Here is a 55,836-nt window from a genome sequence, read left to right on the forward strand (position 1 = left end):
CTAGATCGCGGGTCGAGCACATCGACTGAGTTCTTGTTTCGCGAGCCGACGAAGTCACGGTTCATCTTGAGTTTTCTGCCGGAGCGAACCGCGTGGGCCCATTGCTCCTGGAGCTGAAGCTTGGCATGTCGTAATACTGCCTCGGCATTGGCCAACCTCAGTCGCTCTCTGGCAGCGGCTCGTATTAAACGGTGCTGTGTTAGCGTAAGCCCAAGAGCGTATTCACGGTCTTTAGCGGGTAGCCTCCTAGAGCAGCGGTGCCAAGCTAAATGTGGAACCGTTGAGTCGTCGTAGTGGGGGCAAAAGAGGGCCGCAACTGAGTGTAACAAAACGCTTCATATTTAAAAGGGCACACCTATCGACGTCCATGGAGCGCACGCCATGGCCCCGTGAGCGGCCGTCGCGGTAAGTCCGGCACGTGGTCGCTTAGGGGGCGGTCAGAGACGGCACGTCAGGCAGTGGTCGACCGCAAGCGGTCCCTAGAACTCCGGGGTAGAGAGAGGCTCCCGAGCGGAAGCGAACGTTTGCAGAGCAGCGGTCGACTCGTTGGTCCGGCATCACGGATGCAGGGTACTTCAGTCGCTCCCCTTCAAATTGAATGTGTGTATCGGCACGGCTCTTGAGTGCTCCGTTGGTAGAAGATTGCAGTGATGCGACCCCTCGCCACAAAATTGCCTTGAGACATAGGGGAATTCCCCAGATGGGGCAGGGAAGCTCGCGGCAAAGCTGGGCGGACGCTAGCGCGTGGCGCGATCGCTGTCGATGAAGCATCGGGCTGAAGTCGCGGCTTCATCGTAACCTATTGTTTTGTAGGTAAAAAGATTGCTCGCTGGGGCGTTTGGCGCGCTGCAGAATTCAAACTTAAGTGGATGAAGTTCCACGTTGACTGAACCTCGACAGCTGCTCCGCCGCCCTGAAAATTCGTCCGGTTCCCCTTCTTGAATTTGTCAAAACCCGTCCATATAATTAGCACTCGCTGCACGAGAGTGCTAACAATTCTCTGCCGGGCGACCCGCCGGGCAGATTCCCTAAGCGTTCTTCAATCTCAGTCAAGAGAGGAGTGAATATGAACCTTCGTCCTTTGCACGATCGCGTGATCGTCAAGCGCCTGGATCAGGAAACCAAGACCGCCTCGGGCATCGTGATCCCCGAAGCTGCTGCTGAGAAGCCGGATCAAGGCGAGATCCTCGCGGTCGGCCCGGGCAAGCGCGACGACAAGGGCGCGCCGATCGCGCTCGACGTGAAGGTCGGCGATCGCGTGCTGTTCGGCAAGTACGCTGGCCAGACCGTCAAGGTCGACGGCCAGGAGCTGCTGGTCATGCGCGAAGAAGACATCATGGCCGTGGTCAACGCGAAGTAAGCGTCCACTGACGGCACATATTCCCAAGAATTCAAGGAGTTAGAAGATGGCAGCTAAAGACGTCGTATTCGGCGATTCCGCCCGTTCGAAGATGGTCGAAGGCGTGAACATTCTCGCCAACGCAGTCAAGGTCACGCTGGGTCCGAAGGGCCGCAACGTCGTGCTCGAGCGCAGCTTCGGCGGCCCGACGGTCACCAAGGACGGTGTGTCGGTCGCGAAGGAAATCGAGCTGAAGGACAAGCTCCAGAACATGGGCGCGCAAATGGTCAAGGAAGTCGCTTCCAAGACCAGCGACAACGCAGGCGACGGCACGACGACGGCAACCGTCCTCGCGCAATCGATCGTTCGCGAAGGCATGAAGTACGTCGCATCGGGCATGAACCCGATGGACCTGAAGCGCGGCATCGACAAGGCAGTCGCAGCGGCTGTCGAAGAGCTGAAGAAGATCAGCAAGCCGTGCACGACGAACAAGGAAATCGCGCAGGTCGGCTCGATCTCGGCGAACAGCGACACGTCGATCGGCGATCGCATCGCTGAAGCGATGGACAAGGTCGGCAAGGAAGGCGTGATCACCGTCGAAGACGGCAAGTCGCTCGCCGACGAACTCGACGTCGTCGAAGGCATGCAGTTCGACCGCGGCTACCTGTCGCCGTACTTCATCAACAACCCGGACAAGCAAGTCGCCGTCCTCGACAACCCGTTCGTGCTGCTGCACGACAAGAAGGTGTCGAACATCCGTGATCTGCTGCCGGTGCTCGAGCAAGTCGCGAAGGCTGGCCGTCCGCTGCTGATCATCGCTGAAGACGTCGAAGGCGAAGCGCTCGCAACGCTGGTCGTCAACAACATCCGCGGCATCCTGAAGACCGTTGCGGTCAAGGCGCCGGGCTTCGGCGATCGCCGCAAGGCCATGCTGGAAGACATCGCGATCCTGACCGGCGGTCAAGTCGTCGCGGAAGAAACCGGCCTGACGCTCGAGAAGGCAACGCTGGCCGAACTGGGCCAGGCGAAGCGCATCGAAGTGGGCAAGGAAAACACGACGATCATCGACGGCGCAGGCGAAGCCGTGAACATCGAAGCGCGCGTCAAGCAAGTTCGCACGCAAATCGAAGAAGCGACGTCGGACTACGACCGTGAAAAGCTGCAAGAGCGCGTGGCCAAGCTGGCCGGCGGCGTGGCAGTGATCAAGGTCGGTGCTGCGACCGAAGTCGAAATGAAGGAAAAGAAGGCACGTGTCGAAGACGCACTGCACGCAACGCGCGCAGCTGTGGAAGAAGGCATCGTGGCAGGCGGCGGCGTTGCGCTGATCCGCGCTCGCACCGCGATCGCAGCCCTGACCGGCGCGAACGCCGACCAGAACGCCGGCATCAAGATCGTGCTGCGCGCGATGGAAGAGCCGCTGCGCCAGATCGTCACGAACGGCGGCGAAGAAGCCAGCGTCGTGGTGGCGGCAGTTGCTGCAGGCACGGGCAACTACGGCTACAACGCAGCAACGGGCGAGTACGTCGACATGGTTGAAGCCGGCGTCGTCGACCCGACCAAGGTCACGCGCACCGCACTGCAGAACGCAGCTTCGGTTGCTGGCCTGCTGCTGACGACCGACGCAGCTGTCGCAGAACTGCCGAAGGAAGATGCACCGATGGCGGGCGGCATGCCGGGCGGCATGGGCGGCATGGGCATGGACATGTAATCGACTTCGGTCGAGGGTGTCCGGAACGCGCAGCGATGCGCGTTCCAGCCAAAGGAAAAGACCCGCAGCGATGCGGGTCTTTTTTTATGCGTGTGCCGGCGCGACTGGAATCAGAAGCCCGGCAGATAGCACGAAGTGTCGTCGATTTCATCGTGAAGGCCGTAGCTGCACGCGAACGGGTCGCGCCAGCCGTTGTGGCGGCCGTTGTAGAGATAGACTGTGGTGCCGTTCGAAGCCCATGTCAGTGACGCGGTGCCGCCTGAGTAGACGCGCCACCTCCCCGAACTGCCGTCCGGGAACGAAACGGTGCCGCTCGAATGACAGGGCGAGTAGTAATCGTGGGCCACGAACTTGCCGTCAATCGGCGCTGCTCTGGAAAAGAATCGCTTCAGCTGGTCGACGGTCGGTGTGAAGTTCCTGCATGCATCCCTCGCAAGCGGATCGTCCGGGTTCGACGTCTGGCCGGATTGCTCGACCGTCACGGCCTTCACCTCTCTGGCCTGGCAGATGGTGATCGGGATGCACAACGCAACCGTGGCGACACATCTGGCTAGATCCATCATGTCACTCCCACCGTGCAGTGCTAGCTTCGGTGGCGTTCTTGCGTCCGACTTCCGGGTGCCGATACACCTCTCGCATCTCGACGTTCAGCGTCTCGGACAATTCGCGAACCAGCCATTTGAGCGATGCATTCTGTTCAGTTGTGACGCTTTCATAGACCAGTTCCGCGGTTTTCTCGTCGGGGTAGTACATGCCGACAAGTTCGATTCCTATTGCGTCCGAGTTGGACGGGTAGCGGTCCGGAAATGCTTTCCGGGACTCGTGGCGATGGAATGCCGTTGGACCGGCTTGGTACGCCCGCCGTGCCGCCCGGAGGTCCGTGGTCGAGCAGTTGAGTGTGGTGATGCAACGTGACTGCAATTTACCGACGTGATTGGTAATCCTGTTCAGGGAGGCGGTCTGATAAATCGTGCCATCCTTGTCGATCAGGAAGTGGGCGCCGTTCGGAACGTGCGCGGTGTTGCCATAGCTGTTGAAGGTGCTGGAGACGGTGGCGCCTCCGGTTTGATGGACGACGATTCCGTTCACGTGCTCCATCGGCCCTCGTTCGATGGACGAGTATATTTTGACGATCACGCGTTCGGCGTCGACATGGCCCTGCTTTGAAATGAAAAGCATGACTGCCTCCAATTTTCAAGTCGCTTTGCCGGTTTTGATGTCGTATCCTGCCGCGACTGTTCCGCCGCTCCTGCCTCGCGCGTTCTGAACGACATACTCCTGCCGAATATGGGCGAATGAGAGCTGGACTTCCTCTCGGGGCCGCGCCATGTTGAAATTGGCGACTGAATTGATCCGCGTGATTACTACGTCGTCCAGCGTGATCTTCAGGTACTCGAGTGGCATGCGGCCGGCCTTGCGCGCGACCAGGACGGCGTTCTCGATATGATTGCCTTTCAGGCAATGCAGCATGAGGATCGGCGATGCGCGATCGACATAGTGCTCGATGGTCAGATCGTTGGCCGTGCACTTGGCTCCAATGCCGCCAGTCCCGGAGCGTGTGGTCGATGGCTGCTCGGCGGACCAATCCCACTCCAATACCTCGATCTCATCCGGATGCGACGCATCTCGAGATTCGCCTTTGATGCCGGTCAGTTTCAGGAAAATGTCTTGCGCCATCGCATGCTCCTTTGCATCGGTCACATTGAATGCAATGAACCCTAGCATTGAGCTTGGTCTCCAATCTATTGGACCGGTTCGATTTTCGACGCAATTGGACGTTGAGAAGTACGACGCCAATTCATCGGTTAGTCGAAAATCGCTGCGAGTAAGGCGGGCGCGAACGCGGATTCGGCCGCGAGGTTGAATGGTCGCGATTGCTCGGGCCGACGCGCTGGCCGGGAAAACGAACGTTGGGAGGGGGGCGCGCCGAGCCGGCAGCTGTTGCCGATGGATTTGCGTGCATCAGCGTCGATTTGCCGATGCGGGAGGTGTGCTGCCGAGACGACAAGAAGGGCGGCCGGCGTTTGATCGCTTAAACACCGGCCGTCCCCGGTGACTCAATGCCGGTGCGACGTCCTCGGCACCGGATCGGCCTTCATGGCTCGTGGTGTGTCCGCATCATCATTGCTGCGGGCCCAGAAGAACCGGTCGGGCAGGTATGCGCCCATGCCGGGCCGGAACGCGTCGCGGACGGCCTGGTACAGGTATTCCTGCGCTTCGCGCACCGCTTCGGGCGGCTCCTGGCCATTCGCGAGCAGTGCCGCGATCGCCGCGCCGAGCGTATCGGTGATGCCCATCAGCCGGTGCGGCGAGCGATCCCACATGTCTTCGCGAAGCTGGCCTTCCTCGCCGTACAGCGTGTTGACGAGCCGGTGCGAGCCCGTCTCCGACGACAGGATGTACTCGCAGCCCTGCGACAGCAGGTGCGACACGGCCGCGTCGAGATTCGGCGCCTCGGCATCGCCGTCCGGCTGCGCGAGCGCGATCAGCGTCGCGTGGTCGGCGACCAGCAGCGTCGTCTGCGGTGCGAGCAGGTCGGCGATCGATTCGCGCAGGTCGTCGGCGGCGAGCACGTGCTCGTCGTCGAGCGTGAAGTCCGGTGCGAGCACGAGCGGCACGCCGTCGTAGTCGGCGACCACTTCGGCGATCGCGCTCACGACTTCCGCGCGCGTCGCCGCGCCGATCTTGAACGCGGCGACCGGCATGTCCTCGAGCAGCATGCGCGCCTGGGCGGCGACGACATCGGGATCGAGACCGGTCACTTCGTCGCAGGCGGCGGAGTCGCGCACGGTATAGCCCGTCAGGACGGACACGCCGTGACAGCCCATGCTCGCCAGGGTCATCAGATCGGCTTGGAGGCCGGAGCCGCCGGTGGGATCGGACAGGCCGAAGGTGAGGACGATCGGAGGGGCGTTGCTGGACATGGAAAAATGGGGCAAGAAAAAAACGGGGAAGCGACGGAGCTGCGGACGGCGAGGCGAAGTGGGCGTTTTGGCCCTGTGTTGCCCGGCAGGCCGCACTTTCCAGCCATTATGCGGCGGAATCCGGCCCGCACGACGGATTTTTTAGCGCAGCGCAACGTAGTCGCCATACTCCAGTGCGATTGCTAGGCAGTCCGGCCCCGACACGGTACCATCATGGCTCCCGAATTTACCGACTTTTCCCCGACGCGGCTTAAGATGGAATACAAGAGCTGGATGTGCCTGATTTGTGGCTGGATTTATGACGAAGAAGCCGGGCTGCCCGAAGAGGGCATCGCCCCGGGCACGCGCTGGGAAGACGTCCCGATCAACTGGACGTGCCCCGAATGCGGCGCGCGCAAGGAAGACTTCGAGATGGTCCAGATCTGACCGGACCCTTGGCCCACGGACACACCGCTCCGGCCTCGCGGTTGCCCGGCGCTTGCGCGTCGCGGCCGGCGCGAGCGACTTGACGATGACAGGCGCGCGTGTCCATGACGTCCGATCCGGCGAACGTTCCCCACCCTGACGCATTGCCCAACCCGCGCGGCGGGGCCGTGCGCGCGGCCGACGCGTGGTTTGCGGCGGCCGCCGACGCATTCGAGCGTCGCGACGACGCGGCCGCGCCGCTGTCGGCCGCTGCCGCGGTGCTGGCCGAGGCCGGCTGGCTGCCGGCCGCCCGTTTCGCGGGGCAACTGGCCGCTGCAGCGCCGCTCGTCGCCGCCGAACCGAGTGCCGCCGCCTGGCGCGTCGCGTTGCGCGATTTCCGCGCGGCGGTCGAGCGCCACAATCTGCGCGAGCTGGCCTGCTCGCCCATCCTGTTCGAACATTTCCGAGCGCTGCGCGTGCAGAGCGCGGCCGACCTGCACGCGAGCGTGCCGCTCGACGTGCTGGCACTCGTCGGGCGCGCGACGCCGCCGGCGACGCTGCGCGCGCTGCCCGACGCATTCGCGAGCCGGGCGCGGGCCCGTTACGAGCAGGCGCTGCTCGGCGTGTTGCGCGCGCCGCACGGCACGCCCGACGCGGCGCTCGACGAACTCGATTCGACCCTGACCGCGCTGGCCGACGACACCCCGTACGACTTCTGGCGGCTCGCCGCCGCGTGCCTGCGCGTGCTGCGCGCCAGCGCGGCGCCCGAGCTGAAACGTTTCCTTGCGCGGACCAACCTGCTGCTGGGCGAGCACGCGCAGGGCAGGCGCAATGCGCCGCCGGCGCTCGTGCGCGAGACGGTTGCGCTGCTGTGGCGCGATTTCGCGCTGTTCGGCGCGGCCGCGGAAGACGTCGCGCTCGTCGACGTGTTGCACGACTACGGGCTGACCGTGGACTGGCATGTCGCCGGCACGCCCGCGTCCGAGGCGCTGTGGGAGGCCGGCGCCGCGCAGGCCGAGCATGACGCGGTCGCGGCGGCGCCCACCCGCCTGCTCGGCGTCGTGACCGTCAACGCGCATGCGTATGAGGATTTCCTGCAGACGGCCGACGCGTCGATGGCCGATCTGGCCGTCGATCCGGCCGCGGCCGATGCGGGGGCCGCATGGCGCGCATCCGCGGCCGCCTACCGGGTCGGCACGGCCGCGTGCGCGCTCGGGCTCGGTCACGCGGCGCTGCTGGCGGATACGCTCGGGCTCGCGTGGCGCCGTGCCGCGCACGGCGTGCCGCTCGCCGACGGCGGGCTCGACGCGCACGGCCGCGCGTCCGACATGCTGCGCGGCGCGCTGCTGAAGATCGCGGCGGGAGTGGCGCCGCCGGACCTGACCGCAGCGTCCGAGGCGCTCGGCGCGGCGCTCGGCCGGACCTGATGCGCAACGGGGTGCGACCGCGGCGGCGGCCCTTGCCGCACGGGCCGGCAACACGCTGCCGACAGCGCCCGCGCGCGTGTTAGAGTGCCGTGTGATCCGCGCGCGTCGTTGCCAGCGTCGCGCGGCGTTGCTTGTTGATCGCGGCCCGGTCAGGTCGCGGCGTCTTTGCTAAAATTCAAACCATGTCAAAGCCTTCCGATCGCATCAATCTCACCAACCAGTTCCTGATCGCCATGCCGAACATGGCGGATCCGACGTTTTCGGGAACGGTGGTCTACCTTTGCGATCACAGCGAGCGCGGCGCGCTCGGCCTCGTCATCAATCGTCCCACCGACATCGACCTCGAATCGCTGTTCAGCCGTATCGACCTGAAGCTCGACATCGAGCCGCTGCTGCACATTCCCGTGTACTTCGGCGGCCCGGTCCAGACCGAGCGCGGCTTCGTGCTGCACGAGCCGGTCGAGGGCGCGAACTACAACTCGTCCATGTCGGTCGAGGGCGGGCTCGAGATGACGACGTCGAAGGACGTGCTCGAGGCGGTCGCGACGGGCACCGGCCCGAAGCGCTTCCTGCTGACGCTCGGCCATGCCGGCTGGGGCGCCGGGCAGCTCGAGGAAGAAATTTCCCGCAACGGCTGGCTGACCGTGGCCGCCGATCCGCGCATCGTGTTCGACACGCCGGCCGAGGAACGCTTCGAAGCCGCGCTCGGCCTGCTCGGCGTCAGCTCGTCGATGCTGTCCGGCGAAGCAGGGCACGCATGAGTGGCGCGAGCGCGCGCGATGCGACGCTCCTGGCGTTCGACTACGGCGAAAAACGTATCGGCGTCGCGGTCGGCAACGCGCTGACGCGCTCGGCCCGTGCGCTCGTCGTGATCCAGAACCTGAACCGCGAGCACCGCTTCAAGGCGGTGGGCGAGCTGCTGGCCGAATGGCGGCCGGATGCGCTCGTGGTCGGCCTGCCGATGCATCCGGACGGTACGCCGCACGAGATGACGCAGCAGGCGAAGCGCTTCGGCAACCAGCTGAACGGCCGCTTCGGGCTGCCCGTCACGTGGGTCGACGAACGCTATTCGTCGGTCGAGGCCGAGGCCGGGCTGCGCGAGCGCAACGTGCGCGGGCGCGCCCGCGCCGAGATGCTCGATGCCGAGGCCGCGCGCGTGATCCTTCAACAGTATCTCGATCAATTGTCCGACCATGAGCACCATTGACGCCGACGCGCGCTACCGCGTCCTGCTCGACCAGATCCGCGACGCATACGGCACGGCCTTCGCCGAGCCGGGCGGCCCGCGGCTCGCCGGCATTCACAGCGGCGGCGCCTGGCTCGCCGAGCGCCTCGCGCGCGATCTCGGCGCGCCGGGGTTCGGCGTCGTGAACGTCGCGCTGCATCGCGACGACTACGCGAAGAAGGGGCTGCACAGCCAGGCGAGCCCGACGTCGCTGCCGTTCGAGGTCGACGGCGCGCGCATCGTGCTCGTCGACGACGTGCTGTACACCGGCCGCACCGTGCGTGCCGCGCTCAACGAACTGTTCGACTACGGCCGTCCGGCCGCGGTCGAGCTTGCGGTGCTCGCCGATCGCGGCGGCCGCGAGCTGCCGGTCGCCGCGCGCTTCTCGGGCGGCACCATCGACGTGCCGGCCGATGCGACGCTCGTGCTGGCACGCGACGAGGCCGCGCAGTTCACGCTGCATATCGAGGCCCACGGCGAGGCGCACGGCGCCTGAGCGAACCGCGAAACCGTATCCCGGGCCGCCGGTTCGTGCCGCGGCCCGTTTGCATAGTTGGAATCACGCACACCATGACCACCGACACCACTGGCCGCACCGGCAATCCCGCCGCGGCCGCGAGCCCCGAGCGGTTCCGCTACGGTTTCCTGAAGGGCAACCCGCAGCTCACGAAAAACGGCGAGCTGAAACACCTGCTGTCGATCGAGGGCCTGCCGCGCTCGATCGTCAACCACATTCTCGATACGGCCGAGCAGTTCGTCAGCGTGACGGACCGCGAGGTGAAGAAGGTGCCGCTGCTGCGCGGCAAGTCGGTGTTCAACCTGTTCTTCGAGAACTCGACGCGCACGCGCACGACCTTCGAGATCGCCGCGACGCGCCTGTCGGCCGACGTGCTGAACCTGAACATCAACGCGTCGTCGACGAGCAAGGGCGAGTCGCTGCTCGACACGATCAACAACCTGTCGGCGATGCATGCCGACCTGTTCGTCGTGCGCCATGCGTCGAGCGGCGCGCCGTACCTGATCGCCGAGCACTGCGCGCCGCACGTGCACGTGATCAACGCCGGCGACGGCCGTCATGCGCACCCGACGCAGGGCCTGCTCGACATGTACACGATCCGTCACTACAAGCGCGACTTCACGAAGCTGCGCGTGGCGATCGTCGGCGACATCCTGCATTCGCGCGTCGCGCGCTCGGACATCCACGCGCTCACCACGCTCGGCGTGCCGGAAGTGCGCGCGATCGGCCCGCGCACGCTGCTGCCGGGCGGTCTCGAGCAGATGGGCGTGAAGGTGTTCCACAACCTCGACGAAGGGCTGAAGGGCGTCGACGTGATCATCATGCTGCGCCTGCAGAACGAGCGGATGAGCGGCGCGCTGCTGCCGTCCGCGCAGGAATACTTCAAGACCTGGGGCCTGACGCCCGAGCGCCTCGCGCTCGCCGCGCCCGACGCGATCGTGATGCACCCGGGCCCGATGAACCGGGGCGTCGAGATCGACTCGCAGGTCGCCGACGGCCCGCAGTCGGTGATCCTCAACCAGGTCACGTTCGGCATCGCCGTGCGGATGGCGGTGATGGGCATCGTCGCCGGCAACAGCGACTGAGCCCGCTCTCGCGCATCCTTATTCACGCAATCAACGCATTCACAGACAGCGCATGAAGATTCATATCCAAGGCGGCACGCTGATCGACCCGGTCGCCGGCACCGAACGGCAGGCCGACGTATTCGTCGCGGACGGCAAGATCGCCGCGCTCGCGCCAGCCGGTACGGCGCCGGCCGGTTTCAACGCGGAGAAGACGATCGACGCGGCGGGCCTGATCGTCGCCCCCGGTCTCGTCGACCTGTGCGCGCGGCTGCGCGAGCCCGGCTACGAGCACAAGGCGACGCTCGCGTCCGAGATGGCCGCGGCCGTCGCGGGCGGTGTGACGACGCTCGTGTGCCCGCCGGACACCGACCCCGTGCTCGACGAGCCGGGCCTCGTCGAGATGCTCAAGTTCCGCGCCCGCAACCTGCACCAGGCGAACGTCCATCCGCTCGGCGCGCTCACCGTCGGCCTCAAGGGCGAAGTGATCACCGAGATGGTCGCGCTGACCGAATCGGGCTGCGTCGGCTTCACGCATGCGAACGTGCCGGTGCGCGACACGCAGGTGCTGCTGCGCGCGCTGCAGTATGCGAGCACCTACGGCTACACGACGTGGCTGCGTCCGCTCGACGCGTTCATCGGCCGCGGCGGCGTCGCCGCGAGCGGCGCGCTCGCGTCGCGGCTCGGGCTGTCCGGCGTGCCGGTCGCGGCCGAGACGATCGCGCTGCACACGATCTTCGAACTGATGCGCGTGACGGGCGCGCGCGTGCACCTCGCACGGCTGTCGTCGGCGGCCGGTCTCGCGCTCGTGCGCGAGGCGAAGGCCGAGGGGCTGCCCGTGACGTGCGACGTCGGGGTGAATCACCTGCACCTGATCGACGTCGATATCGGCTACTTCGATTCGCAGTTCCGGCTCGACCCGCCGCTGCGCGGCGAGCGCGATCGCGAAGCGATCCGCGCGGCGCTCGCCGACGGCACGATCGACGCGATCTGCTCCGATCACACGCCGGTCGACGACGACGAGAAGCTGCTGCCGTTCGCCGAAGCGACGCCGGGCGCGACGGGGCTCGAATTGCTGCTGTCGCTCACGGTGAAGTGGGCCGACGAAACGAACACGCCGCTCGCGCAGGCGCTGCGCCGCATCACCGCCGCGCCGGCCGACGTGCTGCAGCTGCCGGCAGGCCGCCTGGCCGAAGGCGGCGCGGCCGACCTGTGCGTGTTCGACCCGCGCGCGCACTGGCGCGTCGAGCCGCGCGCGCTGAAGAGCCAGGGCCACAACTCGCCGTTCCTCGGCTACGAACTGCCGGCCTGCGTGCGCACGACGCTCGTGGCGGGGCAGGTCGCGTTCGAGCGTCACTGAACCACGCCGGATCCTCGCCATGACCGCTCTTCGCAAGCTGCGTCTCGTCTTTCACCTGTTGCGCGGCATGGCGATCGTCGCGCTGCGCTTTTCGCACGTGAGCGCCGCTCGGCGCCTCGAGCTCACGCGCCGCTGGTCGCTCAAGCTGCTGCGGATCTGCGGGATGCGCCTCGTCGTCCACAACGACGGCGCGCGCCTCGACGCGGGCGCGCTCGTCGTCGGCAACCACGTGTCGTGGCTCGACATCTACACGGTCAACGCGTGGCGGCCGACGCCGTTCGTGTCGAAGGCCGAGGTGCGGCAATGGCCGGTGGTCGGCTGGCTGGCCGAGAAGCTCGACACCGTGTTCCTGCAGCGCGAGAAGCGCACCGAGGCGATGCGGGTCATGCACGAGATGGCCGACCGGCTGCGCAACGGCGGCGTGATGTGCGTGTTTCCGGAGGGCACGACGTCCGACGGGCAGGGGCTGCTGCCGTTCCACGCGAACCTGTTCCAGGCCGCGGTGTCGGCCGGCTGCGCGGTGCAGCCGATCTGCCTGATGTACGAGGACGCGCAGCGGCGGCAGTCGGTTGCGCCGGCCTACACGGGCGAGCTGTCGCTCGGGATGTCGCTCGACATGGTGTTGCGCGGCGGCCCGCTCGTCGTGCACCTGTACGTGTGCGAGCCGATCGCGCCGGGCGGCGACCGCCGCGCGACTTCCGCGGCGGCGCGCGACGCGATCGCGGCCGCGCTCGAGACGCTGCAGGCAAAGGTCGGCAAGCCGTCGCCCGAGTCGCTGGCGGAGTTGGAGAAACATGCGTATCCGGCAACCGAAGTCGGCGCCGGTGCGGCCGGCGATGCGGCGGCCGAGGAGCCGGTGCCGGGGCGCGAGGGGTGATGCTTCATTCCGCCCGCGCGTATCGCGTGCGGGCTATTCGCCGCCCGGCGTGCGGCACGCTTCGCACTGCACCTGCGTGACCGTCCGGTGCGCCGGGTCGGCCGTCAGTCGCACGGCCGACAGCTGGTTTCCCCATACGCATCCCGAGTCGAGCGCGACGACGTTGTCGCGCAGCATCAGGCCGAGCGCGGCCCAGTGACCGAACACGACCGTCACGTTTTCGGTGCGGCGCGCCGGGACATCGAACCACGGCAGGTAGCCGGGCGGTGCGCTGTCGGGCCCGCCGTTCGCCTTGAACTCCATCGCGCCGTCGGGCGTGCAGAAGCGCACGCGCGTGAACGCGTTGAACGCGACGCGCATCCGGTCGCGTTTTTTCAGGTTCGGACTCCATTGGTTCGGCTCGTTGCCGTACAGGTTCTGTAACGTTTCGCGCCAGTCCGGCGCGCGCAGTGCGCGCTGCAATTCGTCCGCGAGTTCGAGCGCGAGCGACGTGTCCCATTGCGGCAGCACGCCGGCGTGCACCAGCAGCATGTCGTTTTCGACATGGGCGAACGGACGGTGTCGTACCCAGTCGAGCAGTGCGTCGGCGTCGGGCGCGTCGAGGATTTCGCCGATGGTGTCGCCCGGGCGTTCGGTGCGGATGCCGGCCGACACCGCGAGCAGGTGGAGATCGTGGTTACCGAGCACGACGGTCGCGCGCGGGCCGAGGTCGACCAGCGCGCGCAGCGCGGCGAGGGAGTCGGGGCCGCGGTTGACGATGTCGCCGGCGACCCAGAGCGGGGTGTCGGCGGGGGCTGAAAGCTTTTCGAGCAGCGACTGGAAAGCTGAATGACAGCCTTGGATGTCGCCGATGGCGATGGGGGGCTGGCTCATGAGGGTAGGCGCGTTGTCGAGGAGGTTGAAGTCGTGACGGAGGCGGGCCGCGAGGCCACGGCGATGCATCGATTGCCGTCCCATGATAATCGACTGTCGAATGCGTGTAATGCAGCCCCGGCACGGTTGATGCGGGGCCGGTTTGCCGATCGCGCGATTTTTACAGTCTTCGCTGGCGGCTCGAGATGATCCGGTAAAATTTCGGCCCTGACGTGACGGCCATTTGCACTGGCAAGTCGAAAGCGGGCGGTACCAAACCGGTGCCAGCCGCGTACTACTAGAGAGAATCTCATGATCCTGATTACGGGCGGTGCGGGATTTATCGGTGCCAACTTTGTACTCGACTGGCTGAATCAATCCGACGAAGCCGTGCTCAATGTCGATAAGCTCACCTATGCGGGGAACCTCCGAACGCTGCAATCCGCCGAGAAGAATCCCGCGCACGTGTTCGCGCGGGTCGATATCTGTGATCGCGCGGCACTCGATGCGCTGTTCGCCGAATACAAGCCGCGCGCGGTCCTGCATTTCGCTGCGGAAAGCCACGTCGACCGTTCGATTCACGGTCCGGCCGACTTCGTGCAAACCAACGTCGTCGGCACTTTCACGCTGCTCGAAGCGGCGCGCACGTACTGGAGCGGTCTCGGCGATGCCGACAAGCCGGCATTCCGGTTCCTGCACGTATCGACGGATGAGGTGTTCGGCTCGCTGTCCGCAACCGATCCGCAATTCTCCGAAACGACGCCCTACGCGCCGAACAGCCCGTACTCGGCGACGAAGGCCGGTTCGGATCATCTCGTGCGCGCCTATCATCATACGTACGGGCTGCCGACGCTCACCACGAACTGTTCGAACAACTACGGTCCGTATCAGTTTCCGGAGAAGCTGATTCCGCTGATGATCGCGAACGCGCTCGCCGGCAAGCCGTTGCCCGTGTACGGCGACGGCCTGAACGTGCGCGACTGGCTGTATGTCGGCGACCACTGCGGCGCGATCCGGGAAGTACTCGCCCGCGGCGTGCCCGGGGAAACCTACAATATCGGCGGCTGGAACGAAAAGACGAATCTCGAAGTCGTGCACACACTGTGCGACCTGCTCGATGGTGCCCGCCCGAAGGCGGCCGGCTCGTATCGCGAGCAGATCGCCTACGTGAAGGATCGGCCCGGCCATGACCGCCGCTATGCGATCGACGCGCGCAAGCTCGAGCGCGAACTCGGCTGGCGTCCCGCCGAAACGTTCGAAACCGGGCTCGCGCGGACGGTGCGGTGGTACCTCGATAACCAGCAATGGGTCGACGAAGTCGCGTCGGGCGAATATCGAAAGTGGGTCGAAACCAACTACGCGGAACGGAACTGAGGGCTCACCCCATGGCACGCAAAGGCATCATTCTCGCCGGCGGTTCCGGCACACGCCTGTACCCGGTCACGCATGTCGTATCGAAGCAGTTGCTGCCCGTCTACGACAAGCCGATGATCTACTATCCGCTGTCGACGCTGATGGTCGCGGGCATCCGTGACGTGCTGATCATCTCCACGCCGCAGGACACGCCGCGCTTCGAGGAGATGCTCGGCGACGGCAGCCAGTGGGGGATGAATATCCAGTACGCGGTACAGCCGTCGCCGGACGGTCTCGCGCAGGCATTCCTGATCGGCCGGGACTTCGTACGCAACGATCCGTCGGCGCTCATCCTCGGCGACAACATCTTCTACGGTCATGATCTTGCGAAGCAACTCGAGCACGCGGACGCACAGGAGAACGGCGCGACGGTGTTTGCGTATCACGTGCACGATCCCGAACGCTATGGCGTGGTCGAGTTCGACCAGTCCTTCCGCGCGCTGTCGATCGAGGAAAAGCCGGCCCGCCCGCGCTCGAACTACGCGGTCACGGGCCTGTACTTCTACGATAACCGCGTGTGCGACATCGCGGCCGAGATCAAGCCGTCGCCGCGCGGGGAGTTGGAAATCACGGACGTCAACTCTCGCTATCTCTCGGACGGTTCGCTCAACGTCGAGATCATGGGGCGCGGCTATGCGTGGCTCGACACCGGCACGCACGATTCGTTGATCGAGGCTGCGAGCTTCATCGCGACACTGCAGAAGCGTCAGGGGCTGGTCGTCGCGTGCCCCGAGGAAATCGCATATCGCCGCCGCTGGATCGATGCGGAGCAGGTGCTGAGGCTCGCGCAGCCGCTGGCGAAAAACGCATACGGGCAGTATCTCAAGAACATCCTGACGGACCAGGTCGCATGGCTATCCCAGTAACCGCAACCGCGTTGCCCGAAGTGAAGCTCGTCGAGCCGAAAGTGTTTGGCGATGCGCGAGGATTCTTTTACGAGAGCTTCAACGCGCGGGAATTCGCCGAGCGTGTCGAGGCCGGTGTCGAATTCGTGCAGGACAACCATTCGCGCTCGGCGAAGGGCGTGCTGCGCGGACTGCACTACCAGATCGAGCATGCGCAGGGCAAGCTCGTGCGCGTGGTCGAAGGCGAGGTGTTCGACGTCGCGGTCGACATCCGGCGCAGTTCGCCGAACTTCGGCAAGTGGGCCGGCGTGGTGCTGACCGGCGATAATCACCGCCAGCTGTGGGTGCCGCCGGGGTTCGCGCACGGCTTCGTCGTGCTGTCCGACGCTGCGCAGTTTCTCTACAAGACGACCGATTACTGGTATCCGGAACACGAGCGGTGTCTGTTGTGGAACGATCCCGCGCTCGGCATCGACTGGCCATTCGACGGCGAACCTCAACTGGCGGCGAAGGATGCTGCAGGCAAGCGTCTGGCGGATGCCGACGTGTACGCGTGAGCGCGCGCCGGAGCGATACGATGCAACGCAAACACACCATTCTCGTGACGGGTATCGGCGGCCAGGTCGGCTTCGCGCTGCTGCGCCATCTGCAGGGGCTCGGCGAGGTTGTCGGGCTCGACCGGACGGCGCTTGATCTTGCCCGCCCGGACATGATCCGGGAAGTCGTACGCACGATTCACCCGACGCTGATCGTCAATCCCGCCGCGTACACGGCCGTCGACGTTGCCGAACGCGAGCGTGATCTCGCGATGGCGATCAACGCGGCTGCGCCGCGCGTGCTGGCCGAAGCGGCCGTGCAGATCGGCGCATCGCTGATTCATTATTCGACGGACTACGTGTTCGACGGGACGAAGGCCGAACCCTACGTCGAGACCGACGCGACGAACCCGCTGAACGTCTACGGCCAGTCGAAGCTGGCCGGTGAGCAGGCCATTGCTGCGGTCGGCGGCCGTCACCTGATCCTGCGCACGAGCTGGGTCTACGGCGCGCGAGGCCGCAACTTCCTGACGACGATGTTGCGCCTGGCGAAAGAACGGGACGAACTGAAGATCGTTGCGGATCAGTTTGGCGCGCCCACGTGGTCCGAAACGATCGCGGCGCTGACGGCGCACGTCGTCGCTCAGGCGCTTGCGTCAGACGATGCCGACGGGTGGTGGCGCCGGCACGGCGGGCTCTATCACATGACGGCGGCGGGGGCCGCCTCGTGGCACGAATTCGCGACGGCGATCTTCGAGCAGGCGCGCATGGAGCGCGTGCCGGCGGTTTTGCCGATCCCGGCCTCGGCCTATCCGACGCCCGCGTCGAGACCGGTCAATTCGCGGCTGGCAAACGACCGGTTCGTGCGTGCGTTCGGTCTCGCGGCGCCGCAGTGGCGTGATGCACTGCGGCTCTGCATGGACGGCATGGCCGGCTGACGACGGCCTCAGGCCGGCCGCCGCTCCCGCAACACGCTCTCGTAGATTTCAACATAGCCGTCGACCATCTTGTCGGCGGTGAAGCGTGCTTCGTAGCGTTGCCGTGCCGCCACGCCGAACCTGGCCGTGAGTGCGGGGTCGTTCGACAGCGTGTCGAGCGCGTTGCGCAGGGCCGGCGTGTCGTCGAGCGGGACAACTAACCCGGTCTCGCCGTTCACGTTGACGAACGACGTGCCGGTCCCGATCTCCATCGACACCATCGGTTTGCCGAACATCGACGCCTCGAGCAGCGAGATTCCGAAAGCCTCGGAGCGCAGATGGGACGGAAAGACGAGCGCCTCGCAGAGTTCCAGCAGTGCGATCTTGTCTTCGTCGGGCGATGCGCCGGTGAACAGCAGCTGGCCTTCCACGCCGAGCCTGCGCGCTTGTGCCTTCAGTTCCGGTTCCATCGGGCCGGCGCCGACAATAACGACGCGGTGGTCGGTACCGTGCAGTGCATCGAGCAGCAGGTGCAGCCCCTTGTAGTAGCGCAGGTTGCCGACGAACAGGAAGAACTTGCCGCCGACTTCGCGCCGCCAGCGTTCGAGCGTCGAAGCGGTCGCACGCGGATACGCGGCTTCGTCTATGCCGATCGGCACGACGTCCACCTTGTCGCGGTAACGCTGCAGCACCGGGCTCGTGTCGACGTAATTCGGTGACGTCGCGACGATTCGCGTGACCGAGTCGAGGAAGCGCAGCATCAGCGGCCGATACACCTTCAGCAGGTTCTTCTGCCGGATGATGTCCGAGTGGTAGGTAACGACCGACGGCTTGCCGGTACGTGCCGTCAGGTGAACCATGTCCGCGAACGGCCACGGAAAATGGTAGTGCACGATATCGGCGTCGCGCACGAGTTCCCGGTAGTGGCGAAACGCGGACACGGAGAACGGTGACGACGCGATATCGATCGTGACCTTGGCGCGGTGGTGCAGGTGGCTGCCGAGGTCGACCGTCGACGTGTTGCGGCTGACGGTCAGCACGTCGCTGCGGATGCCGCGTGCCGCAGCGCCGTCGCAGATGTGCCAGATCATCTGCTCGACGCCGCCCATCGAGTCGGGTTTGTACGTTTTGTAGAAATGCAGGACGCGCATTGCGGATCGGTAGGCTCGGTTAGTCTGCTGCAAGCATCCAGCGCAGCGTCGAACGCAGATCGATCGGCGCGATGTCCGGCACCGCGGCCCGCAACTTGTCCGGCACGCCGGTCAGCATCTTGACCTCGTTGGCACGGACGAACGCCGGGTTGACCTCGACGTCGAGGTCGTGTCCCGAGATCTCGCGGCACATGTCGACGATGTCGGTCAGCGAATGGGCGATGCCGCTGCACACGTTCACGGTCTCGCCCGCGGTGTCGTTCTCGACCAGCCGGCGATAGACCTCGGCGACGTAACGGACGTCGGAGAAGTCGCGCGACACGTCGAGATTGCCGAGCTCGATCCGCGGCTTGCGCTCCGCGAAGTGGGACACGATCTTGGGCACCAGGAAGCGCGGCGACTGCCCGCGTCCGGTGTAGTTGAACGGGCGCGTGATCACGATCGGCAGCCGATCGAACCATGTCCGCACGAGGTGTTCCATCGCGACCTTGCTGGCCGCGTAGTGGTTCACAGGTGCGAACGGCTGCGTTTCGCTCACGGCGCCGCTCGCGTTCCCGTAGATGTTCGCGCTGCTGGCGATCAGGATCTTGTCCGGCACGTGGCCGACGTCCGCGCATGCCTGCAGCAGATTGAGCGTGCCGATCACGTTGACGTCGTAGAACATGCTGGCGTCGTCGTGACCGACGAAACTGATCGCCGCGAGATGGACGATGCTGGTCGGACGCACCGCATCGATCGTCGCGCGACAGGCGTCCAGCGAACAGATGTCGAGCGCGATCAGGCCGTCATGGGCATGATTTCCCGCGCCCGTGACGCGATGACCCGCGCGCACGAGCGCATCCGTGACGTAGGCCGCCGTGAATCCGCTCGCTCCGGTAATCAGCGCATGACGTTCCATGAGCGCGCGGCCGTCAGAACGAGAAGCCGGCTTCGTTGCGGCGAAGGTCGGCTTCGACCATCATCGCGCAGAGCGTTTCGAGGTTCGTCTCGGGCGCCCAGCCGAGCTTTTCCTTGGCCTTCGCCGGATCGCCGATCAGCAGCTCGACTTCCGCCGGGCGATAGAACTTCGGGTTGACGCTGACGAGGGTCTTGCCGGTCGCGACGTCGATCCCGCGCTCGTTGTCCGCCGTCCCTTCGAAGCGGAGCGTGTAGCCTGCCGCCTTGAACGCCATCGTCACGAAATCGCGCACGGTTTCGGTACGATTCGTTGCCAGCACGAACGTGTCCGGTTCGTCGGCCTGCAGCATCCGCCACATCCCTTCGACGTACTCCTTCGCGAAACCCCAGTCGCGCTTGGCGTCCAGGTTGCCGAGCTCGAGCACGTCCAGCTTGCCGAGCTTGATCTTGGCGACCGAGTCGGTGATCTTGCGCGTGACGAACTCGCGGCCACGCAGCGGCGACTCGTGATTGAACAGGATCCCGGACGAACCGAAGATGCCGTACGACTCGCGATAGTTGACGGTGATCCAGTGCGCGTACAGCTTCGCAACGCCATACGGGCTGCGCGGGTAGAACGGCGTGGTCTCGATCTGCGGAACGGCCTGCACCTTGCCGAACATCTCCGACGTCGACGCCTGGTAGAAGCGGATCTTGTCGTTGACGATGCGGATGGCTTCCAGCACGTTGAGCGCGCCGATGCCGGTGATCTCGGCGGTCGTGACCGGCTGGTCGAACGAGACACCGACGAAGCTTTGCGCCGCGAGGTTGTAGACCTCGGCCGGTTGTGCCGTTTGCAGCAGGCGGATCGTCGACGACAGGTCGGTCAGGTCATGCTCGACCAGATTGAGGTCCGGATGCCCGGCGATGCCGAGTTCCTCGATGCGCCAGAAATTCACGGAGCTCGTGCGGCGGTACGTGCCGAACACGCGATAACCCTTGCCGAGCAGCAGTTCCGCGAGGTACGCGCCGTCCTGACCGGTGATGCCGGTGATGATTGCAGTTTTCTTTTGCATGTCAGATCCTCTGTAACTTGCGATGGTTGAACGGGCGGGCAGATTTACTCGGCCGCAAGCGCGTTTTCGAGTTCGTCGAGCGTGATGGTAGCGGTTCCGAGCTTGCCGACCACGACGCCCGCCGCGACATTGGCTTCGTGCATCGCACGCAGCCAGTCGCCATGTGTTGCATATCGTACCGCCAGCGTGGCGATGACCGTATCGCCCGCGCCTGACACGTCGAACACCTCGCGGGCCTTCGCCGGTTGGTGGTGTGCGCCGCGCACGTCGAACAGCGTCATGCCTTCCTCGCTGCGCGTCACGAGCAGCTTGTCGAGCGACAACTGCTGACGCAGTGCCTCGGCCTTCGTGGTCAGTTCGGCTTCCGAGCCGAACCGGCCCGCGACTGCCTTGAATTCCGAGAGATTGGGCGTGAGCAGGGTCGCGCCGCGATAACGCTCGTAGTCGTCGCCCTTCGGATCGACGAGGACCACCTTGCCTTGCGAGCGTGCGCGCTGAATCAGCGCCTGCACGCCGTCCAGCGCACCCTTGTGGTAGTCCGAAAAGATCACGACGTCGGCGCGCGGCAGCGCGTCCTCGAAGGCGGCCGCGACCTCGGTGAGCACGGGCGGTGCCGGCGCGCGCTCGAAGTCGAGGCGCAGCAGCTGTTGCTGATGACCGACCACGCGGAGCTTCACCGTCGTGTGCAGATCGTCGTCGACGCAGAGCCGCGCGTCGATGCCGTTCTCCCGGCACAGGCGCCCGATCGTGTCCGCATTCGCGTCGCGTCCCGCGACGGCGAGCAGCGTGGCGGTCGCGCCGAGCCGCGCGCAGTTGTGCGCGACGTTGGCACTGCCGCCGAGCCGGTCTTCGGTCCGCTGAACCGCGACGACGGGCACCGGCGCTTCCGGCGAAATTCGGTTGACGTTGCCGAACCAGTATTGATCGAGCATCACGTCGCCGACGACCAGGATATGAGGCTGGATATTCACGTTGTCCTCGATAATGGCCATGGGTGGGTTCGGGTCAGATATGGCTGGGGCCGCAGACGAAATGCAGCAGGCGCCCCAGTTTGGGTTTGGCACCGGGGCCGGATGCGAGCAGGGCGGCTTCGATGTCCGGCGCCGCGATCAGCGCAGCGCACTCGCGTATGACGCAACCGTTGTACGCATCCTTTGAAAACTGGATGCACGGCGAGCAGGGAACGTCGGAGTACAGCACGCGGTTCGAGGCACCGAACGGCGAGAAGCGTTGCCATGGACTCGACGTGAATACGCCGAGCACCGGCCGGCAGACCGACACGAGGTGCAGCGTGCCGCTGTCGGCGCCCACCACGACATCGCATTCGCCGACGCGCGCATGGAAATCGGACAGCTTCGCACCGCCGAGGATCACGTCCGAGTCGGTCAGGTTCAGCATCCGCGCGAGCATGCGCAGTTCGTCTGCCTCGAGCGGACCGCCGATCAGCTTGATCGCGATGCCGTGCTTCGACTGCAGCGATTGCGCGAGCCGCACCCAGGTCGTCGCGGGAATCTTGTTCGCGAAGAAGCCGGCACTCAGCGAGATGCCGACGGTGCGGAGTGCTGACGGCCATTGCGGCGCGGAGCCTGCCGCCGGCCACATCAGCGACGAGCGCGAGTACTTGCCGGTCAGCGGTTCCGTGACGCGCTGCTGAATGCGCGTCTCGTGGGTGACGTTGTCGCTGCGCGGTGCGACGGCGCGCGTGCCGAGGATGCTGGCCGCTTCGTGGCAGAACCCGTCGTCGCGCAGGAAGACGATGAGCGAGTAGGGCTTCAGCTGCGCGATCAGTTCCGGCATGCCTTCGCCGATCCCGTCCTTCTGCAGGTGGGCGAGCTTCGTCGGATGCAGCGCCGGCCCGTCGGGCAGGAAATGCTCGAGCAGGAACCGGTTGCCCGGCGCGGCGTACAGGTCGTAGTTGCCGAATTTCTGCTGCAGTGCGCGCAGCGCCGGCACGCTGAGGACGAAATCGCCGAGGTGATCGGGCTTGACGACAGCCACGTCAGTCATGATCGCGCTCCAGACGCGTCCCGAGTTTCTGGATCAGCGTCTCGTTGATCATCGATCGAACCAGCGTATTGGTGACCTGCAGCGAAACGGCTTCGGCGACCACGCGCATCGCATACCACGGATACATCCAGATCCGGCCGGACATGAAGCGCGACAGCATCCGCGACAGGCGCAGGCGCCGCTCCTGCTGCAGGCAGTAGAGGTAGTCCAGTGAAAACGAATTGCCCGGTACGTCGCGCAGCGTGGCCGGCACGATCCGCGATCGATGGATCAGTGCGCGACGGACACGGCGGGTGAGCGGCAACGGTCGATTTGCCGCGGGCGATTCGACTGCGGATTCGCCGGGAGCCGCCGCATGTTCGGACAACGGATCATTGCGCGCGCTCGACCGGGCGGCCGCGCTCTCCGTGTTGCGAACGGCTTCCGTGACGACAGACAGGTAGGCTTCGCGCGAGAACTTGCGAACCCATTCCTGACGCGCGTCAAGGGTGTGCGCACCGTAGTCGGGGTCGTCGTTCGCGTGCCGGGCGGCTTCGACGAGGCCCTGCGCGATCGAATGCGGATTGCACGGGTCGACATAGCTCGCGAACGGGCCGCCGACCTCGGGCAGCGCGCCGGTGTCCGACAGCAGCAGCGGGATGCCGCGCGCGAGTGCTTCCAGTGCCGGCAGGCCGAAGCCCTCCCACAGCGACGGGTACGCAAGGGCGCAGCAGCGCTCGTACTCGTCGCGCAGCTTGTCGTCGGGCAGGCGACCGCAGAGCACGGCGCCCTCCACGCGGGCGACCGCGGCCTTGATGACCTCGGCACCGTGACCGTCGCCGCCGACGATGCGCAGCGTGTAGCCTTCCTTGGCAAGACCCGATAACGCGAAGCCCTGGGCGAGTCCGGTGATGTTCTTGCGGGTTTCCAGGCTGCCGACGAACAGGAATTGCCGCGACGGCTGGCGCCGCTTCGCTTCGACCGGATGATCGAAACGATCGTAGAGCGGGACGACGCGCATGCGGCTGCGCGGAATGCCGTAGTTGGCCCACAGGTCGCGCGACGTGCTTTCGCTGATCGACAGGATGTCGATCGACGGGTCGTACAGACGGTCGTACGCGATAGAGTAGAGGCGCGACACGCTCGGGTTGTGCCACTGGGGGCGCGTGATCGGCGTCAGGTCGAGCACGTACGCGATCGTGCGTGCGGCCCGGCCGACGAACAGCAGATACAGCGGGTCGAACACGAAGTTGATGCGCGGTGCTTCGGGTTGCCGATCGTCCTGGCGGCGCGCGAAGGCGTCGGGATTGGCGAGGGCCGCGCCGAGCAGCGCGCCGACGCGCGACTCGAAGCTGGCGTTCAGCGTGTAGTCGTTTGCGACGAATTCTGCGAGATCGACCGGTTCGCCCAGCGCCTGAAGTTGAACCGGATGGCCGGACAGGATCAGATGGCGCACCGTGTCGCGCACGATGAAGTACATCGCGGTGCGATTGATCGCGAGCGGAGTGATGTCGATGACAAGACGCATCATGCGTGGTGCTCCCATGCCCGCGGGTTGCAGACGGTCCGGAAATGCTCGACCGCGGCGCTGATCTCGGTATGCGTACGCCGCTCGCGCAGATCGCCGAGCAGGGTTTCGACCGTCGCGAGCAGCGCACCCTCGCGAAGCACGCCCCAGTGCGCCGAGATCGGGTTCACGCCGACCGGATCGGCAAGACCGAAGTTTGCGACCTCGGTGTCGATGAAATAGCGGTAGTCGGCCGGCAGAAATTCCGCGAACGACGTATGACGAGGGCACAGGGCCGGCTTGCCGGCCAGCAGGTTTTCGAACAGGCCGAGCCCCAGTCCCTCGCCGAACGACGCGGTCAGGAAGCCGTCGCATGTCTGCCCGAGCGCCTGCATCGTGTCGTGTGTCAGCGAGCCGGTGCACAGATAGACGCGTGACGCGTCGACTTCGTGGCGGCGCGCGATCTGCGCGAACAGGGTCGCCACGCGGTCGAACAGACGATCCGCCGTTTCTGTCACGTCGATCGTCGATACCTTGAGCACGAGCCCCGCGCGCGGATGCGCGCGAATCACGTCAAGCCACTCGTCGGCGAGGACCGGGAAGCCCTTGCGCGGGATCAGCGTGTTGGTGCTGAGCAGCAGCAGGTCGCACGACGCGCGTACTTCGGACAATGACACGAGTTTCGGCGTCGCGCCTTCGCGCAGCGGTATTTCGCGCAACGTGAGATCGGGAGCGGACGTGTCGCGCGGTTCGGCGGCGCCGTGCGGCATCGGGCAGGGCGTATAGACGACAGGAATCTCGACGCCTTCTTCCTCGAGCATGGGCTGCATGAACCGGGCCGGCACCCAGACTTCGTCGATATCGTTGATCGACGCAATCCACGACTGATTGCCGAGGCGATCGGTTTCCCAGAAGAACATGCCGATACTCCGCGCGCCGGCGAACGGGCGGAAGTTGTCAGGCGTCGAGATCGTCAGGACGACGACCTCGCTATCGGGCAGCTTCGCGGCGCTCGCGACGCAGTTGTCGGCGATCAGCGGATACGGCCATACCGCGACATGGCGGGACGGGTGTCCGTGCAGGTCGACGCCGAGCACGATGTCGAAGTGCGGCTCCAGCCATTCGAGATAGAGACGGCTCGCGTACGCATAGCCGCTGTAGCTGTTCAAGTCGCCACGAACGATCAGCACACGCCGCTTGGCGGACAGGTTACCGGTGGTCATGCTGCGTGATCCGCTTGAGTTCCGTGTAAATCAGGTCGACACAGTCGGCTGTCGCTTGCGACTGGGTGCGGCCCGGGCGCGTGACGTAGTTCCACACGCGAAGGATCATGCGCTGCACGGGACCGAACCGCAGCAGCCGGTAGCGCGCGATGCGCGGCGGCAGCGACGTGCGCGGCGCGGCGAGGTGCCTCAGCATGCCGATGCGCGCGAGCAGCTCCGCATCGATGCGCAATGGGGACAGCACGGGTTGGCGCGTGTCGTCGCGCGTCGGTTCGAGATGCTTCGCGAACGCCTGCGAATCGCGGATTCGCGCGTCGCGCGTCGATGCTTCGTCGCCCGATGCAACGTCCGGGCGGTTATCGGATTCAGTCATGTCGTCGATCCCTCGTCGTCACTTATCGCGATGCACCGTGCAGCCGCAGCGCAAGGCGCACGAGCGGCTGCGCAAGCCGTTCGGACTGTCGCGCGTGGTCCGCCTGCAGCGTGGCGAGCTGGCGTTTCAGGTCCATCGCCTGCGCGTCGGCATGGGCGGCGGTCAGGTGCGCCCCCGAGAGCTCGGCGCGCACCGCGGTCAGCTCGCCCCGCAATGCGGCCAGTTCGTCTTGCAATCGGGCCAGCGCACGCTCCCGCTCGGCCAGGGTGTCGTGCAGTGCGCGATGTGCGTCCGGCGAAACCTCGGGATCGAGCACGAAGCAGTGGCCGCGACGAAGCTTCGCGCGGTCGAATACGTTCGGCGCGAGCGCGATGCGCGGCTTCAGGTCGCGATGCTCGGCCGCGACATAGAAGCGGTTCAGGCCGTCGAAGTACGCGTATTCGTAACCAGCGTCGGTCACGATCGATTCCCACTCCGCGCTGTTGTCGACCGGCGAATTCGGCTCGGTCGATTCGATCACGAGAATCCACGGGCGGAAGCGCTTGAAGTCCGCGCCGAGCAGCACGTTGCGCTCGAAGCCCTCGACGTCGATCTTCAGGAAATGGATGTCGCGCGGCGCGTACGCTTCGCAGACGTCCGCGAGCGTACGAACCTCGACCTCGCGTTCGCCGTGCAGGCGACCGCTTTCGCGGTAGCGATTCGCAATCTCGGGCGCGTTGGTCGACAGGCCGCGCGCATCGATTTCATAGAGCGTCAGGCGGCCGGGCTTTTCGCCCAGCGCGCACGCGAGATTGATGTCGCGCGGCCGATCCTGCACGAGCGCATCGAAATGCTCGGTGACCGGCTCGACGTTGACACCGTGCCAGCCCCGTTCGTAGAACGCCTTCGTAACGGAATCCTCGATCGGTTCGTTGGCGCCGACGTCGATGTAGAACCCCTGTTCGACATCGGAAAGCGCGCGCCAGAGAACGATGTCTTCGAAGTTCTGCGCAAAGGAGAGAAAGGTCATTGCCGCTCGATCCGGATGGTGGGTTCGATGAAGCTGAAACCAAGGAAGAAGGGGCGGGTCAGGTTCGCGACGGTGAAGACCAGTGCATAGTCGCGCCACTCGTAGTTGTTGGTCAGGTGATCCGACCCGCTGGTGAGTGCCGTTGCAACCGAATACGAGCCCGGCCCGACGTTCATGTCGAACGCGAACGTGAACTTCAGGCGTTCGCCGGCCTGCACGTTTTCCGCGATCTGTTTCGTGTGGTACGTGTTGGTGCCGTAGATGTCCTGACCGAGGCGGTTCTTGATCATGTACCCGAGGACGAGCTTCGGAATCGCTTCGTTGGCGCGCACAGTGATCTCGAGCTGCGCGCTCGAGCCCACGTCGACCATTTCGACTTCGTTGCCGGCACCGTCGTAGAGTGCGATGTGCTCGACCGTGGCTTCGCCGGTGCCGGAGATGGTGCGTGTGTTGCCCTCCGCCGTCACTTCCTGGCGAATCGACTGGCTTTGGCGCTGCGCGAGCGACGCGTTGTAGAAGTCGATGACTTCCTCGGGCGGCCCGATTTTCGCGACAGTACCTTTCTCGAGCAGGATGGCCTTGTCGCAAATCGACTGGATCGACGTCTTGTCGTGCGAGACGAGCAGCAGGGTCGTGCCCTGTTCGCGGAACTTGCGGATCCGGTCGAAGCTCTTGTGCTGGAAATACGCGTCGCCGACCGACAGCGCCTCGTCGACGATCAGGATGTCGGGACGGCGCGCCGTCGCGATGCTGAATGCCAGGCGCATCTGCATGCCGCTCGAATAGACGCGCACCGGCTGGTCGATGTATTCGCCGATCTCGGCGAATTCCTCGATTTCCGGCATCAGCGTGTCGACATCGTGATTGCTCAGGCCGAGCAGCTGGCCGGCCATGTAGACGTTCTGCCGGCCGGTGAAGTCCGGATGGAAGCCCATGCCGAGTTCGAGCAGCGCCGCGACCGAACCGTTGATCGCGATCTGGCCTTCGGAGGCGCGTGCCGTACCCGTGATGATCTTGAGCAGCGTGCTCTTGCCCGCTCCGTTGACGCCCATCAGGCCCACGGCTTCGCCCGGTTCGATGTCGAACGAGATATTGCGCAGCACCCATCGCAACTCGTGGCGGTTCGCGCCCGGCACGAGCCATTCGATGAGTCGCCCCCAACGGGACCGATAGATTTTGTATGCCTTGCCGACGCCGGCTACCTTGATCGCCGTCATTACAGTTCGTCCACCATTTCAGCCGAATGCCTGCGGAAAATATATGCGCCGGCCGCGCAGAGCAGTACGGCAAGGGCAAGAACGGGCCACAGCGAGTACCAGTTCGGCATGCGGTGCCACACGCAGATGTCCTGATAAGCGGTAATCACGCGCGCCATCGGGTTGAACATGATGTAGTGGCGCACGCGCTCAGGCAGCACCGCGATCGGATAGACGATCGGCGTGAACCAGAACCAGAACTGCATGACCACGCCGAAGAGCTGGCCGACGTCGCGGAAGAACACGTTCAGCACGCCAAGCACGATGCCGAGGCCCATCGAAAACGCGACCTGGAGCAGCAGCACCGGAATCAGCGCGAAATACGACCAGCCCGGGAAATTGTTGGAGACCAGCAGGAAGATCGTGAAGAGCGCGAACACGATGCCGAAGTTCAGCAGCGCGTTCAATGCGACGATGATCGGCAGGCAGATGCGCGGGAAATTGAGCTTCTTGATCAGGTTGGCCTGCTCGAGAAACACGTTCTGCGCGCGCGTCAGCGTGTCGGCGAACAGGCCCCACGTGAGCGAGCCCGCGCACAGATAGACGCTGTATGCGAGATTGCTGTCGACGCCGGGAAGTCGTGCGCGCATCAGTTGGGAGAAGATCACCGTATAGACGAAGATCATCGCCAGCGGGTTGATCACCATCCACGCGCCGCCGAGCAGCGAATTCCGGTAGCGCGACTGAAATTCGCGCTTCACGCTGCTGACGATGAATCCGCGATATCGCCACGCGGATTTGACAATTCCTACTGCCATGCAGAATTCCTATGAACAGGTCGTGCGCGCGACACAGGGCGGCGGCTTCCGCGCGTCGGTTGCCGTCGGGACGCGCGGCGCGGCATCGGGAAACCCGTCGCGTCGTGACATCCATGCCGCGCGGCCCCCGGATCGACCGGGGGCGCGGGCAGTCCGTTCGGCCGCGTCAGTTCGACGATGTGCGGCCGTAGACGTCCTCGAAGCGGACGATGTCGTCTTCGCCGAGATATTCGCCGCACTGGACCTCGATCAGCACGAGATCGAGCACGCCGGGGTTGATCAGCCGATGCTTGTGACCGGCCGGGATGTAGGTCGATTCGTTCGGCTGCAGCGAGATGACCTGTTCGCCGTTGACGACATCCGCGCAACCGCTCACGACCACCCAGTGCTCGCTTCGATGGTGATGCATCTGCAGCGATAGCGAGGCGCCCGGCTTGACGACGATCCGCTTCATCTTGAATCGTTCGCCTTCCTCCAGCACCGTGTAGGTCCCCCACGGGCGATGCACGGTGCGGTGCAGGCGATACGCGCTGTGGTTCGACTGCTTGAGCCCGGCGACGATGTGCTTGACGTCCTGCGCGTGTTGCGCCGATGCGACGAGCAGGGCGTCCGGCGTATCGACGACGATCAGGTCGTGCACACCGACGAGGCCGACCATCCGGTCCTCGCTCTGGACGAAGCAGTTCTCTGCGTCGTGAAGCTGCGCTTGACCGCTGATGCGGTTGCCGCGCTCGTCAGGGGCGGTGAGACCGCTGATCGACAGCCAGGAGCCGATGTCGCTCCAGCCGATGTCGCACGGTACGACGTAGACGTTCGCCGAGCGCTCCATCACCGCGTAGTCGATCGAGATGCTTTCCGTTTCGCGGAAGGCGGCCGGCGTGAGTTCGAGCGCGTAGTCGCCGTCGGACGACGCACTGCGCGACGCGGTATCGACCGCATGGACGACCGGTGCGGCAACGCCGGGCGCATGACGCTCGAGTTCCGCGAGGATCGTCTGCGCAGTAAAGCAGAACATGCCGGCGTTCCACAGGTGACGCCCGTCGGCGACGAGCGCCTCGGCAACCGACAGCTCCGGCTTCTCGACGAAACGCGTCACCTTGCGCGACGCCGGGCCGCGGGCCGGGGCCGCATCGTATTCGATGTAGCCGTAGCCGGTCTCGGGACTGGTCGGATGAATACCGAACGTCACGATCTGGCCGTCGACCGCAGCGGCTGCAGCTTGCTGCACCGCAGCATCGAACGCCGCCTGATCGGCGATCAGGTGGTCGGCCGGCAGGACGAGCATGACGGCTTCGGGGCCGTGCTCGCGGCGGATCAATTCGGCGGCGGCGCCGATGGCGGCAGCCGTGTTGCGGGCCTCGGGCTCGAGCACGAAGCCGAGCCGGTTGCCTGCCTCGCGCACGTTCGTGCACTCGTCCTTGGTCAGGAAGTAGGTTTCGCGGTTCGTGACGACGACGATTTCGCGTGCAGCGGTCGCCTGCTGGGCCCGAAGATAGGTCTTCTGGAGCAGGCTTTGCCCGTCAGCAAGGCGCAACAGCGGCTTTGGAAACGCTTCACGCGACACGGGCCACAGCCGGGTGCCCGCGCCTCCGCAGATGATGACGGGTATGATGTTCATTGACTCGATCTGTTTTACGATCCGTTTACGGCATGATGCGGGACCATTGGAAGGCTGCGATTCTAGCGGATTTCACCCTGCGGAACCATTGCACCATACATCTCGTTACGGAAGTTGCACTGCAAGAAAACAACAATAAATCGCGACGGGGTATCGTCCCGAAATCACGTCCGCCGCAACATGCAGGTATCCGAATTTGCCTGTTTGTTCCGTCTATCGGCATAATTCCTACCGGTTCACGGCGATCGTGCGCTGGCGTCCCTCCAGCCGATCCGCACACTATACGACATGGCCAAGCGGCCAAGCCGTTTGCGCGACGGCCGCCGCACAGTAGTTAACGTTCTGTTTCACTAGGATCTCACGCATGCTTCGATTCAAACCGTCGTGGCGGTCACTGAGCGTATTCGGATTCGACTTGCTCGCCGTCGCCGCCGCATGGATATCGGCTTACGTGATTCGTTTCAACGGGACCGTGCCGACGGAGTTCTGGCACGGATGCCTCGTTGCGCTCGCGGGCGTCGTCCCGACCTATGCGATCCTGTTCCGGATCTGCGGCCTGTACCGCGGGATGTGGGTGTTCGCGAGCCTGCCCGATCTCATCCGCATCGCGAAGGCGGTCGGCATCGGTGCGCTGCTCGTGATGATTGGCGCTGTGATGCTGCAGCCGACGCCGATCATTCCGCGTTCGGTGCTGCTCGTTTCTCCGCTGCTGCTGTTCCTGTCGACCGGCGGCGCGCGTGCACTGTACCGGACGGTGAAGGAGTTCTATCGATACGGCGGTCTGGTCGCGCAAGGCAAGCCGGTCGTCGTGCTCGGCGCGGGCACGGCCGGTGCGAATCTCGCGCGAGAACTGTCGCGTTCGGGCGAATGGCGCCTGATCGGACTCCTTGACGACGACCCGACCAAGCGCGGCCGGGAAATCTACGGCTACAAGGTGCTCGGCGCGATCGACGAACTGCCGCATTTCGCCGACATGCTGCGCGTGGAGACCGCGATCATCGCGATCCCGTCCGCGCCGGTCGAAGTGCAGCGGCGGGTCGCGACGCTCTGCGTGCGTGCTGGCGTTCGCGCGATGGTGCTGCCGGCGCTCGCCGACGTCGCGCAGGGGCAGGCTTCCCTGTCGCGCGTGCGCCAGATCGATCTCGAGGATCTGCTGGGCCGCGAGCCCGTGTCGATCGATACCGCTCACGTCGATGCGCTGCTGCGCGGGCGGGTCGTGATGGTGACGGGTGCGGGCGGCTCCATCGGTTCCGAACTGTGCCGTCAGATCCTGCGGTTCGAGCCGGCCCAGCTGGTTGCGTTCGATCTGTCGGAGTATGCGATTTACCGTTTGACGGAAGATCTGCACGAACGATTTCCGGGCGTCGACGTCGTGCCGATCGTCGGCGACGCGAAGGATTCCCTGCTGCTGGACGAAGTGTTTCGCCGCCATGCGCCGCACATCGTCTTCCATGCGGCGGCCTACAAGCATGTGCCGTTGATGGAAGAGCTCAACGCGTGGCAGGCGGTCCGCAACAACGTGCTCGGCACGTACCGCGTCGCGCGTGCGGCTGCGCGTCATGCCACGCGCCACTTCGTGCTGATCTCGACGGACAAGGCCGTCAACCCGACGAATGTGATGGGCGCGAGCAAACGGCTGGCGGAAATGGCCTGCCAGGCATTGCAGCAATCGAGTTCGACGCAGTTCGAGACGGTTCGCTTCGGCAACGTGCTTGGCAGCGCTGGCAGCGTCATTCCGAAATTCCAGCAGCAGATCGCGAAGGGCGGCCCCGTGACGGTCACCCATCCCGAAGTCACGCGCTTCTTCATGACGATCCCGGAGGCGTCGCAGCTGGTGCTGCAGGCTTCCAGCATGGGACTGGGCGGTGAGATCTTCGTCCTCGACATGGGGCAGCCGGTCCGGATCGTCGATCTGGCTCGCGACCTGATCCGTCTCTACGGCTTTGACGAGAGTCAGATCCGCATCTCGTTCTCGGGCCTGCGGCCCGGCGAAAAACTGTACGAGGAACTGCTCGCTGACGACGAGACCGCGACCCGTACGCCGCATCCGAAGCTGCGCATTGCGCGCGCGAGAGAGGTGCCGGACAACCTGCTCGACGACCTTCTGCCGTGGTTGATGCAGAATCGCGTGCTGCCCGACGACGAGGTGCGACGGGACCTGCGCCGGTGGGTGCCTGAATATCAGCCGACGGTCTTGCCGCAGTTGCAACCCGTCGCTTCGGCGCGGTCGGCCTGAGCGCGCGCCGTCCATCCTTCATTTTCCTGACACGACGCCGTGACCTGTCTTCCGACGGGTAACGGCGTCGTCAAGTTCGTTTGGCCCTCGATCGCATGAAACTGCTTTTCGATCTCAATTCGCTGCGTCCGCCCCGAAGCGGCATCGGCTACTACACACAACATCTGCTCGAAGGGCTGCTGCGGCGCAGCGACGTCGAAGACGTCGCCGGTTGGGTCGGGCGCACCGTGTTTCAGGGCGAGCGTCTCGACGCCATGATGGTCGACCAGTCGTCGCTGCAGAAGGCAGTTCAGTTCCGCAACGGCATGACCGCGAGCCTGCTGCAGAAATCGAGGGCGATTCCGGGGCTCTATCGCTTGCGCACGGTCGTGCGGAGTTCCGCGTCACGCACGTTGCGCAGCGACTTCGCGCGGCGCGGCTACCTTTATCACGAGACCAACTTCGTCGCGTCGCGCTATCGCGGTCCGAACGTCGTGACCGTGCACGACCTGTCCCACCGGCGTCATCCGGAGTTTCATCCGCAGGTCGCCGTTAACTACCTCGATCACGGGCTGCCGCGCTCGCTGCGACAGGCCGGTGCGATCATCGTCGACAGCCTGTACACGAAGCAGGAACTGCTCGACATCTACGACGTGCCGGAGGAGCGGGTGGTGCCGATCCATCTTGGTGTCGAACCGGTGTTCCGGCCATACAGTGAAGAGGAGTGTCGCCCCGTGCTCGACGCGCTCGGGATTCAGTCGCGGCGTTTCGTCCTGTCGGTCTGCACGCTGCAGCCGCGCAAGAATCTTCAGCGATTGGTCGAAGGATTCGCACGGTTGCCGGAGGAGTTGCGGCGGATGTATCCGCTGGTCCTCGTCGGTGCCGACGGCTGGAAGAATTCGCAGTTGATGGCATGCATCGAGCCGCTGGCCCAGGCGGGCCAGATCATTTCGCCGGGCTACCTGTCGCGCTCGAGCCTGCTGCATCTCTTTTCGTCGGCCGCGGTCTTCGCGTATCCGTCGCTTTACGAAGGATTCGGTCTTCCGGTCGCGGAGGCGATGGCGAGCGGGGCGCCCGTCCTGACGTCGAACGTGACGTCGATTCCGGAGGTCACGAACGGCGCCGCGCTGGAAGTCGATCCGTATTCGGTCGACGCGATCGAGGCCGGGCTCGAGCGCCTGCTGACGGACGCCGCGCTGCGCGACCTGCTGGTGGAGAAGGGGTTGCGGCGCGCAGCCGAGCTGACGTGGGACGCAACCGTCGACAAGACCTGCGAGGTCTATCATTCACTGGTCTGACGCGCGCGCGGCGACGAATGCCGTCGATGGAGGAAGGGCAATGCGGATTGGCGTGAGCGGGGCGAACGGTTTCGTGGGGCGCGCACTGGTGCACGCGTTGTGCGACGCAGGACACGACGTCGTCGCGCTCGTTCGCCGCCACGCGGGCGATATCGATGCGCGGGCGACCGAGTGCGTCATCGCGGACGACGATTTCGTCAGCGTCGCCGCCGGACAGCCTGCTTTGCCGCCATGCAGCGCATTCGTGCATCTCGCGGCACGCGTGCACGTGATGCACGACGACGCAACCGATCCGCTGGCGTCCTACCGGGCAGCGAACGTCCGGGGCGCGCTCGATGCGCTCGAGGCTGCGCGCCGCGCCGGCGTCCGCAGGTTCGTGTTCGTCAGCAGCGTCAAGGCGCTCGGTGAGCACGAGAACGGCCGTCCGTTGCGCGAGGACGATGTGCCGCGCCCCGGCGATCCTTACGGCATCTCGAAGCACGAGGCGGAAGTCGCGTTGCGCGATGCCTGCGCGGCCTGCGGGATCGAGCTGACGGTTGTGCGGCCGCCGCTCGTGTACGGTCCCGGCGTGCGGGCGAATTTCCTCGGGCTGATGCGCGCGGTCGCGCGTGGCGTGCCGTTGCCGCTCGGCGCCGCGCACGCACAGCGCAGCATGGTGTATATCGGCAACCTCGTCGACGCATTGCGGTTCCTGGCCACGCGCGAGGACACGACGGACGGGGTGTTCCATGTGACCGACGGCAACGACCGGTCCGTCGCGGAGCTCGTTGCAGGCATTGCCGCCGCGCTCGGTCGGTCGCCGCGGCTCGTGCCGGTGCCCGTCGCGTGGTTGCGCGCCGCGGGCGCGTTGACCGGACGTCGCGCGGTGGTCGACCGCCTGACGAGTCCGCTGCGGATCGAATGCGCGCACCTGCGCGCGCTCGGATGGGCGCCACCGTTTACCGTCGACCAGGGACTGGCCCGCACGGTGGCCGGCCTGACGAAGGAGGGTGAAGCATGATCGCATCGCTGCCCATTGTGGTGGTTGCCGGGTTCGCTGCATGCGTCAGCTTCGCGGTGCTCGCGTGGCTGTTGAAATCGGGGCTCGCGTGGCGACTCGCCGTCGACGTGCCGAACCAGCGCTCCCTTCACGAACGTCCGGTGCCGCGTGTCGGCGGATGGGGCGTGATGGGTTCGGCGCTACCGCTGATTGCGCTCGGCGTGCCGGGATTCGGCTGGGCGGCGCTCGCCGCGTGCGTGCTGGCCGTCGTGTCGTTGATCGACGACCGGCGCGGCCTGTCGGCGCATGTGCGCTTCAGCGTACACCTGCTGGTGGCCGCGGGCGCCGTCGCGGCTTCGTCCACCGGGATGCCGATTTGGGCGATGGCGCTGGTCGTTGTCGCGCTCGTCTGGATCGTGAATCTCTACAACTTCATGGACGGCGCGAACGGTCTCGCGGCCGGCATGACGGTGCTGGGTTTCGGCACCTACGCGATCGCGGCGGTGCGCGTCGCGCCGGAGCTCGCGATGGCGAGCGGCGTGATCGCGGGCGCGGGCCTGGGTTTTCTCGTGCTCAATTTCGGGGCGGCGAAGGTCTTTCTCGGCGACGTCGGATCGATTCCGCTGGGCTTCCTGGCCGGTGCATTCGGGCTGTGGGGCTGGCAGCATGGCGTCTGGCCGGTGTGGTTCGTCGCGATGGCGTTCGGACCGTTCATCGCGGATGCATCCGTGACGCTGTTGCGCCGCCTGTTGCGCGGGGAAAAGGTCTGGCAGGCGCATCGCGAACATTTCTATCAACGGCTGGTGCGGACGCTCGGTTCGCACGTACCGGTGGCGCTGCTGTATTACGCATTGATGGTGGGCGGTTCGGCGGCGGGGCTCGCAGCGCACGAATTGCCGTCCGTCGCGGAGCAGTGGGCGATCGTGGTTGCGTGGTACGCCGTGCTCGCCGTCGTCGGCGTGTGGATCGAATGGCGCTGGCGCAAGTCCGGGCTGACACGTTGATTTCGCGTTATATCCGGCCTCGAGCGTCATACCGGATGTCGTATGAAGGGCGGCGGCTGCGCGCCGCCTGACCGCCTGCCCGCGCCGGCATTCGCTCGGCGCCATCTTCCCGATCGACGCACGGATCACCCCGTTCGCGTCCACCCGCATCGACCCGCTTCGGTCATTTGACTGACGGTCGATTTCTTCCTATGTTTTTCTCAAGGTAGCCGTGCGATTGCCGTAAAGAATAAAGGTGAAAAGCCAAATACGAGAGCAACGGTCCATACCAATCCGATGAAAGCGGAACATATTGCAAGGGGAATGAGCGCGGCACTCATGGTGTTCGCGCTCGCGGGGTGCGGCGGCGACGACGGGAGTCCGGCGGCGGCGGCTGCCGCTGCGCAGGTCGGCAAACTGTCGGCGCTGCGCGCCACGGGCAACGTGGTGAGTGCGGCGCCGATGAGTGCGACGGCGCCGGTCCATGTTGCGCTGGTACTCAAGCTGAACGACGAAGCCGGGCTGCATCGCTTCGTGCAGGACGCACGAACGCCCGGCAGCGCCAGCTTCGGCACCGTGCTGACCTCCGCGCAGATCGCCGCGCGATACACGCCCACCGCCGACCAGGTCGCCACGGTGAAGGCCTATTTGGGAAGTAAGGGCTTCACGAACATCAACGTCGCCGGCAACAACATGATCGTCGAAGCCGATGCGCCGGCCGGCACGATATCCAGCGTGTTCCAGACGACGCTGGTGCCGGTCGCGATGGCGGACGGCAGCAGCGCGCATATCAACACCGCCCCCGAGACGGTGCCCGATGCACTCGGCGGGGTCGTTCAAGCGGTCCTGGGGCTCGATACCGCGACGCGCCTGCATCCGCACTTCGTGCGCGCGTCGGTTGCCGCCGGTGCGCCGTCCGCGAACGCGTCGTCGACGACCAACGCAGTCACGGTGGGCCACAACCCGACGAACTTCCCGGGCATCTATTCCGTCGGCAGCGCGCCGACGGCCGGCAACGTCACGGTGGGCATCATTGCGGAAGGGAACCTGACGCAGCCGGTCATCGACCTGACGACGTTCGAAACCAACAACCATTTGCCCGCCGTACCCGTTTCGGTGATCAACGCCGGCACGCCAAGCGCCGACACGAGCGGAAACGTCGAATGGTCGCTCGACAGCCAGACCATCGTCGGGATGTCCGGCGGCGTCAAGCAAATCAACTTCTATGTTGCGCCGTCCTTTGCATGGAGCAACATGGCGCTCGCGATCAATCGCGCCGTGACGGACAACACCGCGCGGGTCGTGAACATGTCGATCGGCGGATGCGAGAACTGGGCGCCGACCGCCTCGATGGACGTGCTGTTCGAACTGGCCATCGCACAGGGGCAGACCTTTTCCGTCAGCACCGGCGATTCGGGCAGCGTTGCGTACGGCTGCAGCGGCACGTCGGTGCAATACCCGGCCAGCTCACCCTACGTCGTGGCGGTCGGCGGCACCACTCTCTATACGAACGGGAACGGCAGCTACGCCGGCGAGACGGCCTGGGACTCCGGCGGGGGCGGCATCAGCGGCATCGAGCCGATTCCGTCCTGGCAGTCGAACGTACCGCAGCTCAAGGGGCGGGCGTTCCGGGGCCTGCCGGATCTCGCGTTCGACGCCGATCCCAACAGCGGCGCACAGATCATCGTGGGCGGACAACTCGAGACGCTGGGCGGTACGAGCCTGTCCGCGCCGTTGTTTGCCGCGACCTGGGCGCGCCTCTTGTCCGGCAGTTGCGCGACGAACCTCGGTTTCGCCGCACCCACGCTGTACAGCGCTCAAGCCATGACGCCGTCGATCTTTCGCGACATCACCAACGGCAGCAACGGCGCATACAGTGCCGGTTCGGGTTGGGACTTCGTGACCGGCTGGGGCACGCCGGGCGTCAGCGTGCTGCATTCCGCGATATGCGTGCCGACGACACCGATCTACGGCGGCAACATCAATGAAGGGACGACGCTCAAGCCGGCGCAAATCGTGTATTCGGCGTCCGGAAGCCATCGACTGGTCATGCAGGATGACGGCAACCTCGTGCTGTACAACACGACCAGCGGTGCCGCGCTGTGGAATTCCGGGACGTCCGGAAATGCCGGTGCGTATGCCGTGTTCCAGACCGACGGCAACTTCGTGGTCTACAGCGCGAACGGCAGGGCGCTGTGGTTCTCGTCGACCAACGGCGGGTCCTATGGCCAGTATCTTGCCGTGCAGGACGATGGCAACATGGTGATCTACCGGTCGTCTGTCCCGCTATTCGCCACGTCGACGTTCGCGGCGGGATTGACGAACTCGTCGAGCGGACCGGCGGTCTGGAAGGGTGGCGTCATCCTCGGCAGCGGCCAGAGCCTGGCATCAGGCAACGGCGCAAACATGCTCGTCATGCAGGGGGACGGGAATCTGGTGCTGCTTCGCCAGGGCGTCCCGCAATGGAATTCGGGGACCTCCAGTCATCCGGGCGCCTACGCGACGATGCAGACGGATGGCAACCTGGTCGTCTACAGTCCGGCGGGCGTGCCGCTCTGGTATTCCGGCACCAACGGCAATCCGGGGGCGGCCACGTACATTCAGGACGACGGCAACCTCGTGATCTATGCGCAGGCGCCGCGCTGGAACACCAATACCTCGGGAAGCTAGGACTTTGTTCTGCGATGCGCGGCCGCGCCGCCGGTATCGGAGCACGCGGTCGTGCGGACCGGCGACACGCCGGCGCCCCGCGCCGCTCAATGCCCGCGCTTTTCCTTCCTCACGACCATCCATCGCGGCGCCCTGAACCTGACGATGCTGATATACAGCCACACATAGGTCAGCGCGAACAGCACGACGAACACGAACAGATGCACGGTGTGCCGCCAGAACAGCGTCGCCGGAATCACCGCGACGAGGCACAGCAGCCAAAGGTAAGGCGACGTCAGCGAATTCCGCCGCGTGAGGTCATGCGCATGCTTGGTCCCGACGGCCCAACGCATCAGCCGCTTGTACACGAGCATGTGCAGGTGCACGCCGTCCGGAATCCCCGGCGACATCCCACGAATGAACTTCTTCCGGTAGATCGAGAAGCACGTCTCGAAGATCGGATACATGAACAGCAGCACCGGGTACCAGGCGGACACTTCGCGATTGCGCATCACCAGCATGATCGCGAGCTCGGCGAGCATGAAGCCGATGAAATATGCGCCGCCGTCGCCGAGGAAGATCAGCCCGGCCGGGAAATTCCACAGGAAGAAGCCGAGCACGGCGCCCATCATGATGATCGACGCGGACATCACGACCGGATCGTTGACGTGGAATGCGACGTAGGCGAGCGATGCGAACATCATGAAGCTGACCATCGACGCGAGGCCGTTGAAGCCGTCGATGATGTTGATCGCGTTGGCCAGCGCGGCGACCGCGAGCACCGTGATGAACGCCGAAATGGCGACGTAGCTGAGCAGGAAGTCGAGCGGCGGCACGCTGATGCGCGTGACCGCGATGTTCAGCAGCCAGAACGCGAGCGCGGCCGCGCCCATCGTGCACAGCAGCCGCGCGCGCGGCGACACGCGCTTGGTCAGGTCCTCGACGAGGCCTGACAGGAACGCCGGCATCCCGCAGGCCACGATGCCGAGAATGCTGCCGGCGATCGTCGGATAGCGCCGCGTCAGGAGCAGCGCGGCGATGACGACGCCGGCGAGGATCCCGATGCCCCCGACGCGCGGCACCGGCCGCACGTGGAATTTCTGCACGCCGGCCAGGTCGCTGTCGATCGAGAATTTCTCGTGCAGATGCGCATAGCGCACGATGAACAACGTGACGAGCAGGGAGACGATGAAGCCGGACGCGAAGCTGAGCATGGGATCGCTCGAAAAATGGACAGCGGATTATACAAAACCGCGGGGGTTCCCCTCCTGCCATTTCCAGTGGTCGGCGCACATCTCTTCAATCCCGAGCGTCGCGCGCCAGCCGATGAGGTCGGCCGCGGCCTGCGGATTCGCGTAGCACTCGGCGATGTCGCCCGGACGGCGCGCGACGAGTTCGTACGGCACCGGACGGCCCGATGCCTTCTCGAACGCGCGCACGACTTCCAGCACGCTGTAGCCCTGGCCCGTGCCGAGGTTCACGACGAAGCTCGCGTCGCGCTTCGCGAGCGCGTCGAGCGCGGCGATGTGCCCCTTCGCGAGATCGACGACGTGGATGTAGTCGCGCACGCCGGTGCCGTCCGGCGTCGGGTAGTCGGAGCCGAACACGCGCAGCTTCTCGAGCTTGCCGACCGCGACCTGCGCGACGTACGGCATCAGGTTGTTCGGGATGCCGGCCGGATCCTCGCCGATCAGCCCGCTCGCATGCGCGCCGACCGGGTTGAAGTAGCGCAGCGTCGCGATGCGCCACGACGGGTCCGAGACCTCGAGATCGCGCAGGACCTGCTCGGCGATCAGCTTCGACTGGCCGTACGGGTTGGTTGCCGACAACGGGAACGATTCGTCGATCGGCGAGCGCTCCGGCACGCCGTACACGGTCGCCGACGAGCTGAACACGAACTGCCGGACGTTGCGCTCGCGCATGACCTTGAGCACCGAGAGCAGCCCGCCGAGGTTGTTCTGGTAGTACTCGAGCGGCTTCGCGACCGATTCGCCGACCGCCTTGAGCGCCGCGAAATGGATCGTGCCCGTGATCGGATGCGCGTCGAACACCTTCGCGAGCGCGGCTTCGTCGCACACGTCGACCTGGTGGAACGCGGGCGTCCTGCCGGTGATCCGCTCGATGCGCCGGACGGACTCGGCCTTGCTGTTGACGAGGTTGTCGACGATCACGACATCGTAGCCGTTGTCGAGCAGCTCGACGGCCGTGTGCGAGCCGATGTAGCCCGCACCGCCGGTAACGAGGATGGTGCCTTTAGCGGTCATGCTGATGCGCTCCTTCAGAGTGTGATGCCGGTCAATGTGTGAATGGTCTGCCGGTAGCGTTCGACGACCTGCTGCTCGTCGAATTCCGCGGTCACCTTGAGGCGGCCGCGCGCACCCATCGCGTCGCGTCCGGCGCTCCCGAGTTCGATCATGCGGATCAACTGCTCGGCGAGGCTCGCGCTGTCGCGCACGCGGCACAGCAAGCCGGTTTCGCCGTCGGCGACGACGTCGCGGCAGCCCGGCACGTCGGTCGCGACGATCGGGCGGCCCATCGCGGACGCTTCCATCAGCGTGCGCGGCACGCCCTCGCGGTACGACGGCAGCACGACGCAGTCGGCCGCCGCGATGTGCGGGCGCACGTCGTGCGCCTCGCCGAGATACTCGACGACGCCTTCGCCGACCCACGCGTCGACGTCCGCGCGGCCGATCGCGCTCGGATTGTCGACGCCGAGCGGCCCGAGCAGCTGGAAGCGCGCGTCCGGGAAGCGGGCCCGCACGACGCGCGCGGCCTCGACGTATTCGCGCACGCCCTTGTCCCACAGCAGCCGGCCGATCAGGATGAACACGGGGCCGCGGCCGGCGGGCAGCGGTACCGGCGCGAACTGGTCGAGATCGACGCCTTCGCCGTGCAGCAGCCGCGCGCGGTCGGGGTGCGCGAGCAGTTGCTCGTCGGTGAAGGTCGCGAGATCGTCGCGGTTCAGGAACCAGACTTCACGCGGAAAGCGGAACGCGAACCGGTACAGGCGCTTCGCGACGCTCGCCGCGCGGCTTTTCTGGATGAACACGTAGCCGAGGCCGGTGGTGACCGCGATCGACGGCACGCGCGCGAGCCACGCGGCGATCGACCCGTAGATGTTCGGCTTGATCGTGTAATGGAACACGAGATCGGGTTTCAGCGCGCGGTAATGGCGCACCAGCGCGGCAAGCGTGCCGAGATCCTCGCGCGGGCTCGTGCCTTTCGACGCGACGGCGAGCGCGACGTAGCGGCAGCCCATCTGCTCGAGCAGCGGCACCGTGCGGTCGTGCGGGGCGATCACGACGACCTCGGCGCCGCGCGCGACGAGCGCACGGATCAGCCCGTGGCGGTACGTGTAGATCGCCCAGGCCGTGTTGCAGACGAGCGCGATGCGCAGCGAGGAGGTAGCGGACATGAAAAAAAGGAAAAAATAAAGCGTCGAAAATGCCGGATGCGGGCTACGCGGACGGCCGCGCCGCGAACAGCGTCTGCTTGATCCGCTGCAGCGTACGGTACGGCGTCACGAAATGCAGCAGGTTCTTGGCGAGGCCGGCCCAGTCGTACGGGTTCAGTACGTTGAAGTGACGCAGCAGCAGCGATAGCGTCGATATCAGCTGGCGGCGGCGCTTGGTCGCGCTGATCCCGCCCTCGTTGAGCTCGTAGTAGAGGCCGAGCTCCGGCAGGTTCGCGCAATCGTAGCGTTGCATTAACCGTAAAAAAAGATCGAGATCCTCGGCGGCACGATACTTCGCGCGATAGTTGCCGACTTCGCGCACGGCGTCGATGCGCAGCATGACCGACGGATGCACGAGCGGCGAACGCAGGAAGCGCGTGCGGCGCAGCGTGCGCGGATCGGCGGGCGGCGTCAGCATGAAGCGCGGCTCGCCGGCGCGCGACACGACCTGGGTCCACATGCCGACGCAGGCCACGCGCGGGTGCGCATCGAGATACGCGCGCTGTTTCGCGAGACGCCGCGGCGCGGCGAGGTCGCCGGCGTCGATGCGGGCCGCATAACGGAAGCCGCGCGCCGCGAGCGCGTCGATCCCGGCCTCGAGCGCGCGCTCGATGCCGCCGTTGCGCGGCATGCGCAGCACCTCGACCGCGAGGCCGGGCAGGTCGGGGGCCGCGATCGGCGGCGTGCTGCCGTCGTCGACGATCAGCACGTGGACCGGCGCGTCCTCGCGAAACGACGCGAGGGTGCGGACGACGTCGTCGTGGCCGTTGTAGGCCGGCATCAGCACGGCCACGTCGTCGAGCGGGGGCGGGCAATCGGGAGACGTCATGGGCGCAGCTTGAAACGAATGTAATAAAAATTAACGGCGGCGGCGGCGACATAGCCGGCCGCCAGCCCGACGAGCGCGCCGTACAGGCCGAGCCGGGGGATGGCGAATACGTTGACGAGCGCGGCGATCGCGAGCGCGAGCACCCATTTCGCCAGCAACACGAATTTTGCTTGATATTTGAGAACGATAAGATTGCCTATCGCCTCGATGCCGGCCGGCACGGACAGCCAGACGGCCCAGCGGAAGATGTCGACCGACGCCTCGTAGCCGTGGCCGAACACCTTGCCGACGATCAGCGGCGCGGCGGCGTCCAGCACCAGCGCGCCGGCCGTCATCAGGCCGGCGGTCATCGCGATCAGCCGGACGATGTTGCGGCGCAGCCGCGCGACGTCCTGCACGCGGTACACGAACGCGGGCGCGATGGTCTGCGCGAGCATCAGCGCGAGCGTGATCCAGTTCTCGTTGAGCTGCTGGGCGGCCGAATAGCGGCCGAGGTCGGCGAACGACACGTGACGTTCGAGCATCAGGCGGTCGAGCTTCAGGAACAGGTACATGCAGATCAGACCGAGCCAGAACACGGTGCCGGCGGTGGCAAAGTGCCTGAACAGCGGTGTGTCGAACGTCCAGCCGAGCGCGCCGCCGTTACGATGACGGTAGTAGAGCAGCAGCGCGACGCCGATCGCGGCGGCCTCCAGCGCCCACAGCCACGCGAAGCGGGCGGGGCCGGCGGCCGCGCGGACCAGCAGCCAGACGAAGAGCGCCTTCGCCAGCGCCGTGACCATGCTGGTCACGAGTTGCGGCTTGCTGTAGGTCAGGCTCTGCAGCCACGCGTTGATCACGCCGACGAACGGCTCGCGGAACACCATCGTGACCGCGAGGCCCGCCAGCATCGCGCCGACGAGCGGGTCGAACGCGCCGGCGCCGATCGCGATCCAGGTCGCGACGAGCGCGGCGGCGGACACGCCGATGCGCAGCACGAACGCGCTGCCGAGCACCGCGCCGAGTTGCGCGGGCGGGCGCTGGACGATGGTCGGAACCAGGATTTCGGCGCCGCACACCCAGGTGAGCGGTGCCAGTACGAGGAGAAGCGTATTCGCATACTGCCATTTGCCGAACACATCCGGCCCGAAATAACGGGCCAGAAGACCGCTGATCGCGATCGCGACGCCGATCTGCGTGAGCCGTTCGAGCCCCAGCCAGACGAGATTCGCGACGGCCTTCGCGACGTCCGGGTTGCCGAATCGCTTCAGCATGCGGGGCAGCCGCACGCGCTTGATGCGGCCGGCAGGGCGCCCGGAGGCGGCAGGTTGGCGGCGGCGGAACGGCTAGGCATTAAAATGGACAGAATGCGCGTCATCAAAACCCGCGATTATAAGTGGGATCGGGGTCGCTCCAGCCGTCCCGTTCCTCCCGTTCCTTGTGGCGCCGGGCCCGCATGTATGATGCCGGGCATGCGCGAAAGGCGGCCAGATTATTTTCCATGCACGCAACCCAGAGAGAATCGATGATCTCCCAATCCATCTTCAAGGCATATGACATTCGCGGTGTGGTCGGCAAGACGCTCGACGCCGACACGGCGCGCGGGATCGGCCGGGCATTCGGCAGCGAAGTGCGCGCACAGGGCGGCGACGCGGTCGTCGTCGCGCGCGACGGCCGCCTGTCGGGGCCCGATCTCGTCGGCGCACTCGCCGATGGCCTGCGTGCGGCGGGTGTCGACGTCGTCGACGTCGGCATGGTGCCCACGCCGGTCGGCTATTTCGCGGCGAGCGTGCCGCTGGCACTGAAGGGCGGCGAGCGCCGCGTCGATTCGTGCATCGTCGTCACGGGCAGCCACAACCCGCCCGACTACAACGGCTTCAAGATGGTGCTGCGCGGCGCGGCGATCTACGGCGAGCAGATCCAGGCGCTGTACCGCCGCATCGTCGACGAGCGCTACGAAACGGGCAGCGGCTCGTACGAGGCATTCGACGTCGCCGATCAGTACATCGCGCGCATCGTCGGCGACATCAAGCTCGCGCGCCCGCTGAAGCTCGTGGTGGACGCCGGCAACGGCGTCGCGGGCCCGCTCGCGACGCGCCTGTTCAAGGCGCTCGGTTGCGAACTCGTCGAGCGCTTCACCGACATCGACGGCACGTTCCCGAACCACCACCCCGATCCCGCGCACCCGGAAAACCTGCAGGACGTGATCCAGGCGCTGAAGGACACCGACGCCGAGCTCGGCTTCGCGTTCGATGGCGACGGCGACCGCCTGGGCGTCGTCACGAAGGACGGCCAGATCATCTATCCGGACCGCCAGCTGATGCTGTTCGCGGAGGAAGTGCTGTCGCGCAACCCGGGCGCGCAGATCATCTACGACGTGAAGTGCACGCGTCATCTCGCGCAGTGGGTGAAGGCGAAGGGCGGCGAACCGCTGATGTGGAAGACGGGCCATTCGCTCGTGAAGGCGAAGCTGCGCGAGACGGGCGCACCGCTCGCGGGCGAGATGAGCGGCCACGTGTTCTTCAAGGACCGCTGGTACGGCTTCGACGACGGCCTCTACACGGGCGCGCGCCTGCTCGAGATCCTCGCGAAGACGGCCGATCCGAGCGCGCTGCTGAACGGGCTGCCGGACGCGATGAGCACGCCCGAACTGCAGCTCTGGCTCGACGAAGGCGAGAACTTCCGCCTGATCGAGAAGCTGCAGAAGGAAGCGAAATTCGACGGTGCGGACGAGGTTGTGACGATCGACGGCCTGCGCGTCGAGTACCCGGACGGCTTCGGCCTCGCGCGTTCGTCGAACACGACGCCGGTCGTCGTGATGCGGTTCGAATCGGAGACCACGGAAGGGCTCAAGCGCATCCAGGACGACTTCCGCCGCGTGCTGACGGCCGCGAAGCCGGACGTCAAGCTGCCGTTCTGACCCCCGGCGGCCTGCGGGCCGCCAGCGGCGCCGCGGCCGGCTCATCGGCCGCGACTCTCCCGAAAAGCGGCGCACGCCACGGGCGTGCGGCCGCTTTTTGTCTGTCTGGCCCGCCGGGCGAGATAAAATCCCCCCTTTATGCTTGTCGCCGGCTGCCAGCCGGCGTTTTTTCAGCGTGCAAAAGATCCTGATCGTGCGCGTGTCGTCGCTGGGCGACGTCGTGCACAACATGCCGGTGATCGCCGATATCCGGCGTCGCCACCCCGACGCGCAGATCGACTGGCTCGTCGAGGAGAGCTTCGTCGACCTCGTGCGGCTCGTCGACGGCGTGCGCGACGTGCTGCCGTTCTCGCTGCGCCGCTGGCGCAAGAAGCCGTTCTCGAGCGCGACGTGGCGCGAGATCCGCGCGTTTCGCAAGCGCCTCGCGGCCGAGCAGTACGACCTCGTGATCGACTGCCAGGGGCTCATCAAGACGGCCTGGGTCGCGAGCTGGGCGCGCGGCCCGCTCGCCGGTCTCGGCAACCGCACCGACGGCGCCGGCTATGAATGGCCGGTGCGCTTCTTCTATCGCAAGCGCGTGCCGATCGCGTCGCGCACGCACGTGGTCGAGCGCTCGCGGCAACTCGTCGCGGCCGCGCTGGGCGACCCGGCGCCGACGCCGGCCGATCCGGTCGAGTTCGGCCTCGATACGCGCGCGGCGGCGCGCGCGGTCGCGGCGCTCGGCCTGAACCTGCCGGTGCCTTACGTGGTGTTCGTGCATGCGACGTCGCGCGCCGACAAGCAGTGGCCGGACGCCGCGTGGATCGAGCTCGGCCAGGCGCTCGTGCGGCGCGGCGCGTCGCTCGTGCTGCCGTGGGGCAACGACGCGGAGCGCGCGACCAGCGAGCGGCTCGCGAAGGAGTTCGGCGCGGCGGCGATCGTGCCGCCGAAGCTGTCGCTGCCGGCCGTCGTCGGCCTGATCGACGGCGCGGCCGCGACGGTCGGGGTTGATACAGGTCTCGTTCACATCGCGGCCGCGCTGAAGCGTCCGACGGTCGAACTGTACAATTTCGCGACGGCATGGCGCACCGGCGGCTACTGGTCGCCGAACGTCGTCAATCTCGGCACGGCGGGGCAGCCGCCGTCGATCACACAGGTGAAGGCGGTGCTCGCGGGCTTCGGTCTGCTGTAATGCCCGTCATGCCTGCCCTGCCTGCCACGCACGCGAACCGATCATGAGCGAATCCCAGATCATCGAAGTCCCGTCCGCCGACTGGAGCGGACACAACCTGTCGGCGCCGCGCGAGCAACTGCTCGCCGCGGTCGAGGAAGGCAAGGTGCTGTATTTCCCGCACCTGCGCTTCGCGATCGAAGGCGGCGAGGAAGCGCTGCTCGATCCGGCGCTCGCCGATCCGAAACGCAAGAACATCAGCCTCGCGCCGAACGGCGGCGCGCTCGCCGGCGTGCTCGGCGACAGCGTCACGCAGTCGGCCGTGCGCGCGCTGATCGCACGCTTCCAGCAGCAGGCCGGCACGCTCGTCGACGGCCTCTTTCCCGAATACCGCGGCAAGCTGCGCGTCGCGCCGACGAGCCTGCGGCTGATGCAGGTCGAGACGCGCCAGACGTCGTGGCGCAAGGACGACAGCCGGCTGCACGTCGACGCGTTCCCGTCGCGGCCGAACTACGGCGAGCGGATCCTGCGCGTGTTCACGAACGTGAACCCGGCCGGCCAGCCGCGCGTGTGGCGCGTCGGCGAACCGTTCGAGGACGTCGCGAAGCGCTTCCTGCCGAAGATCCGGCCGCAGTTTCCGGGCTCGGCGTGGCTGCTGAACCTGCTGCACGTGACGAAGTCGCCGCGCAGCGCGTACGACCACCTGATGCTGAACCTGCACGACGGCATGAAGGCCGATCTCGACTACCAGAAGACCTGCCCGCAGCAGACGATGCCGTTTCCGCCGGGCAGCGTGTGGATATGTTTCTCCGATCAGACTTCGCACGCTGTGATGTCCGGCCAGTTCATGCTCGAGCAGACCTTCTTCCTGCCGGTCGACGCGATGGTGCGTCGCGAATGCGCGCCGCTCGGGATTCTCGAGCGCCTGCAGGGCAGGGCGCTGGTTTGAGCGCGCCTCTTCACCGACGCAATACGAGGGCTGCTGCATGCTGAGGGCGATCTATCGCGCGCTGTGGTGGCTCGTCGCGCCGATCGCGGTGATCCGGCTCCTCGTGCGCTCGCGCAAGGAGCGCGGCTATCGCGAGCACATCGGCGAGCGCTTCGGCCAGGTCGCGGGCCGTTCGCCGGACGATCGCGCGCCGCTGATCTGGGTGCATGCGGTGTCGGTCGGCGAGACGCGCGCCGCGCAGCCGCTGATCGACGCGCTGATGCGCGCGCGTCCCGACGCGCGCATCCTGATCACGCACATGACGCCGAGTGGCCGCGCGACCGGCGAGCAGATCTTCGGCGATCGCGTGCTGCGCTGCTACCTGCCGTACGACATGCCGGGCGCGGTGCGGCGCTTCCTGCGCGCATGGCGACCGACGCTCGGCCTCGTGATGGAAACCGAGGTGTGGCCGACGCTGATCGACGAGTGCCGCCGCGCGGACGTGCCGCTCGTGCTGACCAACGCGCGGATGTCCGCCCGCTCGCATCGGCGCGCGGCGAAATTCGGCGCGGCAGCGCGCGACGTGTTCGGCGGTTTCTCGCGCGTACTCGCGCAGAGCCCGGCCGACGCGGAGCGGCTGACCTCGCTCGGCGCGCGCAACGTGACGGTGCTCGGCAACCTGAAGTTCGACATGACGACGCCGCCGGAGCTGGCGGCGCGCGGCCACGCCTGGCGCGACGCGATCGGCACGCGGCCCGTGTGGGTCGCCGCCAGCACGCGCGAGAACGAGGAGGCGCTGGTGCTGCAGGCGTTCGCCGCGATGAAGACGCCCGGCGCGCTGCTGATCCTCGTGCCGCGCCACCCGCAGCGTTTCGCCGAAGTCGAGGCGCTCGCCGGGCGCAACGGCTTCAAGTGCGTGCGGCGCTCCGCGTGGGCCGCCGACGCGGCCGCGCTCGCGGCCGGCCGCCCGGCCGCCGAGCCGTTGCCGGCCGACGTGACGGTGCTGCTCGGCGATTCGATGGGTGAGCTCGGCGCGTACTACGCGGCCGCGGACGTCGCATTCATCGGCGGCAGCCTGCTGCCGCTCGGCGGGCAGAACCTGATCGAAGCGTGCGCGGTCGGCGTGCCGGTGCTGATCGGCCCGCACGTGTTCAACTTCACGCAGGCGACCGCCGATGCGGTCGCGGCCGGCGCGGCGATGCAGGTCGCGGATCCGCTCGATCTCGCGCACGTGCTCGACGCATTGTTTGCCGACACCGCGCGGCGCGTCGCGATGGGCGCGGCCGGTGCCGCGTTCGCGTCGCGCCATCGCGGCGCGACCGCGCGCTCGGTCGACGTGCTCGCGGCGCTGCTGCCGCCGGTCGAGCGCGGCGGACGTGCGATGCAGGGCGCATCCGGTGTAACCGACGCGTCCGACGCATCGGACGACTAAGCGGGCGGCGCAAGGCCGCCCCCGGGCAGGCGAGGCGGCAGCGTGCCGCCTCGCCGCCGCTCACACCGTCAATAATCCCTTCTTCTCGATGAACGCGACGACATCCGCGACGCCTTCGAGCACCTTCAGGTTCGTCATCACGTAAGGCCGCTCGCCGCGCATCTTCTTCGTGTCGGACGCCATCACGTCGAGGTTCGCACCGACGAGCGGCGCGAGATCGGTCTTGTTGATCACGAGCAGGTCGGACTTCGTGATGCCGGGACCGCCCTTGCGCGGAATCTTCTCGCCGCCGGCGACGTCGATCACGTAGATCGTCAGGTCCGACAGCTCGGGGCTGAACGTCGCCGCGAGATTGTCGCCGCCCGATTCGATGAACACGATGTCGGCGTCGGGAAAGCGCGACAGCATCCGGTCGACGGCCTCGAGGTTGATCGACGCATCCTCGCGGATCGCCGTGTGCGGGCAGCCGCCCGTCTCGACGCCCATGATGCGTTCCTCGGGCAGCGCGCCCGCAACCGTCAGCAGCCGCTGGTCTTCCTTCGTATAGATGTCGTTCGTGATCGCGACGAGGTCGTACTTGTCGCGCATCGCCTTGCACAGCATTTCGAGCAGCGTGGTCTTGCCGGAGCCGACCGGGCCGCCGATGCCGACGCGCAGCGGCGGCAGTTTCTTGGTGCGGCGGGCGGAGGAGGGAGCGGGTGCGTTCATGGCGTAGGTCGGGTTCAGGAGCGGAACAACCGCGAATACTGGGTTTCGTGCCGCGCGGACAGGATGCCGAGCTGCGGCGCGAACGTGTTGATGGCGTCGGGCGGCGTCGCGAGCGCGCGGCGCACGGCCGCGTCGATCGCGCCGCGCAGCGCGACGATGATGCGCTGGCCCGCGAGCTGGCCGAGCGGCACCGCTTTCAGCGCGGCCGACGTCTGGTTCTCGACCCAGCCGAATGCGTACGCGGCAAGCGTCGCGTCGGCGCCGGCATCGTGTGCGGCGGCCGCGTAGGCGAATGCGGTCGGCAGCGCGATCGGCGACAGCGACGCGAGCGTCGCGCGGCGCGCGGCATCGCCCCACTCGAGCGACGCGCAGAGTTGCGCGAGCGACCAGCCCATCTGCTCGGTTTCGCGGCGCAGCTCCGCCGATTCGCGGCTCGCGACGAACCATGCGTTCTCGCGTGCGAGCGCGTCGGCGTCGTGCGCCTGCCAGCGGGCAAGCTGGTGTGCGAGGAACGGCAGCTCGCCGTGCGCGAGCACGTCGGTCAGCCCGCTCGCGATCCAGTCGCGCGCGGTGTCGGCGTCGCGGATCAGGTTCGCGTCGAGCGCGGCTTCGAGTCCCTGCGAGTAGCTGAACGCGCCGATCGGCAGTGCGGGCGACGCGAGGTGCAGCAGCGCGACGAGCTCAGTGGTGGTCATGACCGTGGTGGCCGTGCGAGCAACCCGGACCATGCTGATGATCGTGATCGTGATCGTGATCGTGATCGTGATCGTGATCGTGATCGTGATCGTGCGAGTGGCCGTGGTGTTCGCCGAAGACCTGCTGCGCGAGCGCGTAGTCCTCGGCGAACGTGGCATCGTGCCCGTGCTTGTGGCCGCCGCCGTACGCGCCGGCTTCCGGCTGGAACGGTGCGCGCGCTTCCTCGACCTGCGTGCCGAGCCGGCGCAGCATGTCCGCGAGCACGGGATCGGCCTCGAGCTTCAGATAGCCGTCGCCGATCTCGACCGGCGTGTGACGGTTGCCGAGGTGATACGCGGCGCGCATCAGCGTGAGCGGATCGGCCGCGCGCACGAGCAGCACGGTCTCGGGCGCCGCGGCGATGCGCACGAGCGCGCCGTCGTCGGCGACGAGCACGTCGCCGTCGCGCAGCACGGTGCCGCGCGGCAGCAGGACCGCGACGTCCTCGCCGGTGTCGAGCGTGGCCGCGAGGCGGCTCTTGCAGCGGGCGTCATAGGCGAGCGTGAGCGTCGGCGCGCGCGCGACGAGCGACGCGGCGAGTTTCACGTTCGGGGGAATGCGTTTGTCGAGAGTGCGCATGGTGCGGGAATGAAGCGAAAACCGGAAATCAGAACAGGAAATAGCGCTGCGCCATCGGCAGCACCGTCGCCGGCTCGCAGGTGAGCAGCTGGCCGTCGGCGATCACGTCGTAGGTTTCGGGATCGACGCTGATCGACGGGCGCCACGCGTTGTGGATCATGTCGGCCTTCGTCACGTTGCGGCAGTTGCGCACGGGCACGATCTGCTTCGCGAGCCCGTAGCGTTCGGCGATGCCCGCATCGGCGGCCATCTGCGACACGAAGGTCAGCGACGTGCGCGCAAGCGCACCGCCGCGCGTGGCGAACATCTCGCGGTAGTGGACGGGCTGCGGCGTCGGGATCGATGCGTTCGGGTCGCCCATCTGCGCCATCGCGATCATCCCGCCCTTCAGGATCATCGACGGCTTGATCCCGAAGAACGCCGGTTCCCACAGCACGAGGTCGGCCCACTTGCCGGGTTCGATCGAGCCGACTTCGTGCGCGATGCCGTGCGTGATCGCCGGGTTGATCGTGTACTTCGCGACGTAGCGCTTCGCGCGGAAGTTGTCGTTGCGCGCGCCGTCCTCCGGCAGCGCGCCGCGCTGCACCTTCATCTTGTGCGCGGTCTGCCAGGTGCGGATGATCACTTCGCCGACGCGGCCCATCGCCTGCGAGTCGGACGACAGCATCGACAGCGCGCCGAGATCGTGCAGGATGTCCTCGGCCGCGATCGTCTCGCGGCGGATCCGCGATTCGGCGAACGCGAGATCCTCGGCGATCGACGGATCGAGGTGGTGGCACACCATCAGCATGTCGAGATGCTCGTCGAGCGTGTTGATCGTGTACGGGCGCGTCGGGTTGGTCGACGACGGCAGCACGTTCGCCTCGCCGCACACCTTCAGGATGTCGGGCGCATGGCCGCCGCCCGCGCCTTCGGTGTGATACGTGTGGATCGTGCGGCCCTTGAACGCGGCGACCGTCGATTCGACGAAACCGGCCTCGTTCAGCGTGTCGGTGTGGATCGCGACCTGCGTGTCGGTGTCGTCGGCGACCGACAGGCAGTTGTCGATCGCGGCGGGCGTCGTGCCCCAGTCTTCGTGCAGCTTCAGGCCGATCGCGCCGGCCGCGATCTGTTCGACGAGCGGCTGCGGCAGGCTCGCGTTGCCCTTGCCGAGGAAGCCGAGGTTGATCGGCCAGCCGTCGGCCGCCTGCAGCATCCGCTCCATGTGCCACGGGCCCGGCGTGCAGGTCGTCGCGTTGGTGCCGGTGGCCGGCCCCGTGCCGCCGCCGAGCATGGTCGTGACGCCCGACGCGAGCGCCTCGTCGATCTGCTGCGGGCTGATGAAGTGGATGTGCGTGTCGATGCCGCCGGCCGTCACGATCAGCTCTTCGCCGGCGATCACTTCGGTCGCCGCGCCGATCGCGATCGTCACGCCGGGCTGGATGTCCGGATTGCCGGCCTTGCCGATCGCGGCGATGCGGCCGTGCTTGATCGCGATGTCGGCCTTCACGATGCCCCAGTGATCGAGGATCACCGCGTTCGTGATGATCGTGTCGGGCACGTCGGCGGCCACCCGCTGCGACTGGCCCATGCCGTCGCGGATCACCTTCCCGCCGCCGAATTTCACCTCCTCGCCGTAGGTCGTGAAGTCGCGTTCGATCTCGATCAGCAGTTCGGTATCGGCGAGCCGCACGCGGTCGCCCGTCGTCGGCCCGAACATTTCCGCGTACGCGCGGCGGCTCAAGCGTAGTGTCATGTGCTGTTCCTGAAGAGCGGGGCGCGGCTTACAGCGGCCCCATCACCTTGCCCTGAAAACCGTAGACGGCGCGTTCGCCGGCCAGCTCGACCAGCTCGACGGTGCGCGTCTGGCCCGGCTCGAAGCGCACGGCGGTGCCGGCCGCGATGTTGAGCCGGAAGCCGCGCGCGGCCGCGCGATCGAACGACAGTGCGTCGTTGACTTCGAAGAAGTGGTAGTGCGAGCCGACCTGCACCGGGCGGTCGCCGGTGTTCGCGACGACGAGCGAGCGCGTCGCGCGGCCCGCGTTCAGTTCGTGCTCGCCGTCGTCGGTGAGGATTTCGCCGGGGATCATGCGTGCTACCTCGGTCACGGAATCGGGTGGTGGACGGTCACGAGCTTGGTGCCGTCCGGGAAGGTCGCCTCGACCTGGATGTCGGGGATCATCTCCGGCACGCCTTCCATCACGTCGTCGCGCGTGAGCAGCGTCGTGCCGTAGTGCATCACCTCGGCGACGGTCTTGCCGTCGCGCGCGGCTTCCATCAGCGCGGCGGTGATGAACGCGACCGCTTCCGGATAGTTGAGCTTCAGCCCGCGCGCGCGACGGCGCTCGGCCAGCAGCGCCGCCGTGAAGATCAGCAGCTTGTCCTTTTCTCGGGGAGTCAGTTTCATGAAGGCAATCGTTCAGGAAAACGTAATTTTTATCGGTGCGCAGGGGGCCGGCAGGGGCGCGGTTCATCGTAGCACCGCGCCGTTTCCCGTGCGTCGTGTATCCGTTATGTAAGCAGCAAGGCGCGTGCCAAGTCGGAAGAACGCGCGTCGATGCGCGATCCTGGTGCGCGATGCATGGATCGCGGGCAGCGCTGGCGGCGGCGCTGCGCCGAAACGGTGCGTGCGGTGTCGGGCGCGTTCAGGTTTGCCAGAGGCGCAGCGGCCGCGCGTCGACGCCGTGCACGAGCGGACGCAGCGCAAGCCAGCAGTCGATGAAGTGACGCTGCAGCGCTTCCATCGACGTCGACACCGCGCGCACCAGCAGGACGCCCGGCGTCACGCAGGTCGCGCCCGCGCGCAGCGTGTCGCCGAACGGCATCCGTGCGGCGAGCGATTCGGCGAGCGCGGCATCGCACGCGGCGCCGGCCGCCCATAGCGTGCCATACACGGGAAAGCCGCCGAGGCCCTGCAGCGCGCCGCGCAGCGGATCGCACGCGTCGAGCAGCGCGCGCTCGGTCCACAGCGGCCGGCCGTCGGCAGCGACGAGCGCCGAACCCGACGCGATGCGGCCCGCCGACCACGTTTCGCCGGCCGCCTGCCGGCCGAGTTGCGTCGCGTCCCAGCCGATCGCGCTCGCGCCCGCGCCGAGCGTCACCGTGAAGTCGAGCGCGGCGTGGGCCGCGTCGAAGAACAGGTTGTTCTGCGGCAGCCAGTCGAGCTTCGCGTGCTCGCCGACCGTGATGCCGATGCGCTGCGTCGCGTCGAGGCCGTTCGACTTGTACCACTTGGTCGCGCCGGGTGTCGTCAGCACCGCGTGCGTGCCGTCGCCGAGCGCGATGTCGATGTCGAGCCGGTCGCCGCCCGCGACGCCGCCCGGCGGGTGAACGATGACCGCGTGGCAGATCGCGTCGCCTTCCGGATACAGCGGCCGCTGCACGCGCAGCGGGCCGTCGTGCAGCCGGTGGACGAGCGTCGTGCGCGCGCCGTGCCGTTCGAAGCCGAGTTCGAGGCGGCCGCGCCAGGACTTGGCGACGGCGGGGCGGGACAGCGGAGCGTGGGAGTCGGGGGCGGACATCGATTCGACGTGGAGAGGCTGGAGCATGGATGCTACAAGAACATGAGCCAAGACGCGCGGCACGATCGGCCCTGCTGCGCGTTCGAATAGCGGTGAGATTGGTCCTTGAGCGGTTGCATGTCGTCTCCCGTCAACGTCGTAACCCGAGCTCATGCAGCAGGGCGTCGACTTGTCCGAACGCATCCTGCTGCCATTGGTCTGGCGTGCGATCGCCGAGGATGCGTGTGTCCTCGACGAAGCGTCGCACCGAAGTCGGGCCGAAGCCATCTGGCGTGTCGAACTTTTCCGCAATGTAGCGGAATCCGGTGACGCCGCTGTCGAAGTCGAGCAAAGGACGACAGGCCTGCGCGAGGCCGTCGATGCCGTCGGGGTAGTTTCGAACGCAGAAGTACACGTCGTACGCGTCCTTCTGCTTGAGTCGCCCATTCAGTGCATAGCCTTTCATCGCAAGCAGCGCCGGAATCGAACAAACGGCAACTTCGACCGTGTTCGTGCCGCCGTTCGGCATGGGTCCCGAGATTGCCGTCATCTGGTAAAAGCGCGTCGCGAGATCCGCGCCGTCTGCGCGTTGGACCGCGAAATTACCGAGCAGCGGCGGAATGCGCTTTTCGATTTCGGCATGCCGAGGCATCAGAAAATCGACGATGACGTCGATCGGCGGACCACCGTCAGTTGTTTTCACGTGCCGTACAAGCTGGAAGCGTCGCAGCGTTTCGCGCTGCTCGTAGCCGTTTCCCATCAGCGCGTCGATCAGGGCGACATACGCGGTGTCTGCGAGTGCTTCGGCATCCAGGCTCAGATCGATGTCGATCGTGCCGACGTGATGCATTTCATCGTTATCGAGCAGCAGCCACGGCACGGCTCCGCCGATCACCGCGAATTTGCCTTTGAAACTGCCGAGAATCTGACCGATTTCGATCAGTACGGATTTGACCGCGGCAGTCGTTCGATCATCGTAATCCGCCGCAGATTGCGGCTCTTGCGGGGTCATTGCGGCCATGCCATCGTCGCTTCACGTAAATGACGGGCGGCTTCTTCGCCACGTTCGCCAGTGAGGGTAAGGTCGAGATAGGTCTGAACGGGGCTCGTACAAATGGCGCCAGTAGCCGGCTCGATCGTGTCGGCAAGCAGGCCTTCATCCTTGACGAGCGTGATGACGACGTTTTCACCGCGCGGCACGGGCTTGAGTTTCAGCGCGGCCGTCAGCCGGCCGAGGCCGGCCTTCGTTGCATAGAAATACTGGATGGGCGCGCGAG

54 protein-coding genes (1 of these 54 only partly in view) are annotated in these 55,836 nt (G+C 66.3%); 23 read left to right on the plus strand and 31 right to left on the minus strand.

Annotation, left to right across the window (positions count from 1 at the left end; all coding sequences use genetic code 11):
• Positions 1–1,066 precede the first annotated feature (1,066 nt).
• Both U5771_RS07150 and groL read left to right on the plus strand, forming a co-directional pair.
• Positions 1,067–1,360 carry a co-chaperone GroES gene (locus U5771_RS07150; RefSeq protein WP_011544732.1) on the plus strand — a complete coding sequence of 98 codons (294 nt, stop codon included), beginning with the start codon at positions 1,067–1,069 and terminating at the stop codon, positions 1,358–1,360.
• Between the two features lie 46 nt (positions 1,361–1,406).
• Positions 1,407–3,047: a chaperonin GroEL gene (gene groL / locus U5771_RS07155; RefSeq protein ID WP_014897903.1), complete on the plus strand. Its 1,641-nt coding sequence runs from the start codon at positions 1,407–1,409 to the stop codon at positions 3,045–3,047.
• Positions 3,048–3,157: 110 nt separating this feature from the next.
• Here groL and U5771_RS07160 read toward each other — a convergent pair whose 3' ends face one another.
• The 4 genes from U5771_RS07160 to U5771_RS07175 all read right to left on the minus strand — a co-directional run bounded on the left by U5771_RS07160 (position 3,158) and on the right by U5771_RS07175 (position 5,971).
• Positions 3,158–3,610, minus strand: coding sequence for a hypothetical protein (locus U5771_RS07160; RefSeq protein WP_322023326.1), 453 nt, complete (start codon positions 3,608–3,610; stop codon positions 3,158–3,160).
• Position 3,611: 1 nt separating this feature from the next.
• Positions 3,612–4,226, minus strand: a complete 615-nt coding sequence (locus U5771_RS07165) for a peptidoglycan recognition family protein (protein ID WP_322023327.1) — start codon at positions 4,224–4,226, stop codon at positions 3,612–3,614.
• A 15-nt stretch (positions 4,227–4,241) separates the two neighbouring features.
• Positions 4,242–4,724, minus strand: coding sequence for a type VI secretion system tube protein Hcp (locus U5771_RS07170; protein WP_322023328.1), 483 nt, complete (start codon positions 4,722–4,724; stop codon positions 4,242–4,244).
• Positions 4,725–5,104: 380 nt separating this feature from the next.
• Positions 5,105–5,971, minus strand: coding sequence for a hydroxymethylpyrimidine/phosphomethylpyrimidine kinase (locus tag U5771_RS07175; protein WP_322023329.1), 867 nt, complete (start codon positions 5,969–5,971; stop codon positions 5,105–5,107).
• A 255-nt stretch (positions 5,972–6,226) separates the two neighbouring features.
• Here U5771_RS07175 and U5771_RS07180 point away from each other — a divergent pair, with 255 nt between their 5' ends.
• The 8 genes from U5771_RS07180 (at position 6,227) to U5771_RS07215 (ending at position 12,846) form a co-directional block, all read left to right on the plus strand.
• Complete coding sequence (locus tag U5771_RS07180; RefSeq protein ID WP_004186709.1) at positions 6,227–6,397, plus strand: rubredoxin; 171 nt, start codon at positions 6,227–6,229, stop codon at positions 6,395–6,397.
• A gap of 104 nt (positions 6,398–6,501) precedes the next feature.
• Positions 6,502–7,803: a hypothetical protein gene (locus U5771_RS07185; protein WP_322023330.1), complete on the plus strand. Its 1,302-nt coding sequence runs from the start codon at positions 6,502–6,504 to the stop codon at positions 7,801–7,803.
• A gap of 182 nt (positions 7,804–7,985) precedes the next feature.
• On the plus strand, positions 7,986–8,564 hold the full coding sequence (locus tag U5771_RS07190; protein WP_044846295.1) for a YqgE/AlgH family protein: 579 nt from the start codon (positions 7,986–7,988) through the stop codon (positions 8,562–8,564).
• Positions 8,561–9,010: a Holliday junction resolvase RuvX gene (gene ruvX, locus U5771_RS07195; RefSeq protein WP_322023331.1), complete on the plus strand. Its 450-nt coding sequence runs from the start codon at positions 8,561–8,563 to the stop codon at positions 9,008–9,010. Before U5771_RS07190 ends, ruvX begins: the two co-directional genes overlap by 4 nt.
• The gene (pyrR, locus tag U5771_RS07200; RefSeq protein ID WP_322023332.1) at positions 8,997–9,524 is read left to right on the plus strand and encodes a bifunctional pyr operon transcriptional regulator/uracil phosphoribosyltransferase PyrR; all 528 of its coding nucleotides are present in this window, start codon (positions 8,997–8,999) and stop codon (positions 9,522–9,524) included. Before ruvX ends, pyrR begins: the two co-directional genes overlap by 14 nt.
• Before the next feature lie 74 nt (positions 9,525–9,598).
• Positions 9,599–10,630 carry an aspartate carbamoyltransferase catalytic subunit gene (locus U5771_RS07205; RefSeq protein WP_044846292.1) on the plus strand — a complete coding sequence of 344 codons (1,032 nt, stop codon included), beginning with the start codon at positions 9,599–9,601 and terminating at the stop codon, positions 10,628–10,630.
• A gap of 52 nt (positions 10,631–10,682) precedes the next feature.
• Positions 10,683–11,969, plus strand: a complete 1,287-nt coding sequence (locus U5771_RS07210; protein WP_322023333.1) for a dihydroorotase — start codon at positions 10,683–10,685, stop codon at positions 11,967–11,969.
• Positions 11,970–11,988: 19 nt separating this feature from the next.
• Complete coding sequence (locus U5771_RS07215; RefSeq protein WP_322023334.1) at positions 11,989–12,846, plus strand: lysophospholipid acyltransferase family protein; 858 nt, start codon at positions 11,989–11,991, stop codon at positions 12,844–12,846.
• Between the two features lie 33 nt (positions 12,847–12,879).
• Here U5771_RS07215 and U5771_RS07220 read toward each other — a convergent pair whose 3' ends face one another.
• Positions 12,880–13,719: a symmetrical bis(5'-nucleosyl)-tetraphosphatase gene (locus tag U5771_RS07220; RefSeq protein ID WP_322023335.1), complete on the minus strand. Its 840-nt coding sequence runs from the start codon at positions 13,717–13,719 to the stop codon at positions 12,880–12,882.
• Between the two features lie 291 nt (positions 13,720–14,010).
• Between U5771_RS07220 and rfbB the strand changes: the two genes are divergently transcribed.
• From rfbB to rfbD, 4 genes are read left to right on the plus strand one after another with little or no spacing between them, the layout of a single operon-like run.
• Complete coding sequence (gene rfbB, locus U5771_RS07225) at positions 14,011–15,072, plus strand: dTDP-glucose 4,6-dehydratase (protein WP_322023336.1); 1,062 nt, start codon at positions 14,011–14,013, stop codon at positions 15,070–15,072.
• 11 nt (positions 15,073–15,083) lie between these two features.
• A complete protein-coding gene (gene rfbA, locus U5771_RS07230) occupies positions 15,084–15,977 on the plus strand; it encodes a glucose-1-phosphate thymidylyltransferase RfbA (protein ID WP_322023337.1) in 894 nt (297 codons plus the stop codon).
• Positions 15,962–16,513, plus strand: coding sequence for a dTDP-4-dehydrorhamnose 3,5-epimerase (gene rfbC / locus U5771_RS07235; protein WP_322023338.1), 552 nt, complete (start codon positions 15,962–15,964; stop codon positions 16,511–16,513). The genes rfbA and rfbC overlap by 16 nt, the downstream gene beginning before the upstream one ends.
• A 20-nt stretch (positions 16,514–16,533) precedes the next feature.
• Positions 16,534–17,430, plus strand: coding sequence for a dTDP-4-dehydrorhamnose reductase (gene rfbD / locus U5771_RS07240; RefSeq protein ID WP_322023339.1), 897 nt, complete (start codon positions 16,534–16,536; stop codon positions 17,428–17,430).
• Positions 17,431–17,438: 8 nt separating this feature from the next.
• Here rfbD and U5771_RS07245 read toward each other — a convergent pair whose 3' ends face one another.
• The 12 genes from U5771_RS07245 to U5771_RS07300 form a co-directional block, all read right to left on the minus strand.
• The gene (locus U5771_RS07245) at positions 17,439–18,560 is read right to left on the minus strand and encodes a glycosyltransferase family 4 protein (RefSeq protein WP_322023340.1); all 1,122 of its coding nucleotides are present in this window, start codon (positions 18,558–18,560) and stop codon (positions 17,439–17,441) included.
• A gap of 19 nt (positions 18,561–18,579) precedes the next feature.
• On the minus strand, positions 18,580–19,458 hold the full coding sequence (locus U5771_RS07250; protein WP_322023341.1) for a GDP-mannose 4,6-dehydratase: 879 nt from the start codon (positions 19,456–19,458) through the stop codon (positions 18,580–18,582).
• 13 nt (positions 19,459–19,471) lie between these two features.
• On the minus strand, positions 19,472–20,512 hold the full coding sequence (gene gmd, locus U5771_RS07255; RefSeq protein ID WP_059820157.1) for a GDP-mannose 4,6-dehydratase: 1,041 nt from the start codon (positions 20,510–20,512) through the stop codon (positions 19,472–19,474).
• A 44-nt stretch (positions 20,513–20,556) separates the two neighbouring features.
• Positions 20,557–21,504, minus strand: a complete 948-nt coding sequence (rfaE1, locus tag U5771_RS07260; protein ID WP_322023342.1) for a D-glycero-beta-D-manno-heptose-7-phosphate kinase — start codon at positions 21,502–21,504, stop codon at positions 20,557–20,559.
• A 13-nt stretch (positions 21,505–21,517) separates the two neighbouring features.
• A complete protein-coding gene (locus U5771_RS07265) occupies positions 21,518–22,519 on the minus strand; it encodes a glycosyltransferase family 9 protein (RefSeq protein ID WP_322023343.1) in 1,002 nt (333 codons plus the stop codon).
• Positions 22,512–24,029: a glycosyltransferase family 1 protein gene (locus U5771_RS07270; RefSeq protein WP_322023344.1), complete on the minus strand. Its 1,518-nt coding sequence runs from the start codon at positions 24,027–24,029 to the stop codon at positions 22,512–22,514. Before U5771_RS07270 ends, U5771_RS07265 begins: the two co-directional genes overlap by 8 nt.
• On the minus strand, positions 24,026–25,228 hold the full coding sequence (locus tag U5771_RS07275; RefSeq protein ID WP_322023345.1) for a glycosyltransferase: 1,203 nt from the start codon (positions 25,226–25,228) through the stop codon (positions 24,026–24,028). The genes U5771_RS07270 and U5771_RS07275 overlap by 4 nt, the downstream gene beginning before the upstream one ends.
• Positions 25,215–25,601 (minus strand): hypothetical protein, encoded by a 387-nt coding sequence (locus tag U5771_RS07280; protein WP_322023346.1) that lies wholly within the window; start codon positions 25,599–25,601, stop codon positions 25,215–25,217. The genes U5771_RS07275 and U5771_RS07280 overlap by 14 nt, the downstream gene beginning before the upstream one ends.
• A gap of 22 nt (positions 25,602–25,623) precedes the next feature.
• Positions 25,624–26,610 (minus strand): FkbM family methyltransferase, encoded by a 987-nt coding sequence (locus U5771_RS07285; RefSeq protein WP_322023347.1) that lies wholly within the window; start codon positions 26,608–26,610, stop codon positions 25,624–25,626.
• Positions 26,607–27,827, minus strand: coding sequence for an ABC transporter ATP-binding protein (locus tag U5771_RS07290; protein ID WP_322023348.1), 1,221 nt, complete (start codon positions 27,825–27,827; stop codon positions 26,607–26,609). The genes U5771_RS07285 and U5771_RS07290 overlap by 4 nt, the downstream gene beginning before the upstream one ends.
• Positions 27,827–28,624 carry an ABC transporter permease gene (locus tag U5771_RS07295; RefSeq protein ID WP_059507060.1) on the minus strand — a complete coding sequence of 266 codons (798 nt, stop codon included), beginning with the start codon at positions 28,622–28,624 and terminating at the stop codon, positions 27,827–27,829. Before U5771_RS07295 ends, U5771_RS07290 begins: the two co-directional genes overlap by 1 nt.
• A 166-nt stretch (positions 28,625–28,790) precedes the next feature.
• Complete coding sequence (locus tag U5771_RS07300) at positions 28,791–30,242, minus strand: mannose-1-phosphate guanylyltransferase/mannose-6-phosphate isomerase (protein WP_322023349.1); 1,452 nt, start codon at positions 30,240–30,242, stop codon at positions 28,791–28,793.
• Positions 30,243–30,606: 364 nt separating this feature from the next.
• Between U5771_RS07300 and U5771_RS07305 the strand changes: the two genes are divergently transcribed.
• The 5 genes from U5771_RS07305 (at position 30,607) to U5771_RS07325 (ending at position 38,387) form a co-directional block, all read left to right on the plus strand.
• The gene (locus U5771_RS07305; RefSeq protein ID WP_322023350.1) at positions 30,607–32,478 is read left to right on the plus strand and encodes a nucleoside-diphosphate sugar epimerase/dehydratase; all 1,872 of its coding nucleotides are present in this window, start codon (positions 30,607–30,609) and stop codon (positions 32,476–32,478) included.
• A 95-nt stretch (positions 32,479–32,573) separates the two neighbouring features.
• Positions 32,574–33,755: a glycosyltransferase family 1 protein gene (locus U5771_RS07310; protein ID WP_322023351.1), complete on the plus strand. Its 1,182-nt coding sequence runs from the start codon at positions 32,574–32,576 to the stop codon at positions 33,753–33,755.
• 40 nt (positions 33,756–33,795) lie between these two features.
• On the plus strand, positions 33,796–34,755 hold the full coding sequence (locus U5771_RS07315) for an NAD-dependent epimerase/dehydratase family protein (protein ID WP_322023352.1): 960 nt from the start codon (positions 33,796–33,798) through the stop codon (positions 34,753–34,755).
• Complete coding sequence (locus U5771_RS07320) at positions 34,752–35,738, plus strand: glycosyltransferase family 4 protein (protein ID WP_322023353.1); 987 nt, start codon at positions 34,752–34,754, stop codon at positions 35,736–35,738. The genes U5771_RS07315 and U5771_RS07320 overlap by 4 nt, the downstream gene beginning before the upstream one ends.
• Before the next feature lie 303 nt (positions 35,739–36,041).
• Positions 36,042–38,387: a protease pro-enzyme activation domain-containing protein gene (locus tag U5771_RS07325; protein ID WP_322023354.1), complete on the plus strand. Its 2,346-nt coding sequence runs from the start codon at positions 36,042–36,044 to the stop codon at positions 38,385–38,387.
• Positions 38,388–38,473: 86 nt separating this feature from the next.
• Here the strand turns inward: U5771_RS07325 and U5771_RS07330 are convergent, their stop codons facing one another.
• The 5 genes from U5771_RS07330 to U5771_RS07350 are packed head-to-tail and all read right to left on the minus strand — an operon-like array spanning position 38,474 to position 43,902.
• Positions 38,474–39,580: a glycosyltransferase gene (locus U5771_RS07330; protein ID WP_322023355.1), complete on the minus strand. Its 1,107-nt coding sequence runs from the start codon at positions 39,578–39,580 to the stop codon at positions 38,474–38,476.
• Between the two features lie 27 nt (positions 39,581–39,607).
• Positions 39,608–40,630 (minus strand): UDP-glucose 4-epimerase GalE, encoded by a 1,023-nt coding sequence (galE, locus tag U5771_RS07335; RefSeq protein WP_322023356.1) that lies wholly within the window; start codon positions 40,628–40,630, stop codon positions 39,608–39,610.
• Positions 40,631–40,644: 14 nt separating this feature from the next.
• Positions 40,645–41,781: a glycosyltransferase family 4 protein gene (locus U5771_RS07340; protein ID WP_322023357.1), complete on the minus strand. Its 1,137-nt coding sequence runs from the start codon at positions 41,779–41,781 to the stop codon at positions 40,645–40,647.
• Positions 41,782–41,824: 43 nt separating this feature from the next.
• Positions 41,825–42,649: a glycosyltransferase gene (locus U5771_RS07345; protein WP_322023358.1), complete on the minus strand. Its 825-nt coding sequence runs from the start codon at positions 42,647–42,649 to the stop codon at positions 41,825–41,827.
• Positions 42,646–43,902: a lipopolysaccharide biosynthesis protein gene (locus U5771_RS07350; RefSeq protein ID WP_322023359.1), complete on the minus strand. Its 1,257-nt coding sequence runs from the start codon at positions 43,900–43,902 to the stop codon at positions 42,646–42,648. Before U5771_RS07350 ends, U5771_RS07345 begins: the two co-directional genes overlap by 4 nt.
• A 251-nt stretch (positions 43,903–44,153) precedes the next feature.
• Here U5771_RS07350 and U5771_RS07355 point away from each other — a divergent pair, with 251 nt between their 5' ends.
• From U5771_RS07355 to waaA, 4 genes are all read left to right on the plus strand, one after another.
• On the plus strand, positions 44,154–45,548 hold the full coding sequence (locus U5771_RS07355) for a phosphomannomutase/phosphoglucomutase (protein ID WP_322023360.1): 1,395 nt from the start codon (positions 44,154–44,156) through the stop codon (positions 45,546–45,548).
• A gap of 175 nt (positions 45,549–45,723) precedes the next feature.
• Positions 45,724–46,719 carry a lipopolysaccharide heptosyltransferase I gene (gene waaC / locus U5771_RS07360; protein WP_322023361.1) on the plus strand — a complete coding sequence of 332 codons (996 nt, stop codon included), beginning with the start codon at positions 45,724–45,726 and terminating at the stop codon, positions 46,717–46,719.
• Positions 46,720–46,762: 43 nt separating this feature from the next.
• Positions 46,763–47,647 carry a Kdo hydroxylase family protein gene (locus U5771_RS07365; RefSeq protein WP_322023362.1) on the plus strand — a complete coding sequence of 295 codons (885 nt, stop codon included), beginning with the start codon at positions 46,763–46,765 and terminating at the stop codon, positions 47,645–47,647.
• Positions 47,648–47,684: 37 nt separating this feature from the next.
• Positions 47,685–49,058: a lipid IV(A) 3-deoxy-D-manno-octulosonic acid transferase gene (gene waaA / locus U5771_RS07370; RefSeq protein ID WP_322023363.1), complete on the plus strand. Its 1,374-nt coding sequence runs from the start codon at positions 47,685–47,687 to the stop codon at positions 49,056–49,058.
• Positions 49,059–49,118: 60 nt separating this feature from the next.
• Here the strand turns inward: waaA and ureG are convergent, their stop codons facing one another.
• The 9 genes from ureG to U5771_RS07415 form a co-directional block, all read right to left on the minus strand.
• Complete coding sequence (gene ureG, locus U5771_RS07375; RefSeq protein WP_322023364.1) at positions 49,119–49,766, minus strand: urease accessory protein UreG; 648 nt, start codon at positions 49,764–49,766, stop codon at positions 49,119–49,121.
• Between the two features lie 14 nt (positions 49,767–49,780).
• Positions 49,781–50,461 (minus strand): urease accessory protein UreF, encoded by a 681-nt coding sequence (locus U5771_RS07380; RefSeq protein ID WP_322023365.1) that lies wholly within the window; start codon positions 50,459–50,461, stop codon positions 49,781–49,783.
• Positions 50,448–51,080, minus strand: coding sequence for an urease accessory protein UreE (ureE, locus tag U5771_RS07385; protein ID WP_322023366.1), 633 nt, complete (start codon positions 51,078–51,080; stop codon positions 50,448–50,450). Before ureE ends, U5771_RS07380 begins: the two co-directional genes overlap by 14 nt.
• Positions 51,081–51,108: 28 nt before the next feature.
• Complete coding sequence (gene ureC, locus U5771_RS07390) at positions 51,109–52,815, minus strand: urease subunit alpha (RefSeq protein WP_322023367.1); 1,707 nt, start codon at positions 52,813–52,815, stop codon at positions 51,109–51,111.
• Between the two features lie 28 nt (positions 52,816–52,843).
• Entirely contained in the window at positions 52,844–53,149 is a 306-nt protein-coding gene (locus U5771_RS07395) for an urease subunit beta (RefSeq protein ID WP_059455900.1), read from the minus strand.
• Between the two features lie 14 nt (positions 53,150–53,163).
• Positions 53,164–53,466 carry an urease subunit gamma gene (gene ureA, locus U5771_RS07400; protein ID WP_006048588.1) on the minus strand — a complete coding sequence of 101 codons (303 nt, stop codon included), beginning with the start codon at positions 53,464–53,466 and terminating at the stop codon, positions 53,164–53,166.
• 238 nt (positions 53,467–53,704) lie between these two features.
• Entirely contained in the window at positions 53,705–54,580 is an 876-nt protein-coding gene (locus U5771_RS07405; protein WP_322023505.1) for an urease accessory protein UreD, read from the minus strand.
• Positions 54,581–54,710: 130 nt separating this feature from the next.
• Positions 54,711–55,580, minus strand: coding sequence for a nucleotidyl transferase AbiEii/AbiGii toxin family protein (locus U5771_RS07410; protein ID WP_322023368.1), 870 nt, complete (start codon positions 55,578–55,580; stop codon positions 54,711–54,713).
• Positions 55,568–55,836 carry the 3' end of a type IV toxin-antitoxin system AbiEi family antitoxin gene (locus tag U5771_RS07415; RefSeq protein WP_322023369.1) on the minus strand. The gene runs 799 nt beyond the window's last position, so the window shows 269 of its 1,068 coding nt (coding positions 800–1,068); its start codon lies off the right edge, out of view; it ends in the stop codon at positions 55,568–55,570. The genes U5771_RS07410 and U5771_RS07415 overlap by 13 nt, the downstream gene beginning before the upstream one ends.

This window comes from Burkholderia sp. BCC1977 (genome assembly GCF_905339595.1).
Lineage (GTDB): Bacteria > Pseudomonadota > Gammaproteobacteria > Burkholderiales > Burkholderiaceae > Burkholderia.

What these genes read in the sequence shown, in the direction of transcription:
- U5771_RS07150 (WP_011544732.1), top strand. Translation starts at nt 1,067, where the DNA reads ATGAACCTTCGTCCTTTGCACGATCGCGTGATCGTCAAGCGCCTGGAT.
- groL (WP_014897903.1), top strand. Translation starts at nt 1,407, where the DNA reads ATGGCAGCTAAAGACGTCGTATTCGGCGATTCCGCCCGTTCGAAGATG.
- U5771_RS07160 (WP_322023326.1), bottom strand. Translation starts at nt 3,610, where the DNA reads ATGATGGATCTAGCCAGATGTGTCGCCACGGTTGCGTTGTGCATCCCG.
- U5771_RS07165 (WP_322023327.1), bottom strand. Translation starts at nt 4,226, where the DNA reads ATGCTTTTCATTTCAAAGCAGGGCCATGTCGACGCCGAACGCGTGATC.
- U5771_RS07170 (WP_322023328.1), bottom strand. Translation starts at nt 4,724, where the DNA reads ATGGCGCAAGACATTTTCCTGAAACTGACCGGCATCAAAGGCGAATCT.
- U5771_RS07175 (WP_322023329.1), bottom strand. Translation starts at nt 5,971, where the DNA reads ATGTCCAGCAACGCCCCTCCGATCGTCCTCACCTTCGGCCTGTCCGAT.
- U5771_RS07180 (WP_004186709.1), top strand. Translation starts at nt 6,227, where the DNA reads ATGGAATACAAGAGCTGGATGTGCCTGATTTGTGGCTGGATTTATGAC.
- U5771_RS07185 (WP_322023330.1), top strand. Translation starts at nt 6,502, where the DNA reads ATGACGTCCGATCCGGCGAACGTTCCCCACCCTGACGCATTGCCCAAC.
- U5771_RS07190 (WP_044846295.1), top strand. Translation starts at nt 7,986, where the DNA reads ATGTCAAAGCCTTCCGATCGCATCAATCTCACCAACCAGTTCCTGATC.
- ruvX (WP_322023331.1), top strand. Translation starts at nt 8,561, where the DNA reads ATGAGTGGCGCGAGCGCGCGCGATGCGACGCTCCTGGCGTTCGACTAC.
- pyrR (WP_322023332.1), top strand. Translation starts at nt 8,997, where the DNA reads ATGAGCACCATTGACGCCGACGCGCGCTACCGCGTCCTGCTCGACCAG.
- U5771_RS07205 (WP_044846292.1), top strand. Translation starts at nt 9,599, where the DNA reads ATGACCACCGACACCACTGGCCGCACCGGCAATCCCGCCGCGGCCGCG.
- U5771_RS07210 (WP_322023333.1), top strand. Translation starts at nt 10,683, where the DNA reads ATGAAGATTCATATCCAAGGCGGCACGCTGATCGACCCGGTCGCCGGC.
- U5771_RS07215 (WP_322023334.1), top strand. Translation starts at nt 11,989, where the DNA reads ATGACCGCTCTTCGCAAGCTGCGTCTCGTCTTTCACCTGTTGCGCGGC.
- U5771_RS07220 (WP_322023335.1), bottom strand. Translation starts at nt 13,719, where the DNA reads ATGAGCCAGCCCCCCATCGCCATCGGCGACATCCAAGGCTGTCATTCA.
- rfbB (WP_322023336.1), top strand. Translation starts at nt 14,011, where the DNA reads ATGATCCTGATTACGGGCGGTGCGGGATTTATCGGTGCCAACTTTGTA.
- rfbA (WP_322023337.1), top strand. Translation starts at nt 15,084, where the DNA reads ATGGCACGCAAAGGCATCATTCTCGCCGGCGGTTCCGGCACACGCCTG.
- rfbC (WP_322023338.1), top strand. Translation starts at nt 15,962, where the DNA reads ATGGCTATCCCAGTAACCGCAACCGCGTTGCCCGAAGTGAAGCTCGTC.
- rfbD (WP_322023339.1), top strand. Translation starts at nt 16,534, where the DNA reads ATGCAACGCAAACACACCATTCTCGTGACGGGTATCGGCGGCCAGGTC.
- U5771_RS07245 (WP_322023340.1), bottom strand. Translation starts at nt 18,560, where the DNA reads ATGCGCGTCCTGCATTTCTACAAAACGTACAAACCCGACTCGATGGGC.
- U5771_RS07250 (WP_322023341.1), bottom strand. Translation starts at nt 19,458, where the DNA reads ATGGAACGTCATGCGCTGATTACCGGAGCGAGCGGATTCACGGCGGCC.
- gmd (WP_059820157.1), bottom strand. Translation starts at nt 20,512, where the DNA reads ATGCAAAAGAAAACTGCAATCATCACCGGCATCACCGGTCAGGACGGC.
- rfaE1 (WP_322023342.1), bottom strand. Translation starts at nt 21,504, where the DNA reads ATGGCCATTATCGAGGACAACGTGAATATCCAGCCTCATATCCTGGTC.
- U5771_RS07265 (WP_322023343.1), bottom strand. Translation starts at nt 22,519, where the DNA reads ATGACTGACGTGGCTGTCGTCAAGCCCGATCACCTCGGCGATTTCGTC.
- U5771_RS07270 (WP_322023344.1), bottom strand. Translation starts at nt 24,029, where the DNA reads ATGATGCGTCTTGTCATCGACATCACTCCGCTCGCGATCAATCGCACC.
- U5771_RS07275 (WP_322023345.1), bottom strand. Translation starts at nt 25,228, where the DNA reads ATGACCACCGGTAACCTGTCCGCCAAGCGGCGTGTGCTGATCGTTCGT.
- U5771_RS07280 (WP_322023346.1), bottom strand. Translation starts at nt 25,601, where the DNA reads ATGACTGAATCCGATAACCGCCCGGACGTTGCATCGGGCGACGAAGCA.
- U5771_RS07285 (WP_322023347.1), bottom strand. Translation starts at nt 26,610, where the DNA reads ATGACCTTTCTCTCCTTTGCGCAGAACTTCGAAGACATCGTTCTCTGG.
- U5771_RS07290 (WP_322023348.1), bottom strand. Translation starts at nt 27,827, where the DNA reads ATGACGGCGATCAAGGTAGCCGGCGTCGGCAAGGCATACAAAATCTAT.
- U5771_RS07295 (WP_059507060.1), bottom strand. Translation starts at nt 28,624, where the DNA reads ATGGCAGTAGGAATTGTCAAATCCGCGTGGCGATATCGCGGATTCATC.
- U5771_RS07300 (WP_322023349.1), bottom strand. Translation starts at nt 30,242, where the DNA reads ATGAACATCATACCCGTCATCATCTGCGGAGGCGCGGGCACCCGGCTG.
- U5771_RS07305 (WP_322023350.1), top strand. Translation starts at nt 30,607, where the DNA reads ATGCTTCGATTCAAACCGTCGTGGCGGTCACTGAGCGTATTCGGATTC.
- U5771_RS07310 (WP_322023351.1), top strand. Translation starts at nt 32,574, where the DNA reads ATGAAACTGCTTTTCGATCTCAATTCGCTGCGTCCGCCCCGAAGCGGC.
- U5771_RS07315 (WP_322023352.1), top strand. Translation starts at nt 33,796, where the DNA reads ATGCGGATTGGCGTGAGCGGGGCGAACGGTTTCGTGGGGCGCGCACTG.
- U5771_RS07320 (WP_322023353.1), top strand. Translation starts at nt 34,752, where the DNA reads ATGATCGCATCGCTGCCCATTGTGGTGGTTGCCGGGTTCGCTGCATGC.
- U5771_RS07325 (WP_322023354.1), top strand. Translation starts at nt 36,042, where the DNA reads ATGAGCGCGGCACTCATGGTGTTCGCGCTCGCGGGGTGCGGCGGCGAC.
- U5771_RS07330 (WP_322023355.1), bottom strand. Translation starts at nt 39,580, where the DNA reads ATGCTCAGCTTCGCGTCCGGCTTCATCGTCTCCCTGCTCGTCACGTTG.
- galE (WP_322023356.1), bottom strand. Translation starts at nt 40,630, where the DNA reads ATGACCGCTAAAGGCACCATCCTCGTTACCGGCGGTGCGGGCTACATC.
- U5771_RS07340 (WP_322023357.1), bottom strand. Translation starts at nt 41,781, where the DNA reads ATGTCCGCTACCTCCTCGCTGCGCATCGCGCTCGTCTGCAACACGGCC.
- U5771_RS07345 (WP_322023358.1), bottom strand. Translation starts at nt 42,649, where the DNA reads ATGACGTCTCCCGATTGCCCGCCCCCGCTCGACGACGTGGCCGTGCTG.
- U5771_RS07350 (WP_322023359.1), bottom strand. Translation starts at nt 43,902, where the DNA reads ATGCTGAAGCGATTCGGCAACCCGGACGTCGCGAAGGCCGTCGCGAAT.
- U5771_RS07355 (WP_322023360.1), top strand. Translation starts at nt 44,154, where the DNA reads ATGATCTCCCAATCCATCTTCAAGGCATATGACATTCGCGGTGTGGTC.
- U5771_RS07365 (WP_322023362.1), top strand. Translation starts at nt 46,763, where the DNA reads ATGAGCGAATCCCAGATCATCGAAGTCCCGTCCGCCGACTGGAGCGGA.
- waaA (WP_322023363.1), top strand. Translation starts at nt 47,685, where the DNA reads ATGCTGAGGGCGATCTATCGCGCGCTGTGGTGGCTCGTCGCGCCGATC.
- ureG (WP_322023364.1), bottom strand. Translation starts at nt 49,766, where the DNA reads ATGAACGCACCCGCTCCCTCCTCCGCCCGCCGCACCAAGAAACTGCCG.
- U5771_RS07380 (WP_322023365.1), bottom strand. Translation starts at nt 50,461, where the DNA reads ATGACCACCACTGAGCTCGTCGCGCTGCTGCACCTCGCGTCGCCCGCA.
- ureE (WP_322023366.1), bottom strand. Translation starts at nt 51,080, where the DNA reads ATGCGCACTCTCGACAAACGCATTCCCCCGAACGTGAAACTCGCCGCG.
- ureC (WP_322023367.1), bottom strand. Translation starts at nt 52,815, where the DNA reads ATGACACTACGCTTGAGCCGCCGCGCGTACGCGGAAATGTTCGGGCCG.
- U5771_RS07395 (WP_059455900.1), bottom strand. Translation starts at nt 53,149, where the DNA reads ATGATCCCCGGCGAAATCCTCACCGACGACGGCGAGCACGAACTGAAC.
- ureA (WP_006048588.1), bottom strand. Translation starts at nt 53,466, where the DNA reads ATGAAACTGACTCCCCGAGAAAAGGACAAGCTGCTGATCTTCACGGCG.
- U5771_RS07405 (WP_322023505.1), bottom strand. Translation starts at nt 54,580, where the DNA reads ATGTCCGCCCCCGACTCCCACGCTCCGCTGTCCCGCCCCGCCGTCGCC.
- U5771_RS07410 (WP_322023368.1), bottom strand. Translation starts at nt 55,580, where the DNA reads ATGGCCGCAATGACCCCGCAAGAGCCGCAATCTGCGGCGGATTACGAT.